We start from the raw sequence: 50,434 nt of genomic DNA, 5'->3' as shown, positions 1-50,434 counted from the left end.
GAAACCAACAAAGGTTCCAAAAATTTGGCATTGACTATCAAACACACTGTTGAGTTCTCAAACAACCGACGCACACCCACAAGACCAGAACCATTCCCGTTCCAGCCCCGCCGGGGCAACCCCTCAACCTTACTCGGTTCGTCCTGCCCCGTCAACTTCCGGCCGAAGCTCTGAAGCGCTGGTTCGAACGACCCGTTCCCGAACGAGGGCGCACGCGGCGTCCTCGTGAAGAAGGATTCGGGTTGTCCGCCCCGGGCCGGCCACCGGTACCCAGCCTCTCGGCTGTCTCCTCGGTGTCCGTTCTCCCTGTCGGGCGAACGACCTGAACATTACACACAGTTCCGCCGGGGTACCAAATCGCCCTCTGACCTGCGCCGATACGCGTCCGACCTGCTCGTGGGCACGGACCGCGGGGCACGCGCTACGACCAGGGGCCCGGGCGAGAGCTCTTCGCTCCCACCCGGGCCCCGGTCACGGCGCTGCGCGCCACGGTCACTCCGCCTCGGTCACTCCGCCACGGCCACCGCAAGGGTCCGCTTGCCGCGGCGCAGCACGGCGTACCGGCCGTGCAGCAGATCCTCCGCCGCGAGCGCGGCGTCCTCGGAGGCGACCTTCGTGTTGTTCACATAGGCGCCGCCCTCGCCGATGGCCCGGCGCGCGGCCGCCTTCGACGCGACGAGGCCCGACCCGACGAGCGCGTCGACCACGAGGTCGCCCGCCTTCGCCGTCGTCCGCGGCAGCTCGGCGACCGCGGCGCCGAGCGTGCCGGCGTCCAGGCCCCGGAGCTCGCCGCGGCCGAAGAGGGCCTGGCTCGCCGCGATCACGGCGTCCGTGGCGCCCTGCCCGTGCACGAGCGTCGTGAGGTCGCCGGCCAGGGTGCGCTGCGCCTCGCGGGCGAAGGGCCGCTCGGCTACCTCCCCCTCGAGGGCCTCGATCTCCTCCCGCGAGCGGTAGGTGAACACCTTGAGGTACTTCACGACGTCCGCGTCCGCGGTGTTGAGCCAGAACTGGTAGAAGGCGTACGGGCTCGTCAGCTCCGGATCGAGCCACACGGCCCCGCCTTCCGACTTGCCCATCTTGGTGCCGTCCGCCTTGGTGATGAGCGGCGAGGTGAGGGCGTGCACCGCAGCTCCGTGCGTCTTGCGGATCAGCTCGACGCCAGACAGCAGGTTGCCCCACTGGTCGTTGCCGCCGAGCTGCATCGTGCAGCCGTGCCGCTCGTACAGCTCCCGGAAGTCCATGCCCTGCAGCACCTGGTAGCTGAACTCGGTGAAGCTGATGCCCTCGTCCGAGCGCAGACGGCGGGCCACGATGTCCTTCGACAGCATGGTGCCCACGCGGAAGTGCTTGCCGACGTCGCGCAGGAAGTCGATCGCCGACATCGAGCCGGTCCAGTCGAGGTTGTTGACCATGCGCGCCGCGGCAGGGCCCTCGAAGTCGAGGAACGGCTCGATCTGCCCGCGGATGCGGTCCACCCATCCGGCCACGACGTCGCGCGACTGCATCGAGCGCTCCGTGGTGGGCCGCGGGTCGCCGATCAGCCCCGTCGCCCCGCCGACCAGCGCGAGCGGCCGATGCCCCGCGAGCTGCAGACGGCGCATGTTCAGCAGCTGGACCATGTGCCCGATGTGCAGGCTCTGCGCCGTCGGGTCGAAGCCCGCGTAATAGGTGACGGGTCCCTCGGCCAGCGCAGAACGCAGCGCGGCCTCGTCGGTGGACTGCGCCACCAGGCCCCGCCAGTGCAGCTCGTCGAGAACGTCGGTCACCGTGTGCTCCTCGGGAAAGGGGGTCGCGACCCGGACGGGTCGCCCTCCTAGTGTGCCCGACCGCTACCGCGACCGGCGCCGCGGTCCCGCGGCGCGGTACGGCGAGACGGTGGGGTCGCCGGCGAGCCAGACCCGCCACGGGAACAGGTCCGCGCGGCCGCCGTCGCCGCTCACGCCCACCCGCGGGCCGGCGACGACCTCCGTTCCGGCGCGGTCGACGGTCGCCGGCACGCGCAGGACGAGCTCTCCCCCGGGGTCGGTGACGTCCCGCCCGTCGTCGTCCCGCGTGACCGCGAGTGCGACCGTGAGGCGCGCCGGGCCGCGCGCCAGGTCAACGTCCGACCGGGTGACGCCCGCGGCGGCGCGCCGCTCGCGCGCCAGGTCGGCGCCCTCGACCACCTCGCCGGCGCGCAGCAGGACCGCCGACGCCTCGCCCGGCGGGCTGCACACGACGTTCATGCAGTGGTGCAGCCCCAGGTGCCGGTACACGTAGACCCGCCCGGCCTCGCCGAACATCGTGCGGTTGCGCGCCGTCTCCCCGCGGAACGCGTGCGAGCCCGGGTCGGCCGGGCCCGCGTAGGCCTCGACCTCGGTGATCCGCACGGTGACGGCGCCGCCGGGGGTGCGGCGGGTCAGGAGCGCACCGAGCAGCTCGCGCGCCACGACGTGCACGTCGCGCTCGAACCAGTCACGGCCAGGGATCATGTCGCGACCCACCGCGCGGTCGCTCCCCGTGCGCGGCCCGCTCATCGCGGCCCGACCGGCGAGGTCGCCGAGGCGGCGACGAGACGACCCACGCCGTCGAGCCGGACGTCCGCCCGCTCCCGCGTCCTCTCGGTGGCGTAATGGGTGCGCTCGTCGGCCATCCATCGCAGCCACTGCGCGTGGGCCTGCTCTCCGTCACGGCGCAACCCTCGCGCGAGCCGCACCCCGTCGTCCGCCTCGACCCACACCCGCACCGCCGCCCACGGGTCGACCTGGCGTGCGGCGGCCCCGCAGCCCTCGACCACGAGCACGGGCGCGGGCTCGACGTCGTGCGCCTCCGCGTACACCTGCGCTTCCCAGTCGTACCGGCGGTACCGTCCCGGCCGCCCGGCCACGAGCGGCTCGAGGACCCATTCGCCCAGCCGACGAGCGCCGCCGTCGGGGCCCGCCTCCCACCCCTCGTAGAGGTCGTCCAGGTGCACCACCTGGCACGCGAACCGCACTGCCAGCTGCGTGGCGAGCGTCGTCTTGCCCGACCCCGCCGGGCCGTCCACGCACACGAGGCGGGTACGGCGCCACGGTGCGGGCGCCGCCGGGCCAGGCAGGCGCGCGGCGGCGCTGCACACCCGGTCCACGAGCACGTCCAGCACGTCCAACGGCACGGTCATCCGGACAGCTCCTTCCCGCGCGGGCGCCGCGCGGTCGCGTAGGTGCATCGCGCCCGCCGTCGCCACGACGGGCCCGCCCCCCATCCTGCCTGCCAGCACGGCGACGGCCGTGCTCCCGCGTAGGGAGCACGGCCGTCTGCGTCCGGTGGGTGGCTCAGCCCTCCGCCCAGGAGCGGAACTCCGCGGACCGTCCCGCGGCCTCCTCGAGCTGCTCCGCGACGCGTGCCGGGGCGGTGCCGCCGACGCCGTCGCGCGAGGCCACGGACCCCTCGACGCTCAGGACCTCGCGGACGCCCGGCGTCAGGTGCTCCGAGATGGCGGCGAGGTCCGCGTCCGAGAGGTCCCACAGCTCGATGCCGCGCTCCTCGCAGACCCGGACGCACGCGCCCGCGACCTCGTGCGCGACCCGGAACGGGACGCCCTGCCGCACCAGCCACTCGGCGATGTCGGTCGCCAGCGAGAAGCCCTGCGGGGCGAGCTCTGCCGTCCGCCCCGTGTCGAACGTGAGCGTCCGGACCATCCCCGCGAACGCGGGCAGCAGCACCGTGAGGGTGGCGACCTGGTCGAAGACCGGCTCCTTGTCCTCCTGCAGGTCCCGGTTGTACGCCAGCGGCAGGCCCTTGAGCGTGGTGAGCAGGCCGGTGAGGTCGCCCACGAGGCGCCCCGCCTTGCCGCGCGCCAGCTCGGCGATGTCCGGGTTCTTCTTCTGCGGCATGATGCTCGACCCGGTCGACCACGAGTCGTCCAGCCGCACGAAGCCGAACTCCTTCGTGTTCCAGAGGATGATCTCCTCGCTCAGCCGCGACAGGTCGATGCCGACCATCGCCGCGACGAACGCGAACTCCGCCACGACGTCGCGCGCGGCCGTGCCGTCGATCGAGTTCTCCACCGGGCCGTCGAAGCCGAGCTCGGCCGCCACCGCGGCCGGGTCCAGCCCGAGCGACGAGCCCGCGAGCGCCCCCGAGCCGTACGGCGAGCGCGCCGCGCGCACGTCCCAGTCGACGAGGCGGTCGACGTCGCGCAGCAGCGGCCACGCGTGCGCGAGGAGCTGGTGCGCCACGAGGACCGGCTGGGCGTGCTGCAGGTGGGTGCGCCCGGGCATGACGGCGTCGCCCGCCGCCTGCGCCTGCCCGACGAGCGCGTCCACGACGTCGAGCACCTGGGCCACGACCGTCTTCGCCTGGTCCCGCAGGTAGAGCCGCACGAGCGTGGCGATCTGGTCGTTGCGGGACCGGCCGGCGCGCAGCTTGCCGCCGAGCTCGGCGCCGGCGCGCTCGATGAGCCCGCGCTCGAGGGCGGTGTGCACGTCCTCGTCACCGAGCACAGGCAGGAACGCGCCCGACTCGACGTCGGCGAGCAACACGTCCAGGGCCTCGAGCATGCCCGCGAGCTCGTCGTCGCTCAGCAGGCCGGCGGCGTGCAGCACGCGGGCGTGCGCCCGCGACCCCCGGATGTCGTACGGGGCGAGGACCCAGTCGAAGTGCGTCGACTGGGACAGCGCCTGCAGCTCCGGCGACGGGCCGCCGGCGAACCGGCCGCCCCACAGGGAGACGTTGTCGGAGGTCCGGCCCACGGTCCCGTCCGGGCCGCCGGGCGTCACCTCGGACCCCGTATCAGAAGACGCCACGTCAGAACTCCCCGGTGCCGAAGTCCACGCCGTTGCCGAACCGCTCGTCGCGGGCCGCGGCCTGCTTGGCGGCAAGGCCGTAGATCTCGATGAAGCCCTTGGCGTGCGACTGGTCGAAGGCGTCGCCCTCGTCGTAGGTGGCGAGGTTGAAGTCGTACAGGCTCTGCTCCGAGCGGCGACCCGTCACGGTGGCCCGGCCACCGTGCAGCACCATGCGGATCTCGCCGGAGACGTACTTCTGGGTCTCGTCGACGAAGGTGTCGAGGTTCTTCTTCAGCGGGGAGAACCACATGCCGTCGTAGACCAGCTCGGACCAGCGCTGCTCGACCTGGCGCTTGAAGCGGGCCTGCTCGCGCTCGAGCGTGACGTTCTCCAGCTCCTGGTGCGCCGCGATGAGCGCGATGGCGCCCGGCGCCTCGTAGATCTCGCGGGACTTGATGCCCACCAGGCGGTCCTCGACGATGTCGATGCGGCCCACGCCCTGGGCGCCCGCACGACGGTTCATCTCCTGGATGGCCTGCAGCGGCGTCACGGCCACGCCGTCGAGGGCCACGGGCACGCCCTGGTCGAAGGTGACGACGACCTCGTCGGCGACCGGCGGGAACGTCGGGTCGTCGGTGTAGGAGTAGACGTCCTTGGTGGGCTCGTTCCAGATGTCCTCGAGGAACCCGGTCTCCACGGCGCGGCCCCACACGTTCTGGTCGATCGAGAACGGGTTCTTCTTGGTGGTCGCGATCGGCAGGTCGTGGCGCTCGGCGTAGTCGATGGCCTTCTCGCGGGTCAGGGCGAGGTCGCGCACCGGGGCGATGGACTTCAGGTCGGGGGCGAGCGACGTCGTCGCGACCTCGAAGCGGACCTGGTCGTTGCCCTTGCCGGTGCAGCCGTGCGCGACCGTCGTCGCGCCGAACTGGCGGGCGGCGCGCACGAGGTGCTTGACGATCACCGGGCGGGAGATCGCCGAGACCAGCGGGTAGCGGTCGAGGTACATGCCGTTGGCCTTGAGGGCGGGCATGCAGTACTCCGCAGCGAACTCGTCGCGCGCGTCGGCGACGTACGCCTCGACGGCGCCGCAGTCGAGCGCGCGCTTGCGGATGACGTTCATGTCCTCGCCGCCCTGGCCGACGTCGACGGCCACGGCGACGACCTCGGCCCCGGTGGCCTCGGCGATCCAGCCGATGGCCACGGAGGTGTCCAGGCCGCCCGAGTAGGCGAGCACGACGCGATCAGTCATCACAGTTCTCTTTCTGGCGAGGGGGTTCGGGTCAAGTCTGGCAGCGCCTGCCTGCGGGGGCCACGGCCCGCCGTCGGTCAGGTCAGGTCAGGTCAGGTCAGGTCAGGTCAGGTCAGGTCAGGTCAGGGTTGGGTCAGCTCGAGGAAGCGGCGGGCGAGGTCGTCGCCGCCGAGCGGGTCTCGCGCGATCACGAGGATCGTGTCGTCGCCGGCGATGGAGCCGAGGACGCCCGGGAAGACGGAGTGGTCGATCGCCGACGCCAGGTAGTTCGCGGCGCCCGGCGGCGTGCGCAGCACCACGAGGTTCCCGGACGCCTCCGCCGACACGAGGAGGTCGCTGCACAGCCGGGCGAGCCGCGCTGCGACGTAGCCGACCTCGCTCTCCCCCTCGCCGGCCGCCTGGACGCTGCGGTCGCCGCCCTCGCCGGGCACGGCGTAGACGAGGGAGCCGGCCGCGTTGCGCACCTTCTCGGCGCGCAGCTCGATGAGGTCGCGCGACAGCGTGCCCTGGGTGACGCTCACGCCCGCGTCGGAGAGCTCGCGGGCCAGCTCGGCCTGCGAGTGGATCGGCGTGCGGCGCACGATCTCGACGATCCGCGCGTGGCGCGCGGCCTTCGTCGCCGGCCCGGTGGCGACGGGACCCGTGGCCGGGCCCGACGACGAGGCGCCGTCCGGGGCGCTCACCGGTGCTCCAGGAGCCAGGTCAGCAGCGCCTTCTGCGCGTGCAGCCGGTTCTCCGCCTCGTCCCACACGACCGACGCGGGCCCGTCGATCACCGACGCGGCGACCTCCTTGCCGCGGTAGGCGGGCAGGCAGTGCAGGAAGATCGCGTCGTCGGCCGCGGCGGCCATGAGCGCGTCGTCCACGCCGTAGCCGGCGAGGTCGGCGAGGCGGTCGGCAGCCTCCTCCTCGTCGCCCATCGACACCCAGGTGTCCGCGGCGACGACGTCGGCCCCGGCCACGGCCGCGCGCACGTCGGTGGTCACGGTGACGGACCCGCCGGTCGTCGTCGCGATCTCGCGGGCGCGGGCCACGACGTCGTCGGGCGGGAGGTAGCCCTCGGGCCCGGCGACGGCCACGTGCAGGCCCGCGGTGACGCCGCCGAGCAGGTAGGACGCCGCCATGTTGTTCGCGGCGTCGCCCACGTAGGCGAGGCGCTGGCCCGCGAGCGCGCCGAGCCCGCCCCGGTGCTGCGCGACGGTCAGCAGGTCGGCCAGGATCTGGCAGGGGTGGAAGCCGTCGGTGAGGGCGTTCACCACGGGCACCCGGGAGACGGCCGCCATCTCCTCGATGCGGTCCTGCCCGAAGGTGCGCCACACGATGGCGGACACCTGGCGGTCCAGCACCCGGGTGACGTCCGCGACGGACTCGCGCACGCCCACCTGGGCGAGGCGGCCGTCGACGATCACGGGGAACCCGCCGAGCTCCGCGATGCCCGTGGAGAACGAGACCTGGGTGCGCAGCGTCGGCTTGTCGAAGAGGACGGCGACGCCCTGCGGGCCGGCGAGCGGCGAGCGCACGAACCGGTCCTCCCGGAACGCCATGCCGAGCTCGAGCACCTCGCGCTGCTCGTCGGGGGTGAGGTCGTCGTCGCGCAGGAAGTGGCGGGGCATCAGTGCTCGCTCTCGGAGGTATTGGGGACGGTGACGGCGGCGAAGAAGCCGGCGGCCTCGCGCGCCTGGTCGGCGGTCAGGACGAGCGGCGGGGCGAGGCGGATCGCGTCGGGCGCCACGGCGTTGACGACGAAGCCGGCGTCGAGCGCCGCGGCGGCGACCTCGGCCGCGACGGGCCGGGTGAGCTGCACCGCGAGCAGGAGGCCGCGGCCGCGCACGCCCGCGACGAGCGGGTTGCCGGCGGCCTCGATCCCGGTGCGCAGCAAGTCGCCCACGCGGCGGACGTTGTCCAGCAGCCCGTCGCGCTCGATGACGCCCAGCGTCGCGAGGCCCGCGGCCGCGGCGACGGGGTTGCCGCCGAAGGTGGTGCCGTGCTGGCCGCGGCCCAGCAGGGTCGCCGCGCGCTCGCCGAACGCGATCGCCGCGCCGATCGGGAACCCGCCGCCGAGCCCCTTGGCCACGGTGACGACGTCGGGCACGACGCCGCCGCCGACCTCGGGCTGCTGGAACGCGAACCACGACCCGGTCCGGCCGATGCCGGTCTGCACCTCGTCGAGCACGAGGAGCGCACCCGCCTCGGTCGTGAGGCGACGGGCGTGCGCCAGGTAGCCCGGGGGCAGGGCCCGGACCCCGGCCTCGCCCTGGAGCGGCTCGACGACGAGGGCCGCGACGCCGCCCCGCTGGGCGACGGCGGCCGGGGAGAACGCCTCCTCGAGCGCGGCCGTGTCGCCGAAGGGGACGTGCTCGACACCGCCGGGCAGCGGCTCGAACGGCTCGCGGTACGCGGCCTTGGCGGTGAGCGCGAGCGCGCCCATCGACCGGCCGTGGAAGCCCCCCTCGAGGGCCAGGACCCGGGTGCGGGACGCGCCCTCGCCGGGTCCGTCGGAACGGTTGCGGCGCGCCATCTTGAACGCCGCCTCGACGGCCTCGGTGCCCGAGTTGGTGAAGAACACCCGCGAGCCGTCGGGTGCGCCCGCGAGGTGCAGCAGCCGCTCCGCCAGCCCGATCTGCGTGGGCGTGGCGAAGAAGTTCGACACGTGCCCGAGCGTGCCGAGCTGCGCGCTGATCGCCGCCGTGAGGGTGGGGTGCGCGTGGCCGAGGGCGTTGACCGCGATCCCGGCGAGCAGGTCGAGGTAGCGGCGGCCGTCCGCGTCCCACACGTACGCGCCCTCGCCGCGGACCAGGACGCGCTGCGGCCGGCCGAACGTGTCCATCACGGCGTGGGAGTAGCGGTCGGTCCAGGCGGCGTTCGAGGCGTCGGCGAGCGCGCCGCCGCTCACGGCCTGCAGGGTGTCGCTCATGCGGACGCCTCCTTGTCCGGGGTGGTTCCGGCCGGGGCGACCGAGGTGCGCGCCGGCACGACCATCGTGCCGTTGCCGCGGGTGGTGAAGACCTCGAGCAGCACGGAGTGCGGCTGGCGGCCGTCGATCACGGTGGCGCGCGGCACGCCGCCCTGCACGGCCCGCAGGCAGGCCTCCATCTTGGGCACCATGCCGGCGGTCAGGCTCGGCAGCAGCGCCGCGAGGTCGGGCGCAGAGATCTCCTCGACGAGGGAGTCCTTGTCCGGCCACGAGGTGTACAGGCCCTCGACGTCGGTGAGCACGATGAGCTTCGAGGCGCCGAGCGCGACCGCGAGCGCCGCGGCGGCCGTGTCGGCGTTCACGTTGAGCACCTGGGTCGGGTCGTCGACGTCGGGGGCCACCGTCGAGACGACGGGGATGCGGCCGGCGTCCAGCAGGTCCTGCACCGCGGACGGGTGCACCTGCACGACGTCGCCCACCAGGCCGACGTCGACGGGCTCGCCGTCGACGACCGCGTGCCGGCGCACCGCGCCGAACAGGCCGCCGTCCTCGCCGGAGAGCCCGACGGCGTGCGGGCCGTGGGCGTTGATGAGGCCCACGAGCTCGCGCGACACCTGGCCGGTGAGGACCATGCGCACCACGTCCATCGCCTCGGGCGTGGTGACGCGCAGCCCTCCGCGGAACTCGCTGTGGATGTCGAGGCGCTCCAGCATGGCGTTGATCTGCGGTCCCCCGCCGTGCACGACGACGGGCCGCAGGCCCACCTGGCGCAGGAAGACCATGTCCTGCGCGAACGCGGCCTTGAGCTCGTCGTCGATCATCGCGTTGCCGCCGTACTTGACGACGACGAGCGCCCCGGCGAACTCCTGCAGCCACGGCAGGGCTTCGACGAGCACCTCCGCCTTCTGCTCGGGCGCGAGCCCGTTCACGACGTCGCTGCTCATGAGCTGTACGCGCTGTTCTCGTGCACGTAGTCGTGCGTGAGGTCGTTGGTCCACACGGTGGCGGACGCGTCGCCCGCGTGCAGGTCGACCACGACGGTGACCTCGCGGGACGCGGCGAGGTCGACCAGCTCGCGCGGCTCGCCCACGCCCTGCGCCCGGCACACCTGCACGCCGTTGACCGTGACGTCGAGCGCCAGCGGGTCGTAGGGTGCGACCTCCTCGGGCACGGTGCCGACGGCGGCCACGATGCGGCCCCAGTTGGGGTCGTTCCCGAAGATGGCCGCCTTGAACAGGTTGGAGCGTGTGACGGCCCGGGCGACGGTGACCGCCGCGTCCTCGGTGGTGGCGCCGGTGACCGTCACGGCGATGTCGTGGCTCGCGCCCTCGGCGTCCGCGACGAGCTGGCGCGCGAGGGAGGCCGTCACCTCGGTGACCGCCGCCGTCAGCTCCTCGAGGCCGACCTCGACGCCCGACGCGCCGCTGACCAGCAGGATCACGGTGTCGTTGGTCGACATGCACCCGTCGGAGTCGACGCGGTCGAAGGTCGTCCGGGTGGCGGTCCGCAGCGCGGCGTCGGCCGTCGCGGCGTCGACGACGGCATCCGTCGTGATGACGGAGAGCATCGTGGCGAGGCCCGGGGCAAGCATGCCGGCGCCCTTCGCCATCCCGCCGACGCTCCAGCCGTCGCGCTGCGCGAGCGCCTGCTTGGAGACGGTGTCGGTGGTGCGGATGGCGTCCGCGGCGGCGTCGCCGCCGTCGCCGGCGAGCGCGGCCGCCGCGGCGTCGACGCCCCCGAGCAGGGCGCCCATGGCCAGACGCACACCGATGAGGCCGGTGCTGCACACCAGCACGTCGCCGGCGCCGACCTCGTCCTCGGGCGTCGCGGCGCTCGCGGACAGGACGGCGGCCACGTGCTCCGCCGTGCGGTGGGTGTCGCCGAAGCCCTCGGGGCCGGTGCACGCGTTGGCGCCGCCGGAGTTGAGGACGACCGCGCGCGCGGCGCCGTCGCTCACCGCCTGGCGGGTCCACACCACGGGCGCTGCCTGCACGCGGTTGGTCGTGAGCACCGCCGCGGCCGTGCGTCGCGGGCCGTCGTTGACGACGAGCGCGACGTCGCGCCCGCCCGACGCCTTGAGGCCGGCGGCGACGCCGGCGGCCCGGAACCCGGCCGGTGCGGTGATGCTCATGGAGCGACTCCTTCGGTGACGAGGCCGGCCGTCTCCGGCAGGCCGAGGGCAAGATTCATGGCCTGGACCGCCTGGCCGGCGGTGCCCTTGACCAGGTTGTCGATGGCGGTGACGGTCACGACCCGCCCGGCGGCCGCGTCGAGCGCGACCTGCACGAGGGCGGTGTTCGCGCCGAGCGTGGCGGCCGTGGTGGGCCACTGCCCCTCGGGCAGCAGCTCGACGAACGGCTCGCCCGCGTAGGCGTCGGCCCAGGCGGCACGCACGTCGGCGGCGGTGGCGTCCTCGTGGCCGGGCGCGAGCCGCGCCGTGACGGTCGCGAGGATGCCGCGCGACATGGGCACGAGGGTGGGCGTGAAGCTGATCGTCACGTCAGGGGCGCCGGCGGTGCGCAGGTTCTGCGTGATCTCGGGGATGTGCCGGTGCGTTCCGCCCACGGCGTACGGCGCGGCGGAGCCGAGGCCCTCGGCCGCGAGCAGGTGAGGCTTGAGGGACTTGCCTGCGCCGGAGTATCCGTTGGCGAGGACCGCGACGACGTCGGCCGGGCTCACGAGGCCTGCGGCGACGCCCGGCTGCAGGCCGAGCGTGACGGCCGTGACGTTGCAGCCCGGCACGGCGATCCGGCGGGCGCCCGCGAGCTGGTCGCGCTGGGCGCCGGTGACGTGGCCCGCGCCGTCCGCGTGCAGCAGCTCCGGCAGGCCGTAGGGCCAGGTGCCCGCGTGCGGCGAGCCGTAGAACTGCTCCCAGTCGGCGCCCGAGGCGAGCCGGTGGTCGGCCCCGAGGTCGAGCACGAGGACGTCGTCGGGCAGCTGCGCGGCGATCTCGCCGGAGGCCCCGTGCGGCAGGCCGAGGACGACGACGTCGTGGCCCGCGAGCGCCTCGGGCGTGGTCGGCTCGAGCACCTCGTCCGCGAGGGAGCGCAGGTGCGGCTGCAGCGCGCCCAGGCGCACGCCGGCGTTCGAGTGCGCCGTGAGCGTCCCGATCTCGAGGGCGGGGTGACGCGCCGCGAGGCGCAGGAACTCGCCCCCGGCGTACCCGGAGGCACCGGCGACGGCGACGCGGAACGTGCGCGGCTCGGTGCTCGACTCGGTGCTGACCATATGCAGCACTATACATACGTATGCAGCCTGTGGGGATCCCTTTCTCGAGGGCCGGGCAGAGCGTCAGCCCACGAGCGGCAGGTACATCACGTGCAGCCCGACGAAGCCGTGCGCGGGACTGCGGAAGGCGCCCGGCACCGTGCCCACGACCTCGAACCCGAGCGAGCGCCAGAGCCGCACCGCGGCCTCGTTCGACTCCACCACCGCGTTGAACTGGATGCCGCGGAAACCCTGCTCGCGATGCCAGGCGACCACGTGCTCGCCGAGCGCCCGGCCCACCCCGAGCCCGCGCGCGGCGGGCGACACCATGAACGACGCCGTGCCCACGTGGTCGCCGTGGCCGGGTCGGTTCGGGCCCATCTTGGCCGTGCCCAGGAGCGTCCCGTCCGCGCCCTCCGCCACGACCGTCGCTCCCGGGGCCCGCTCCATCCAGATCTCCCGCGCCTGCTCGCTCGTGAGGTCGAGCGGGTAGACGTAGGTCTCGCCCTCGCGTACCACCGCCTCGACGATGGGCCACAGCGAAGGCCAGTCGTCGTCGGTGGCGGGTCGGATCGTCAGGGCGGCACGGGTGTCTGCGGTCACACGCGAAGCATAGGGTCGGGCCGTGACCTCGACCCCCACCGACGACGCCGTCTCGGCCGCGGTCGCGGCGGCGTATGACGCCCGCGCCGCGACCTACGACGAGAGCGCCATGCACCGCGACCTGGCCGTCGAGGTCGCGGCGTTCTGCGCGCTCGACGACGTGCGCGACGTGTTGGACGTCGCGACCGGGACCGGCCTGGTGCTGCGGGCGCTCGCGGCCGCCGCGCCACGCCCGCTCGCGATGACCGGCGTGGACCTGTCCCCCGACATGCTCGCCGTCGCCCGGCGCGAGGTGCCCGCGGCCCGGCTGGTGCGGGCCGACGCCGCCGCGCTGCCGCTCGACGACCGTTCCGTGGAGCTCGTCACGTGCGTCACCGCCCTGCACCTGCTGCCCGACCCGGCGGCGGCGCTCACCGAGTGGGCGCGCGTGCTGCGGCCCGGCGGACGGGTCGTCACGGCGACGTTCACCGGGTTCGGGCGACCCGCCGTCGTCCGCCACGCCTTCCCCGTCCACCACGACCGCTTCGCCACTCCGGAGCTGCTGGCCGCCCGGGCCGCGGAGGCGGGCCTCCGGCTGCGCCGGCACGCGGCCTGGCGGCACGCCGGCGGCGACGCGCTGCTGCTCGCCGAGCTCGAGGTCGCCTCCGCCCCCGGGGCGGCGTCGTGACGCCGGCCTCCGCCCTCGAGCTCGCCGACTGGCGCCGCCGGGTCGCCGAGCTGTACGCGGCGGTGCGCGCCGTCCCGGACCCCGCCGAGGGGCACGCGGTCTGGCGGGAGGGTCGGGACGACCTGTTCGTCACCCACCCCCAGAGCCCGCTGCCGGCCGGCGACCCGCTGCGCGCGTCGGGGCTGCCGTCCTGGCCCTACGACCCCGCGCTGCGCTTCGAGCTGCCCCTGCGGCCGGCCGCCCCGGCCACCCTCGACGTCGACACCGGCACGGACGGCACGACCACCATGGAGCGCGTCGGCGTGCTGGCGCTGCCCGGCCTCGGCACGCTCGACGTCTGGTGGCTGGCCCAGTACGGCGGCGGGCTGTTCGTGCCGCTGCGGGACGGCACGGCCGGGGACGGCTCCTACGGCGGGGGCCGCTACCTGCTCGACACGGCCAAGGGCGCCGACCTCGGCGCGACGGACGGCCGGATGGTGGTGGACCTCAACTTCGCCTACCACCCGTCGTGCCGCTACGACCCGGCATGGACGTGCCCGCTCGCGCCCGCCGGCAACCGGCTCGACGCGCCCGTGCGCGCCGGGGAGCGGATGGACTGACCGGACGGCGTGCGTAGGCTCGGAGCCATGCACGCAGTCGTGGCCCGCGCGGCGGGTGGTCCCGAGGTCCTGGAGTACGTCGAGCAGCCCGATCCATCACCGGGGCCGGGCGAGCTCCTCGTCCGCGTCGCGGCGGCCGGGGTCAACTTCATCGACACCTATCGCCGCGCGGGCGTGTATGCGATGGACTACCCGCACGTCGTCGGCGTCGAGGGCGCGGGCACCGTCGAGGCGCTCGGTGACGGCGTCACCGGCTTCGCGGTGGGCGACCGGGTGGCCTGGAACGAGGCGCCCGGCTCGTACGCCGAGCTGGCCGTCGTGCCCGCCGCGAACGCCGTCCGCGTCCCCGCCGGCCTCGACCTCGTCACGGCGGCCGCGCTGCCGCTGCAGGGCATGACGGCGCACTACCTGGTGGCGTCCACGTTCGAGGTCGGCCCCGGTCACGACGTCCTGCTCACCGCCGGCGCGGGCGGCGTGGGCCTGCTCGCCACGCAGCTCGCGGTGGCGCGCGGCGGTCGCGTCATCACGACGGTCTCCTCGCCCGAGAAGGCGGCCCTGTCGTCGGCGGCCGGCGCCGCCCACACGATCGACTACGCGGCCATGGACGACATCGCCACCGAGCTGCCCGCCGTCGTGCGCGACCTGACCGACGGGCGGGGCGTGCACGTGGTGTACGACGGCGTGGGGCGCGCGACGTTCGACGCCTCCCTCGCCTCCCTGCGCCCGCGCGGCACGCTGGTGCTGTTCGGCGGCGCGTCCGGGCAGGTGCCGCCGTTCGACCCGCAGCGCCTCAACTCCGGCGGCTCGCTGTACCTCACCCGGCCCACCCTGGCGCATTACACGCTCACCCGCGGGGAGCTGGAGTGGCGCGCGGCCGAGGTGCTGGGCGCCGCGGCGTCGGGCGACCTCGACGTCCGCGTCGGCGCGACCTTCCCGCTCGCCGAGGCGGGCCAGGCGCACAGCGCGCTCGAAAGCCGCGCCACCACGGGGAAGGTGCTGCTGGTTCCCTAGGTCCTGGCAGAGTATCTTGATGTCGAGATACTCGACGTCGAGAGGAACTGCCGTGGCCGACTGGTCCCCCACCGCCTACCTGCGCTACACCGACGAACGCTCCCGCCCGTTCGGCGAGCTCGTCGCCCGCGTCCTGCGCGAGCCGTCGAGCGTCGTCGACCTCGGGTGCGGCCCCGGCCACCTCACGCCCGTGCTGCGCGATCGGTGGCCGGACGCCTCGTTCGTCGGGCTCGACGCCTCGCCCGCCATGATCGAGCGAGCCCGGGCCGCCGACCCGGACGGCAGGTACGAGCTCGCCGACGTGCGCGACCACGCGGCCGGCCACGGCCCCGCGCCTGAGGCGGACCTCGTCATCAGCAACGCCACGCTCCAGTGGGTGCCCGGCCACCGCGAGCTCCTCCCCGCGCTCGCCGCGACCGCCCGGCAGACGTTCGCGTTCTCGGTCCCCGGCAACCACGACGCTCCGAGCCACCGCACCCTGCGCGAGGTCGCCGGCCGCGCGCCCTACGCCGCCGTCGTCGGGCCGGTCGAGCGCCGCACCGTCGGCGACCCCGCCGAGTACCTCGAGCTCCTGTCCGGGCCCGGCTGGTCGGTCGACGCCTGGGAGACCACCTACACGCACGTGCTCGACGGCGACGACCCGGTGCTGCGGTGGATCTCGGCGACCGGCGCCCAGCCGGTGCTGCACGCGCTCGACGCGCACGACGCCGCGCACGGCACGGACCTGCGCGCACGGTTCGACGCGGAGCTCGGCGCGGCGCTGCGCGAGGCGTACCCGCGGCGCCCGTTCGGCACGCCGCTGGCGTTCCGGCGCGTCTTCGCGGTCGCCACCCGGACGGCGTGACGGGACCGCCTGCAGGCGGTCGTAGGCTCGCGCCGTGACCGACACCACCTTCCCCGTCCGCATCGGGGTCCAGCTCCAGCCGCAGCACGCCGACTACGCCCAGATGCGCGACGCCGTCCGGCGCGCCGAGGACGCCGGCGTCGACGTGATCTTCAACTGGGACCACTTCTTCCCGCTCTCGGGCGACCCCGACGGCAAGCACTTCGAGTGCTGGACCATGCTCGGCGCCTGGGCCGAGCAGACCGAGCGCGTGCAGATCGGCGCGCTCGTCTCGTGCAACTCCTACCGCAACCCCGAGCTCCTCGCGGACATGGCCCGCACGGTCGACCACATCAGCGGCGGCCGCCTGATCCTCGGCATCGGCGCGGGCTGGTTCGCCAAGGACTACGACCAGTTCGGCTACGAGTTCGGCACCGCCGGATCGCGCATCGCCGACCTGGGCGAGGCGCTCCCCCGCATCAAGGCCAGGCTCGCGGCCGGCAACCCCGCCCCGACGCGGCAGATCCCGGTCCTCATCGGCGGCGGGGGCGAGAAGAAGACGCTGCGCCTCGTGGCCGAGCACGCCGACGTCTGGCACTCCTTCGGCGACGTCGACACCCTCACGCGCAAGTCCGCGATCCTCGACGAGCACGGCGACGCCGTCGGGCGCGACACCGCGGCGCTCGTGGAGCGCTCGGTCGGCGTGGGCGCCCCGCCCCAGGAGGTCGGGCAGAAGCTGCTCGACGCCGGCGCCACGCTGTTCACCATCGGCACGAGCGGGCCCGACTACGATCTGTCCCTCGTGGAGCAGTGGGTGCGCTGGCGCGACGAGCGCCGGTGAGCCCTGCGCCCTGGGCTCACCGTCCGGTGAGCGCCGGGCCGAGCGGGTCTTCGTCCGCCGCCGGCTGCACCCGCAGCCGGCGCGCGGCCGGCGCCGTCGCGTCGTCCGCGAGCCGCCGCAGCGAGTCCGGGGTGTCGTGCGAGGCGCGGACGAACCAGCCGGAGCAGGCGTCCAGGTCGCCTCGCGCGAACGCCGTCACGAGGTCCACGGTGCGCTCGACGGGCGTCCACTCCGTCCGCCCCACGTGGGCGCGCATCGCGCCCGTCATGTCCGTGCGCACCACGCCGGGCGCGACCTCCAGGACCCGCAGCCCGCGGGCGTGGCCGGCGTCGTGCAGGCCCGCGCCGAGGCGCATCAGCGCCGTCTTGCTGGCGTTGTAGGCGGTCGCGACGGCGTTGTCGTGCGAGCCCGCGCCGCTGTTGAGGTCGACGACGCGGCCGCCACCGCGCGCCAGCATCCCCGGCACCGCGTGCCGGGCCAGCAGGAACGGCCCGCGCACGTTGGTCTCGAGCACCGCCCACCACTCGTCCGGGTCGGCCTCCCACAGCGGCACCTCGGCGTCGATGCGGCCCGCGTTGTTCACGAGCAGGTCCACCGATCCGAGCCCGCCGTCGGCCGAGGCCGCCTCGGCGGACCGCACGGCGGCCGCCACCGCGGCGGCGTCGGTCACGTCGGCGGGGAGCTCGAGGGCGACCCGGCCGAGGCCGCGGACCTCGCGCGCCACCTCGGCGAGGCGGCCGGGGTCGCGCGCGACGAGCGCCACGTCGAGGCCCGCCGCCGCGAGCCCGAGCGCGACGGCGCGGCCGATCCCCCGGCTCGCGCCGGTGACGAGCGCCGTCCGGGCCGCGGGGACCGTCGTGGCGACGGCCTCCCGCGGCCCGGACCCTGCAGCGAGGTCAGCCACGCAGCACGGCCCCCACGCGCTCGGCGGCCGCCGCGACGACGCCCTCGCGGACGGCGCGCACGTCGTCCGCGGTGAGGGTGCGGTCGGCGGCACGCAGCCGCACCGAGTAGGCCAGGGACTTCTTGCCCTCGCCCACCTGCTCGCCGGTGAAGACGTCGAACAGGCGCGCGTCCTCCAGCAGCGTGCCGGCCCCCGCCACGACGGCGGCGTGCACGTCCGCCGCGGGCACCGCGGCGTCGACGACGAATGCGAAGTCCTCCTTGGCGGCCGGGAACGCCGACACGGGCGACGCCGCGACGGGCTCCTCGCCGCCCGCGGCGATCAGCGCGCCGAGGTCGAGCTCGAACGCCGCCGCCCGGGCGGGCAGGGCGAGCGCCTCGACGACCTTCGGGTGCAGTTCGCCCGCGTGCCCGACGACGGTGCCGTCGGCGAGGGTGAGCGCCGCGCAGCGCCCGGGGTGCCACGGCATCGTGCCCGTGTCGGCCACGACCGTGACCTCGGCCCCGGTCCGCTCGGCCACCAGGCGGGCGGCGGCGAGCGCGTCCGTCCAGTCGGCCGCGCGGCCGTCGCCCCACCAGCCGGCCGGGCGTGCCCTGCCCGTGAGGACGCCGGCGACGTGCCGCGGCTGCGGGGGCACCGCGGAGACCAGCGCCGCGAGGTCCTCGTCGGACGGGCGGACGCCGACGGGCAGCTGCGGCGGCGCGGGCGTGCCCGGCACCGGCCGCGTGACCAGACCGATCTCGAACACCGCGACGTCGGGCAGCCCGCGCGAGACGTTCCGGCGCGCCGTCTCGAGCAGCGTCGAGAGCAGGTCGGCGCGCAGCGACGGACGGTCGTCGGCCAGCGGGTTGGCCAGCCGCAGGGTCTCGCGGCGGACGTCGTCGGCGGGCAGGCCGAGCGCGTCCAGGTCCGCCTGCCCGACGAACGGGTAGGACAGCACCTCCACGAGCCCCGCCTCCGCGAGGGCGCGCGCCACCGAGCGGCGCGCGCGCTGCTCGGTGGTGAGGCCGCGGCCGCCGGGCGCGGCGGGGAGCACGGACGGGATCTGGTCGTAGCCCGCGATGCGCACGACCTCCTCGACCAGCGCCGCCGGCTCGGTGAGGTCGGGGCGCCACGACGGGGGCGTCACGCGCACCGCGTCCACGGCGGCGCCCGCCACCGCGTCGGTGACCGTGCAGCCGATCTGCTCGAGGATGCCCACCACCTGTGCCCGGTCGTACGCGACGCCCGACAGCCGTGTGGGCAGGGTGACGTCGAGACGCACGGGCTTGGGCGCCGTCGTCGTGTCCAGGTCGCTCACGGCCGGGTCGGCGGTGCCGCCGCCCAGCTCCACGAGCAGGTCGACCACGCGCTGCGCCGCGACGGCGGGCAGCAGCGGGTCCACGCCGCGCTCGAACCGCTTGGCGGCCTCGGACGGCAGCCGGTGCCGGCGCGCGGTGCGGGCCACGGTGATCGGGTCGAAGTGCGCGGCCTCGACGAGCACGTCGGTCGTGGCCTCGCCCACCTCGGACGACGCCCCGCCCATGACGCCGGCCAGGCCGAGCACGCGCGCGCCCCGCTCGCCCGCGGGCGAGTCGGTGATCAGCAGGTCCTCGGCGTCCAGCGCGCGGTCGACGTCGTCGAGCGTCGTGAGACGCTCGCCGGGCGCCGCCCGGCGCACGACGATCGGCGCGGCCACCGAGCCCAGGTCGTAGGCGTGCAACGGCTGACCCAGGTCGAGCATCACGTAGTTGGTGACGTCGACGGCCAGGGAGATCGAGCGCATGCCCGAGCCCTCCAGGCGCCGCTTCATCCAGTCCGGCGTCGGCGCGGCGGGGTCGATGCCCCGCACGACGCGGGTGACGAACCGGTCGCAGCCGACCTGGCCGTGGATCGGCGCCGCGTCCTCGACCTCGACCGCGAAGCCGTCGGCCGTGGCGGCGGGCGGGGGCGTGGTGAGGTTCGCCGCGAGCCCGTGGTCCGTGAACCGCGCGCCCGTGGAGTGGGAGTACTCGCGCGCCACGCCCCGGTAGCTGAATGCGTACCCGCGGTCCGGGGTCACGTTGATCTCGAGCACCTCGTCGCCGAGGCCCAGCAGCGCGATCGCGTCCTGGCCCGGGGTGAGGTCCGCGGCGTCGAAGCCGGCGCGGGTCAGCACGAGGATGCCGTCGTGGTCCTCGCCGATGCCGAGCTCGCGCACCGAGCAGATCATGCCGTCGGAGACGTGGCCGTAGGTCTTGCGCGCCGCGATCGCGAACCCGCCGGGCAGCACCGTGCCGGGCAGCGACACGACGACGAGGTCGCCCACGCCGAAGTTGTGCGCGCCGCAGATGATTCCGCGCGCGCCGCCCACGGGGACGTCGGCGTCGTCGACGCCCTTGATGTGCGTGGCGTTGTGCTCCGGGCCGACGTCGACCAGGCACCAGTTGATCGTCTTGCCGTTCTTCTGCGGCTCGGGCGTCTGCGCGAGCACGCGGCCCACGACGAGCGGGCCGGTGACGGCGGCGGGGTGGATCTCCTCCTCCTCCAGGCCGACCTTCACCAGCGCCGCCGCGAGCTGCTCCGCGGTGAGGTCCGCCGGCAGCTCGACGTGGTCGCCGAGCCAGTCAGTGACGATGCGAGGCATCAGATCTCCGTCCCGAACTGGGTGGAGAAGCGCACGTCGCCCTCCACGATGTCGTGCATGTCCGCGATCGTGTGGCGCAGCATGAGCGTGCGCTCGATGCCCATCCCGAAGGCGAAGCCCTGGTACTCCTCGGGGTCGATCCCGGCCGCGCGCAGCACGTTCGGGTTGACCATGCCGCAGCCGCCCCACTCGATCCAGCCGGCCCCGCCCTTCTTCTGCGGGAACCACAGGTCCATCTCGGCGCTGGGCTCGGTGAAGGGGAAGAAGCTCGGACGCAGCCGCGTGCGCGCCTCCGGGCCGAACATCGCCCGCGCGAACGCGTCGAGCGTGCCGACCAGGTTCGCCATCGTCAGGCCCTTGTCGACCGCCAGGCCCTCGACCTGGTGGAAGACGGGGGTGTGCGTGGCGTCCAGCGCGTCGGTGCGGAACACCTTGCCCGGGCACGCGACGTACAGCGGCACGCCGCGCGACAGCAGCGAGCGCGACTGCACGGGCGACGTGTGGGTGCGCAGCACGAGGTTGGACGGCTTGTCCCCCTCGCCGGACACGTAGAACGTGTCCTGCATCTGCCGGGCCGGGTGGTCCGGGTCGAAGTTCAGGGCGTCGAAGTTGAACCACTCCGCCTCGACCTCGGGGCCGTCGGCGATCTCCCAGCCCATGCCGACGAAGAAGTCGGCGACGCGCTCCTGGACCAGCTCGATCGGGTGCCGCGCCCCGAGCGGTCGGCGGTCGGTCGGCAGCGTGACGTCGACGGCCTCGTCGACGAGGACGCGCTCGTCCCGCTCGGCCTCGAGCTCGGCCTGGCGCGCGGCGATCGCCTGGTTCACGCGGCCGCGGCGCGGGCCGACGTTCTTGCCGGCGGCGGACTTGTCGGAGCCGGGCAGGGCGCCGATGGCGCGGTTCGCCAGGGCGAGCGGGCTCTTGTCCCCGGTGTGGGCGCTGCGGACGGCCTTGAGCTCGTCGAGGTCGCCGGCCGCGGCGATCGCGGCGAGGGCGTCGTCGACCGCGGCGTCGAGGGCCGGGACGTCGAGCGGGTCGGGGCCGGACGAGTCTGCGCCGAGGTCTGGGGTGGGTGCGGGCGTGGACATGCGTGCCTTCCTGAGAGGGTCCCTGCGAAGGGGTGTGGCGGCGGGGTCAGTTTATGTGCCCGCCAGGGCCGGTCAGGTCGGCGTCCGCGGTGCCGCGCGCGCTCAGCGCGCGGGCGCAGCCGAGGTCGGGCCCGTGGCGGGCCCGGTAAATCGGCGGTCGCGGCGTGTCACGCCTCCCATCATGGCACGGGCGGCCCGGCGCCGTCGCGGTCCGCGAGATCGTCCTGGCCCGCCAGGCCGTCGCGGCCCGCCAGAGGGACGACGGCGACGTCCTCGTGCAGCGGACCGCCGGAGCGACCCTCCCCGAGCCGGGACGCGACCACGCGCACGGTGCCCACGTCCCAGGCGGGACCGCGGTAGACGGCGAGGGCCTGCGCCCACGGCACCAGCGGCGACCCCTCCGCCTCTCGGCCGCGCGGACGGCGGGAGCCCCCGCGCACGCCGGCGACGCCCCGGCCGCCCTCCGCCCGGAGGGTGGCGCGCGCGACGGTGAGGTGTGGGCGCCCCGAGGCGCGGTCCGAGGCGGGCAGGCCCGCCGCGCCCACGGCGGCATCCTGCGCGAGCCCGGCCGCGCGGCGCAGGTCGTCGACCGCCCCGGCGACCCCCACCCAGAGCGTCCGGCCGCCGAACGACCCGCTCCCCGCCAGAGCCAGCTCGAACGACGGAACGTCGGCGAGCGCGAGCCGCAGCGCCTCCACGTAGTCGGGCACGGCGCCGTCGGGCACCTCGCCGTGGAAGACGAGCGTCACGTGTCGTTGCTCGGGCGGCACCCATCGCAGCCCGCGGCCCGGGTCGGACCGTGCGCCGCCGCCCACCCCCGCGAGGGCGAGCTCGAGGTGGTTCCCGGCGGACGCCGACGGGTACACGGCCGTGAACAGGCGCATCCCCGCATCGTGCCACGTCCGCACAGGCACCGAACGTGCCGTCAGCGTTGCGCGCGCCCGCTGGCGTACAGGCACACCGTGGCGGCGGTCGCGAGGTTGAGCGACTCGGCGCGGCCGCGGATGGGCACGCGCACGACGGCGTCCGCGAGGGCGCGGTCGGCCTCGGGCAGGCCCCACGCCTCGTTGCCGAAGACCCAGGCGGTCGAGCCGGCGAGATCGGGCCGCCCGGCCGGGGCGGCGCCGGCCACGTCGAGCAGGTCGTCGAGATCGTGCTCGCCGGTGCCGTCGGCGGCGAGGACGACGCAGCCCGCGTCGTGCACCGCGGCGACGACGTCGGCCAGGGGCACGCCGGTCACGACCGGCACGTGGAAGAGGGATCCCGCCGTGGAGCGGACCACCTTGGGGTTGTGCACGTCGACGCTCTCGCCGGCGAGGACCACGAGGTCCGCGCCCGCGGCGTCCGCCGCGCGGATCACGGTGCCGGCGTTCCCGGGGTCGCGGACGTTCGCGAGCACCGCGACCAGCAGGGGTCGCGCGTCGATCCCACGCAGGGTGTCGTCGAGCGCGAGGGCGCGCTGCCGCACGACGGCGAGCACGCCCTGGGCGTCGGGGCTCATCGCCTCGAGCACCTCGGGCGTGCCCACGTGCAGGCGCAGGCCGGCGCCGTCGGCCGCCGCCACGATCTCGTCGTAGCGATCGGCCGCGGCGGGGGTGAGGTAGACGTCCCGGACGTCGTCGGGCGCGTGGCGCACGGCCTCGCGCACGCCCTGCGGGCCCTCGACGAGGAACTGCCCGTGCCGGGAACGCGCAGGACGCCCGGACAGCGCCCTGACCTGCTTGACCCGGTCCGCCCGCGGGTTGGCGAGCGTCACGTCGGGGATGCCTGAGAACATGCGCGGCATCGACAGATCAGGGGTGTCCGGGCGTCCTGGGGTGCTGAGCGGGTGGCTCAGGCGGCCTTGGGCGCGTTGACGTCGGCCGGCAGCGCGTCCTTGGCGACCTGGACGAGCGCGTTGAACGCCGCCACGTCGTTGACCGCGAGCTCGGCGAGCATGCGGCGGTCGACCTCGACGCCAGCGGCCTTGAGGCCCTGGATGAGGCGGTTGTAGGTCAGCCCCTGCGCGCGGGACGCAGCGTTGATGCGCTGGATCCACAGCTTGCGGAAGTCGCCCTTCTTCGCCTTGCGGTCGCGGTACGAGTAGACGAGGGAGTGGGTGACCTGCTCCTTCGCCTTCCGGTACAGGCGCGAACGCTGGCCGCGGTAGCCGCTGGCGCGCTCGAGGGTCGTACGGCGCTTCTTGTGGGCGTTGACCGCCCGCTTCACGCGTGCCACGTGATGCTCCTTGCAGTGTCGGGTCCGGAAGCGATCCCGGCGGCCTCGACGGCCGCCGTGAGGGTCACTTGCCGAGCAGCTTCTTGATCTTCTTGACGTCGGCCTGCGAGACCTGCTGGTCCATCGCGAGGCGGCGAGTGCGGGTGGTCGGCTTGTGCTCGAACAGGTGGCGGCGGTTGGCCTGCTCGCGCATGACCTTGCCGCTGCCGGTGACCCGGAAGCGCTTCTTGGCGCCGGAGTGCGTCTTGTTCTTCGGCATGACTGCCGTCTCTCCTCGTGTCGGTCACCCGCCGGTTGGCGGGGACGTGGTGCGGACCGGGGCCGGCGAGCGGCCCGGTGCCAGATGGTCGGTATGAGGCCTCAGCGCCCCGTGCGGGGGGTCGGCTTCGGCCGCGGGGCCGGCGGCCGCGGGGTGCCGGGCTTCGGCGTCGCGGGCTTGGGCGTCGCGGCTGCGGCCGGCTTGGCCGGCGTCGCGGGCTTCGGCGCCGCCGCGGGCTTGGCCGGAGCCGCCGCCTTCGCGGGAGCCTCCGCAGCCTTCGCCGGAGCAGCCTTCGCGGGGGCGGCCTTCGCCGGAGCGGTGGCGGACTTGGCCGGCGCGGGCGCCTTCTTCTCGGCTGCCGGGCGCGGCTCGGGCGCCTGCTCGGCGACCGGGGCCTGCTCGACGGCGGGGGCCTGCTCGACGGCGGGGGCCTCGGGGGCCTCGTCGACGGCGGGCTCGGCGGCGGCCGGCGTGGTGTCGCCCTCGGCGCGCGCACGCGCCTCGGCCTTGACCTCCGACTTGGTCTTGCGCTGCGCGTTGATCTCGCTGGACCGCTTGCGCTGCTCGACCTTGGCGTCGGCCTTCTTCTTCACCGGGCCGAGCACCATGGTCATGTTGCGGCCGTCCTGCTTCGGCATCGACTCGACGAAGCCGAGGTCCGAGACCTCGTCCGCGAGCCGCTGCAGCAGGCGCACGCCCATCTCCGGGCGCGACTGCTCGCGACCGCGGAACATGATCATGACCTTGACCTTGTCCCCCGCCTCGAGGAAGCGGACGACGTGGCCCTTCTTGGTGCCGTAGTCGTGCGGGTCGATCTTCAGGCGGAACCGGATCTCCTTGAGGACCGTGTTCGCCTGGTTGCGCCGCGCCTCGCGCGCCTTCATGTCCGACTCGTACTTGAACTTGCCGAAGTCCATGAGCTTGGCGACGGGCGGACGGGCGTCCGGGGCCACCTCGACGAGGTCGAGGTCGGCGTCCTGGGCAAGCTTCAGGGCGACTCCCGTGGCGACCACGCCGACCTGCTCCCCGCCCGGGCCGATGAGTCGGACCTCGGGGACGCGGATCCGATCGTTGATGCGAGGCTCGCTGATGGTGATGCTCCTAGGAACTCGTCGGTAGACCGTCAGGGACGGGAAAGGCCCCCGACCTGAGCACAGGTGGAGGCCATCTACCGACGCCGGCGCGCGAGCGCTCCGACGACCGAGGCGGACGCCCACAGGAGCGTCCGACCGAGACCCGGCTCCTGTCGGCGCCGTGGCGCTCGGTCGGTGCTCGGGTGGGATGGGATCCACTTGATGCACCCGGACCCGGCGACGGCGGCTCGCTCGGAGCTCCGTGCGCACGGATACAGGTCGGTCAGCCATCGAGACTAGCACGAGATCGGCTCCAGCAGGCGTGCCCTCCGGCCGGTCCCGCTGTGATGTGTGGCTCCCCCGCGCACCCCCGACGCCACCCCGCGGACTTTACTGGAATCGTTCCAGAAAGTGTGGCAGGGTCGCCGCCATGACCACGGCAAGGACGGACGACGCGCTGCTCCGGGAACGCGGCCTGCGCGTCACCGGCTCGCGGCTCGCCGTCCTGCGCGCGCTCTCCGGGCACCAGCACGCCACCGCGGACGACGTCGTGCGCGCGGTGCGCGCCGACCTCGGCTCGGTATCGGTGCAGGCCGTCTACGACTGCCTGCACGCGCTTACGTCGGCCGGCCTCCTGCGTCGCATGGAGCCGGCCGGCCATCCCGCGCGGTACGAGCGGCGCACCGGCGACAACCACCACCACGTGGTGTGCCGCTCCTGCGGCGCCGTCGCCGACGTCGACTGCACGGTGGGGCATGCGCCCTGCCTGACGCCGAGCGCGTCCCACGGCTTCGCCGTCGACCTCGCCGAGGTCACCTTCTGGGGCCTGTGCCCCGCCTGTGCCGACGACCCCGCTGCCGACCCCGTCCCGGCAGCCGGCGTCACCGGCACGACCATCTGAACCGGAACCCCCTCCAGAGAGGACGTCATCACATGACGACGCCGTTCACGACGACGCAGACCGGAACCCCGGTCGCGAGCGACGCGCACTCGCTGACCGTGGGTGCGGACGGGCCCACCGTCCTGCACGACCGCTACCTGGTCGAGAAGCTCGCCTCCTTCAACCGCGAGCGCGTGCCGGAGCGCAACCCGCACGCCAAGGGCGGCGGCGCCTTCGGGGAGCTCGTCGTCACCGAGGACGTGTCGCACTACACCCGCGCGGCCGTCTTCCAGAAGGGGGCGACGAGCGAGACCCTCCTGCGCTTCTCCTCCGTCGCGGGCGAGCAGGGCTCCCCCGACACCTGGCGCGACGTGCGCGGCTTCTCGCTGCGCTTCTACACCACCGAGGGCAACCTCGACATCGTGGGCAACAACACGCCGACCTTCTTCCTGCGCGACGCGATGAAGTTCCCGGACTTCATCCACTCGCAGAAGCGCCTCGGCGCCTCCGGCCTGCGCGACGCGGACATGCAGTGGGACTTCTGGACCCTGTCCCCGGAGTCGGCCCACCAGGTCACGTACGTCATGGGTGACCGCGGCCTGTCGAAGTCGTGGCGCCACCTCAACGGCTACGGCTCGCACACCTACCAGTGGATCAACGCCGATGGCGAGCGCTTCTGGGTGCAGTACCACTTCCTGTCCCAGCAGGGCGTGGAGCACATGTCGGCCGAGGAGGCCGAGCGCATCGCCGGTGAGGACGCGGACTACTACCGCCGCGACCTCTACGAGGCCATCGACCGCGGCGACTTCCCCTCGTGGGACGTCTACGTGCAGGTCATGCCGTACGAGGACGCCAAGACGTACCGCTTCAACCCGTTCGACATGACGAAGACGTGGTCGAAGAAGGACTACCCGCGCATCAAGGTCGGCACCTTCACGCTGAACCGGAACCCGAAGAACTTCTTCGCGGAGATCGAGCAGGCCGCGTTCTCGCCGGGCAACCAGGTGCCGGGCACCGGCATCTCGCCCGACAAGATGCTCATGGCACGCGTCTTCGCCTACCCGGACGCCCAGCGGCACCGCATCGGCACGAACTACAACCAGCTGCCGGTCAACCAGCCGCACGCCGCCCCCGTCGCGAACTACATGCACCAGGGCAACATGCAATACCACTTCAACGGCCCGGAGCACCGCGTGTACACGCCGAACTCGTTCGGCGCCGAGGGCGGCCCCGTGGCCGACCCTGCTCGCGGCGTCGAGGCGGCCTGGGAGACGGACGGCGCGCTGCTGCGCTCCGCGCAGACCCTGCACTCCGAGGACGACGACTTCGGCCAGGCGGGCACCCTGTACCGCGAGGTCTTCGACGACGCCGCCAAGGCCCGCTTCCTCGAGACCCTCGCCGGCCAGGGGAAGTCGATCACGATCGACGACATCCGCGAGCGCTTCTTCCAGTACTGGACGAACGTCGACGCCGAGCTCGGCGCCAAGCTGCGCTCCGAGGTCGCGGCGGGCTGACCGCCCGCGCCCCGCGGCACGCCGAGGCCGGGTCCCCGCCGGGGGCCCGGCCTCGGCCCTCGCGCCGGGCGACGTCTCCGGCCCGACCGGGCCCGACCCGATCCGACCCGATCCGACCCGATGCGAAGATGGTCCTCATGAGCACCACGCCCGACGCGAACCCCTCCCCCGACGCCACGACGAGCCCCGAGGACTCCGCGACCCGCGACATCGCCGACGTCGCGGCCGTCGAGGTCATCACCGCAGCAGCGGTGCACCTCATGAGCGCCGCCGCCGTCAAGTGCGGCCTGGCGGAGGACGCCGACGCCCAGGGCCACCTCGACCTCGACGAGGCCCGCAAGCTGATCACCGCGCTCGCCGCGCTCGTCACCGCCAGCGCCCCCGACATCGGCAACCAGCACGCCCGTTCCCTGCGGGACGGGCTCAAGTCGCTGCAGCTCGCGTTCCGCGAGGCGTCGGTCGTGCCGGACGCCCCGGGCGAGGGCCCCGGCGAGAAGTACACGGGCTCCGTCGTCTGACATGTCCGCACCGTCCGCCTGGCCGCCGCCGCCCTCGCCGGAGCCGACCCCGGACCCGGCGACGCCGGCCGGCGCCGCGCCGGCGCGGCGCCATGACCACCGCAGGACGGTGGTGGTGCTGGCCGTGCTCCTGGCGGCCGCGCTCGGCGTCGGTGCGTACCTGTGGGTCACGACGACGCGCTGGCAGGAGCACAGCGACACCTGGGAGCGCGAGGCCCGCGGGTACGCCGACCGGGTCGCGGCGCTCGACGCCGAGCTCAGCGCCACCGACGCGGAGCTCGTGGCCGCGCGCGAACAGCTCGCCACCGCGACGGAGCGCATCACGGACCTCGCCAACGAGAAGGCGCAGCTCGGCGACGAGAACGTGGCGTCGCAGCAGTACGTGGACTACCAGCAGCGGGTGAGCGAGGCCGCAGGCGTCGTGACGACGGCACTCGGCGAGTGCGTCGACGCGCAGTCCCAGCTCATCTCCTCGCTGGAGGACCCCGACGCGTACGACGCGAAAGACCTCGACCGGTTCGCGTCCGACGTCGGCACCCTGTGCACGCAGGCCTCGAAGGCGGGCGACCAGCTGCAGCGGGAGCTGGACCGGTGACCCCTGCGCCCCGCCGCGGGACGGCTCGGGCCCTGCGCGCCGGGCCCGCCCTCCTCGTCACCGCGACCCTCGCCGGTTGCGGGGTGCTCCCGTCGCTGCCGGGGCCGGTGCCGGGCGACGTGGTGCCGACCGCTGTGGCGCACAGCGCGGCCCCGTCCCTCGACCCGAGCGGCGCCGAGGGCCTCTCCCCCGACGGCTTCGACGCCGTGCAGCGCATGGCCGTGCGGATCCGCAACGTCGGTTGCAGCGGGCTGTCGACGGGGTCCGGCTTCGCGGTCGACGAGCACACGCTGATCACCAACCGCCACGTGGTGGCCGACTCCGAGACCCTGGAGGTCAGCACCTACGACGGCCGCGACCTCGAGGTGGCGGCCGCCGGGAGCGCGTCGCTGGCCGACCTCGCCCTCGTGCGCACCGCCGACCCCTTGCCGAGCCACCCGACCCTCGCCGCCGCCGACCCCGAGCCGGGCGACGCGGTGACCGTGGTCGGCTACCCCGAGGGCGGGCGCCTGACCATCACGGCCGGCGAGGTCATCGGGCGTACCACGGACCCGCTGCACGAGAACCTGGGCGAGGTGCTGCTCACGGACGCGACCGTCGAGCCCGGCTCGTCCGGGTCCGCCGCCCTCGACTCCGACGGCCGCGTGATCGGCGTCGTGTACGCGAAGACCTCCGACGACCGCTCGCTGCTGGTCCCCGTCTCGACCCTCGAACGCGTGCTGGACGACGCCGACGGCTTCCGAGCCCTGCCGCCCTGCGCCGAGCCGACCGACGAAACCACCGACGAGCCCACCGACGCCGCCTCGGGCACGCCGTCCGCCACGCCGACGAACGACCCGGCGGACCGCGCCTCCGGCGCCGCGACCGACGAGCCGTAGGCCGCCGGGCCGACGATCACGACCACCACGGTCAGCGGGCGGCGCCCACCCGCAGCTCGAGGGAGTCGACGCGCGAGGAGATCACGGACGAGGCGCCGAGCCGCGCGTTCACCTGCGCGAGCACGCGGTCCAGGCCCGCCCGGTCCAGGCCGGGGTCGAGCGCCAGGACGACGGCGACCTCCGCGCTCCGGCCCCGCTCGGCGTGCGCGCGCACGACGTGCTGCACGGGTGCCGCGGCGTCCGCGACGGCGGTCGCCACGTCGGCGTCGACCACGAGCGCGCCGTCCGCGCCCTCGACGAGCGCGGGCCGCCACTCGTGGCCCTGCGCGAGCGCCCACACCGCGGGGCGCGGCACGAGGGCGGTCGCCGGGCCGGCGGGGTCCACCACCAGCAGCGACCAGTCCTCGCTGACCGCCGACAGCGCGGCGCGGGGCGCCTCCACGGGCACGGGTCGCGCGTCGGCGCGCCAGGCGCGCATCGCGTCGACCGACGTGAAAACGGGCAGGGCGCGGCGGCCGTCGGGCGCCTCGATCGCCACGACGCCGGCGGCCGCCTCCTTGTCGACGTGCAGCTCCTGCGTCCCGGCGGGGCCCTCGTGCTCCACGACGTCCGCCACGGCGAGCTCCGCCAGCACGGGCACCAGCACGCGGGTCGCGGCGAGGCGGCGGACGACGTCCTGCAGCGACCCGGCGCCGTCGGCGTGCGCGTGCAGCAGGGCGGCGAGCTCCGGGTCGGCCGACCCGTCGTCGCCCGCGAACTGCGACGTCGGCTGGATCGACCTCAGGTGGCCCGGCAGGGCCCGGCCGTCCTCGGCTGTCACGGCCGGCCCGCCACGTCGAGCGCCTCGGGCAGCGTGAACGCCCCGGCGTACAGGGCCTTGCCCACCACGGCGCCCTCGACGCCGTCCGGCACCAGGGCGCGCAGCGCCTCCAAGTCGGCCAGGGACGAGATCCCACCCGACGCAACCACCTTGGCGGGCGTGCGCGACGCGACCTCGCGCAGCAGGTCGACGTTCGGGCCGCGCAGCGTGCCGTCCTTGGTGACGTCCGTGACGACGTACCGGGAGCAGCCGGCGTCGTCCAGGCGGGCGAGCACCTCCCACAGGTCGCCGCCCTCCTGCGTCCAGCCGCGCGCGGCGAGCGTGGTGCCGCGCACGTCGAGGCCCACCGCGACGGCGTCGCCGTGCTCGGCGATGACGCGCGCGGTCCACTGCGGGTCCTCCAGCGCGGCCGTCCCGATGTTGACGCGGCGCGCGCCGGTCGCGAGGGCGCGCTCGAGCGATGCGTCGTCGCGGATGCCGCCCGACAGCTCGACCTGGACGTCGAGCTCGGCCACGACGCTGGCGAGCAGCTCGGCGTTCGACCCACGCCCGAAGGCCGCGTCGAGGTCGACGAGGTGGATCCACTCGGCGCCGCCCGCCTGCCAGTCGCGGGCGGCGGCCAGCGGGTCGCCGTAGGACGTCTCGGAGCCGGCCTCCCCCTGCACGAGGCGGACGGCCTGGCCGTCGGCGACGTCGACGGCGGGCAGCAGCACGAGGCGGTCGGTCATGAGGATGTCTCTCCAGGTTCTACGACTGCCGGTTCGGGGACGGCAGGGCGGGTGCGGCGATGATCGGGACGACGGCGCTCAGAGCGAGCGGACCCAGTTCTCGAGCAGGGTCGCGCCGGCGTCGCCGGACTTCTCGGGGTGGAACTGCGTGGCGGCGAGCGGTCCGCTCTCGACCGCGGCGACGAACCGGGCCTCGGAGCCCGGCGCGCCGTGCCGCGCCCAGGTGACCAGGGGCGGCGTGTAGCGGGGATCGGCGTCACCGTCGTGCCCCTGGCTGAACTCCTGCGCGGCGTAGGAGTGCACGAAGTAGAACCGCTCCTGCTCCACCCCGGCGAACAGGCGCGAGCCCTCGGGCGCCTCGACCGGCGACCAGCCCATGTGCGGCACGACCGGCGCGTCGAGGCGCTCGACGACGCCGGGCCACTCGCCCAGGCCCTCGGCGCGCTCGCCGTGCTCGACCCCGGCGTCGAACATGACCTGCATGCCGACGCAGATGCCCAGCACGGGGCGTCCGCCCGCGAGGCGGCGGTCGATCACCTGGTCGCCGCGGACGGCGCGCAGGCCGGCCATGCACGCGGCGAACGCGCCGACGCCCGGCACCACGAGCCCGTCTGCCTCCGCGGCCCGCGTCAGGTCGGCGGTGAGCTCGACGTCGGCCCCCACCCGCTCGAGGGCGCGCACGGCCGAGCGGACGTTGCCGAAGCCGTAGTCGAGCACCACGACGCGGGACCGCCCGTCGGCGCGGGCGGGCGCCGGCGCGGGGTTGAGCGCGGCCGCGGCGCCGCCGTGCGGCAGCAGCGGCGCGATCCCCGCCGCCTCCTGCGCTGCGGCGACCTTCTCGCGGTCGTGGTCCCGGCCGTTGTCCGGGTCGGCCGTGCTGGGCGTCCCGGTGGGCGTGTCCGGCATGCGTCTCCCCTACTGCTTCTTGCGGGCCTTGCGCGCGGCGCCCGTGAGCATCCGCATCGCCTTGAACCGGCCGATGCTCGACGACGGCACGACGCCCGGCAGGTCGGCGACCGTGAGCTGACCGGTGACGAGGTCCTCGAGGGCCTCCGGCGCCCCGCCCAGCACCAGGCCGGGGGGCAGCTCGCCCTCGGCCTCGCCGTCGACGTAGCGCACGCAGGTGAGCTGCTCTCCCCAGCGGGTCACGAGCACCAGCGGGACGCCCGCCACGAGCTTCGAGATGGCCGCGGCCGCGTGGTCCGGGGCGTCGTTGCTCGTGTCGCGCAGCACGGCGACCGCGCCCACGGGCGTGGGCACGGCGTCGACGTCGAGCGCGGCGAGCGAACAGGCCGCCGCCAGGGGATCGGCGCCGGCGATCTGCGTGACGAGGACCGCCAGCTCGGGGTCCTTGCGGGTGCCGTCGAGGCCCGACAGGTCGTCGGGGACCTCGAAGCCCTCCGGCAGGTCGTCGGGCAGGTCCGGCTGCGGGTCAGGCTGCCGGTCGGGATCGGTGGTCATGCGGTTACAGCGCACCCTTCGTGGACGGGACGCCCTCGACGCGGGGGTCGGGGGCGACGGCGGCGCGCAGCGCGCGGGCGAGCGCCTTGAACTGGGCCTCGACGATGTGGTGCGGGTCGCGGCCGTCGAGGACGCGCACGTGCACGCAGATGCCCGCGTGGTGCGCGATCGACTCGAGCACGTGCCGCGTGAGCGAACCGGTGAAGTGCCCACCGATGAGGTGGTACTCCTGCCCCTCCGGCTCGCCGGAGTGGACCAGGTACGGGCGGCCGGAGACGTCGACGACGGCGAGCGCGAGCGCCTCGTCGAGCGGCACGGTGGCGTCGCCGAACCGGGAGATGCCGCGCTTGTCGCCCAGCGCCTCGCGCAGCGCCTCCCCCAGCACGATGGCGACGTCCTCGACGGTGTGGTGCGCGTCGATGTGAGTGTCGCCCGTGGCGCGCACGGTGAGGTCGATCAACGAGTGCTTGCCGAGCGCCGTGAGCATGTGGTCGTAGAAGGGCACGGTGGTCGAGATCTCCGTGCGCCCGGTGCCGTCGAGGTCCAGCTCGACGACGACGCTCGACTCGCTCGTCGTGCGCTCCACGCGGGCCGTGCGGTGCTGCATCAGTCCTCCTTCTCGGGCGCCTCGGCGCCGATGACCTGGCCGACGACCTCCGTGAAGGCGGCCCGGAACGCGGCGTTCTCCGCGGGCGTGCCCACGGAGACCCGGAGCCAGCCCTCGGGGCCGGTCTCGCGGATGAGGACGCCGCGGTCCAGCAGGCGCTGCCAGACGGCGTGCCGGTCGCCGAACGTGCCGAACAGCACGAAGTTCGCGTCGGAGTCGGCCACCTGCAGCGGGCGGCCGTCCACCCGCTGCTCGCGCAGCCAGGCCACGAGGGCGTCGCGCTCGCCGCGCAGGTCGCGCACCTGGGCGCGCAGCTCCTCGTGGTGGGCGAGCGCGCCCCGAGCGGCCGCCTGCGTCACGGCGGACAGGTGGTACGGCAGGCGCACGACCCGCAGCGCGTCGACGAGCGCGGGAGCCGCCGCGAGGTAGCCGAGCCGCAGCCCGGCCGCGGCGAACGCCTTCGACATCGTGCGCGACACCGCGAGGTGCGGGTTCGCGGCCAGCAGCTCGAGCGCTGACGGCGTGCCCGGGCGGCGGAACTCGGCGTAGGCCTCGTCCACGACGACGACGGCGCCCGCGCGGCGGCCGTCGCGCAGCGGGGCGTCCGGCACCTCGATCCGGGCCGCGGCGGCGAGGATCGCCTCCACCGTCGCGAGCGGGAGCGCCGTCCCGGTCGGGTTGTTGGGGCTCGCCAGCAGGATCACCGACGGGCGCACCTCCTCGATCGTCGCGACCGCGTGGTCGACGTCGAGGGTGAAGTCGCTCTCCCGCCGGCCGGTGACCCAGCGCGTGTGGGTGTCGCGCGCGTACTCGGGGTACATCGAGTAGGTGGGCGCGAACGACACCGCCGTGCGGCCGGGGCCGCCGAACGCCTGCAGGAGGTGGAGCATGACCTCGTTGGACCCGTTGGCGGCCCAGACCTGCTCGGGCGCGAGGCGCACCCCGGACTCGAGCGCCAGGTAGTCGGCCAGGTCGCCGCGGAGCGCCGCGAAGTCGCGGTCGGGGTAGCGGTTGAGCCCCCGCGCCGCGTCCGCGACGTAGCGGGCGATCGTCTCGACGACGGCCTCCGACGGGGCGTACGGGTTCTCGTTCACGTTCAGCAGCACGGGGACGTCGAGCTGCGGGGCGCCGTAGGGCGCCTCGTCGGCGAGCTCCGGTCGCAGCGGCAGCCGCGCGCCGTCGACCCCGCCCGCGGGCGCGGGGACGGACAGAGGGGTGGTCACGACGCCAGTCTACGGAACCGCCCCGCCGCCGGGAGCGCCGTCCGCCCCTCGGCCGAGTGCCTTGCCGCACACCCCCGCGCGACGCCGGCCGGTCGCACCGGACGCTCTCTCTGCCCTCACGCAGGGGCGCCTCGTGAACGCTCTCACATGCCCTCGTCGTTGGAACTCCGCACCTTGTGATGACATTCACAAGACTCTCCCGGTGCGTCGGCGGCCCGCTGCGCCTACCGTCGAGATATCAGCAGCACGCCGTGTGGGCCGCCCGTCGCGCGGCCCGTGGAGGGAGAAGCAGATGAGCACCATGCAGGCCGCGGTCGTCCACTCGTTCACCGAGCCGCTCGTCGTCGAGGACGTGGAGATCCCCGCCCCCGGACCGCACGAGGCCCTCGTCAAGGTGGACTACACCGGCGTCTGCCACACCGACCTCCACGCGGCCCACGGCGACTGGCCGGTCAAGCCGGCGCCGCCGTTCGTCCCCGGGCACGAGGGCGTCGGCCACGTCGTCGCCGTCGGCGACCAGGTGACGCGCGTCAAGGTCGGCGACACCGTGGGCAACGCCTGGCTGTGGAGCGCCTGCGGCGAGTGCGAGTACTGCGAGACCGGGTGGGAGACGCTCTGCCCGAACCAGAAGAACGGCGGCTACTCGGTCGACGGCTCCTTCGGCCAGTACATGCTCGTCGACTCCCGCTACGCACCGATCGTCCCCGAGGGCGTGGACCTGTCCGCCGTCGGCCCGATCCTCTGCGCCGGCGTCACCGTCTACAAGGGCCTCAAGGTCACCGACACCAAGCCCGGCGAGTGGGTGCTGATCTCCGGCATCGGCGGGCTCGGGCACATCGCCGTCCAGTACGCGGTCGCGATGGGCCGCCGCGTGGCGGCCGTCGACGTCGACGACGCGAAGCTCGACCTCGCCCGCAAGCACGGCGCCGAGGTCACCGTGAACGCGGCCACGTCCGCCGACGCGGCCGCCGAGCTGCAGGAGAAGACCGGCGGCGGCGTCCACGGCGCCCTCGTCACCGCCGTCAACGCCCACGCGTTCCCGCAGGCCGTCGGCGCGCTGCGCCGCGGCGGCACCGTGTCCCTCGTGGGGCTGCCCCCGGAGAAGTTCCCGCTCGACATCTTCACCACGGTCCTGTTCGGCCTCACCGTCCGCGGCTCGATCGTCGGCACCCGCAAGGACATGGCCGAGGCCCTGGACTTCTTCGCCCGCGGCAAGGTCGACCCGACCTACACGGTCCGCCCGCTCGGCGACATCAACGCGATCTTCGACGAGATGATCGCGGGGACGATCGACGGCCGCGTCGTCATGGACATGCGGAGCTGACGGCCCCCGGCCGAGACGCGACGAGGCCCGGCGGTACGTGCCGCCGGGCCTCGCCGCGCCTGCGGACCCTGCCCACGGACCCCGTGCGGTCCGGGCGCGGTCCGGGCGCGGTCCGGGCGCTCACGCCAGGACGACGTCGGACCCCGAGACCTCGACCTGGATCGCCGGCAACGGCTCGGGCGCCGGCCCGCCCAGCACGGCGGCGTCGGCGAGCGCGTACCGCGACTGGTGGCACGGGCACACGAGCTCGCCGTCGCCCGGCGCGACCGTGCAGCCGGCATGCGTGCAGATCGCGCTGAACGCGTGCACCTCGCCCTCGGTGGGCTGGGTGACGAGCACGTCCTGGCCGGCCACCTTCGCCGACACCGCGCCTCCCACGGGGACGTCCGCGAGCGCCACCACGACGGTCCCTGGGCCGGCGGCGCTCGCCGATGCGGCGGCCTGCTCCGGCGTCGGCTTCTGCTCGGCGCAGGCCGCGAGCACGCCCGCGCCGGCGACCGCGCCCGCTGCCACGCCGGTGCCGCGGAGGACCTGACGGCGCGTAAAGCCGCAGGCGCAGCCGGACGAGGGCGTGACGGACGTCGGCGTGGTGGGCGTCGGCGTGGTGGGGACCTGCGTCGTGGGCGCCTGCTTCGGGGGCACGTGCGTCGCGGGCGTCGGGGTCGTGGACATCGGGCCTCCGTGTCGGTGGGCCCCGGGCGACGTCGCGCGCGTCCCGCTCCGGAGACGGCGGGCCCGGGGAGTGGGAACATCATCATCATGGACTCGTCGAGCGGCGCGGTGCCACCCCGCCCCCCTGCCCCCGGCGGGGCGCGGCCGCCCTTCGCCCGCGGCTGGCGGGTGGCGGCGGCCGTCGCGGCACTCGTGTCCGCGGTCGTGCACGTGCTGCTCTACGTGGACGGCTACGACACCATCGCCGTCGTCGGGCCGCTGTTCCTGCTCAACGCCGTCGCGGGCGTCGTGCTCGCGGTGCTCCTGGTGGTCTGGCGGCACTGGCTGCCCCTCGTCGGCGGCATCGGCTTCGGCGGCCTCACCCTGCTGGCGTTCGTCCTGTCGACGACGGTCGGGTTCTACGGCGTGAACGAGACGTTCGCGGGCACGAACGAGCTCCTCGCGGCGGCGTCGGAGGTCGTGGCGGTGGTCGCGTCGGCCGTCGCGCTGCTGCGCGAGTACGTGCGCTGACCCCACCGCGGCGCCCGGGCGGCGCGCTGTGGAGGACGGCCGCGTGGCGTGGGCGGCGCCCCCTACGATCGGGAGCGTGAGCCACCCCGACGACCCGTACGCCGACCTCGTCTTCGACCCCTCCGATGACGACGCCCCGCCGCCGGACGACCAGGCTCCCGAGCCCGAGGCCGGCCGCGCGGCGCGTCCGGCGCCGACGGCCCCGAGCTCGGCTCCCCCGGCCGCCGACGAACCGGCGACGCCGGCGGGACCGGCCTCGCCGGGGACGCCGACCGGGGACGCCGACCCCACGAAGCGCGCCAAGCTCGCCATGCTGCGCGGCCTGCTCGACAGCGCGGGCGAGGGCGGCGGGACGCTCCGCGAGCAGGCGGAGGAGTCGCTCCGCGCCCTCGTCGGCCGCGATGACGCCGCCCTGCGCGACGACCAGTGGCGCGCCATCGAGGCGCTGGTCGCCTTCCGGCGGCGCGCCCTCGTGGTGCAGCGCACCGGGTGGGGCAAGTCCGCGGTCTACTTCGTCGCCACGTCCCTGCTGCGCTCCCGCGGCGCGGGGCCCACCGTCATCGTCTCGCCGCTGCTCGCGCTGATGCGCGACCAGATCGCGGCGGCCGCACGGGCCGGGATCCGGGCCGTGACGATCAACTCGTCCAACGTCACCGAGTGGGACCAGGTGCACGCCTCGATCGCCGCCGGCGAGGTGGACGTGCTCCTGTGCTCCCCCGAGCGGCTCAACAACCCGGCGTTCCGCGACGAGGTCCTCCCCCGCCTCGCGGCCGACGCCGGCCTCGTCGTGATCGACGAGGCCCACTGCATCTCCGACTGGGGCCACGACTTCCGCCCGGACTACCGGCGCATCCGCACCCTGCTCGCCGACCTGCCCCCTGGCATCCCGGTGCTCGCGACCACCGCGACCGCGAACGCCCGCGTCACGGCCGACGTCGCCGAGCAGCTGGCCGTGCACGGGACCCTGCCGGCCGCCGGCGCCACGGAGGACGCCGGTCGCCCCGGGGGGTCCGAGGACGTGCTCGTGCTGCGCGGCGGGCTCGACCGCGAGTCGCTGCACCTGGCCGTGCTCGAGCTGCCGGACCAGCCCACGCGCGTCGCGTGGCTCGTCGAGGCGCTGCAGGACGTGGACGGCTCCGGCATCGTCTACTGCCTCACGGTCTCCGCGGCCGAGCAGGTCGCCGAGCAGCTGCGGGGCGCGGGCCTGGCCGTCGCCGCGTACACGGGGCGCACCGACCCGACGCAGCGGGAGCAGCTCGAGGAGGATCTCAAGGAGAACCGAGTCAAGGCCCTCGTCGCCACGTCGGCGCTCGGCATGGGCTTCGACAAGCCCGACCTGGCGTTCGTCGTGCACCTGGGCGCCCCGTCGTCGCCCATCGCCTACTACCAGCAGGTGGGCCGCGCCGGCCGCGGCGTCGACGACGCCGTCGTCGTCCTGCTGCCCGGGCACGAGGACCGCGCCATCTGGGACTGGTTCGGGTCGCAGGCGTTCCCGGCGGAGCCCCAGGTCCGCGCGACGCTCGCGGCGCTCGCGTCGTCCGAGGGCGCGCAGAGCACCGCGGCGCTCGAGACCCGGGTGGACCTCAAGCGCTCGCGCCTGGAGACGATGCTCAAGGTGCTCGACGTCGACGGCGCGGTGCGCCGCGTGCAGGGCGGCTGGGTCGCCACCGGCACGCCGTGGGCCTACGACGCGGAGCGGTACGCCCGCGTGGAGGCCACCCGGCACGCCGAGCAGCAGGCGATGGTCGACTACGTCGCCACCACCGGGTGCCGGATGGCGTACCTGCGCGCTCAGCTGGACGACCCCGAGCTGCCGCAGGGCTGGACCTGCGGGCGCTGCGACCGGTGCGGCGGCGTCACGCTGCCGGCCGTCCCCGACGCCGAGACGGTCGCCGCCGCCCGGGCCGAGATGGACCGGCCCGGGGTCGAGGTCGGCCCGCGCGCGATGTGGCCGTCGGGCCTCGCGGCGCTCGGCCTGGACCTCAAGGGCAAGATCGCGCCCGAGGAGCGCGCCGAGGCCGGACGCGCCGTCGCGCGGCTCGACGGGCTGGGCTGGTCCGGGCCGCTGCGCGAGCTCTTCGCGGCCGGCGCCCCCGACGGCGAGGTGCCGGTGCCCCTGCGCCGCGCGGCCGCGCGGGTGCTGGACGACTGGGCCGCCGTCCGCGGGGCCGCCGAGGGCTCGTCCCCCGACGGCGACGCGGCCGGCGACAGTGGAGACGGTGGCGCTCGCCGGACGCTGGTGGAGGGCGTCGTCGCGGTCCGGTCGGCCACCCGGCCGCAGCTGACCTACCACCTGGCCTCCGGGCTGGCCGCCTACCTCGGCGTGCCGCTCATCGGCGCGGTGGGCCCCGCCCCGGGCGCGGAGGAACCGGCCCGCCACGACGTGAACTCGGCGATGCGCCTGGCCGGGGTGGCGCGGCGTCTCCGGCTCGAGCTGAACGACGCCGCCCTGCAGGGCCTGCCCGGCCGCTCGGTGCTCCTCGTCGACGACTGGACCGAGTCCGGCTGGACGCTCACGGTCGCCGCACGCCTGCTGCGCCAGGCGGGGGCGTCGGCCGTGCACCCGTTCGTGCTGGGGGTGCGCTGACCCGCGGACACCCCGACCCGCAGGTCCGACGACGCCGTCACCGGAGCCCCGCGCTGCGGTGACGGTCGTCATGTTTCCGGAATGTGAGCCTCGGGCACAAAACCGTAACGATCCGACCGCGGGGCGCCCAGATGTGTCGGAGGCCACTGAACACCCCTGTAATCTCACGGCACCGCCATCGTCCCTGAAGAAAGTCCCTCCGACATTGACCCGATATCTGCTGCGCCGCACCGCGGGCTGGTTGCTCATGGTCGTGGCCGTCACGAACCTCACGTACTTCCTCGCCTGGGCGTACCTCGACCCGCGGAGCAACTACGTAGGGAGGCGGCCCCCTCTCAGCGAGGAGCAGATCCACAACCTGCTCGAGCCGCGCAACCTGGACGACCAGACGCCGCTGCTCGTGCGGTGGTGGAACTGGTTCAGCGGGATCCTCTTCCACTGGGACTGGGGCGTCAGCCCGACGGGTCAGTCGGTCAACGAGCAGGTCTCCTACCGCATGTGGGTGTCCGCTGAGCTGATGCTCGGCGCCACGATCCTGCTCACCCTCATCGGCATCGCGCTCGGCGTGTACAGCGCGTCGCGGCAGTACCGCGTCGGCGACCGCCTCGCCCAGGGCACGTCCATCATCACGATGAACATCCCGATCGTCGTGGCCGCGCTCGGCCTGGTCCTGCTCGCGATCGCCTTCAACGGCGCCGTCGGCACCACGGTCTTCTACGTCACCGGGTCATCGAGCCCCGGGGTGAGCGGGTTCTTACCCACCCTGGTCGACACGATCCAGCACCTGACGTTGCCCACGCTGGCGCTCATCATCGTCGGGTACGCGCAGTACCACTTCCTGCAGCGCTCCCTGCTGCTCGACAACATCAAGTCCGACTACGTGCGCATGGCGCGGGCCAAGGGCCTGACCAAGCAGCAGGCGATCCGCAAGCACGCGCTGCGCACGTCGCTGATCCCCGTCACGACCCAGGTCGCGTTCTCGATCCCCGGCATCTTCACCGGCGCGGTGCTGACCGAGTCGATCTTCGCCTGGAAGGGCATGGGGCAGTACTTCATCGAGACGATCTCCAAGAACGACGTCAACGGTGTGGTCGCGGTGGCGGCGTTCGGCGCGGTCATGACCGCGGTCGGCGCGATCCTCGCGGACATCGCGGTCGTCGTCCTCGACCCCCGAGTGCGGGTGAGCTGACCATGGCCTTCGATTCCTCGAACACGATCGACCCGCTGGAGCACGGCGACAACCCGCCGCCCGTCGACGTGACGACCGGCGAGCGCAAGCGCCTGTCGAAGTGGCGCCTGTACAGCCGGCGGTTCGCACGCAACCGCCCCGCCCTCGTCGGCGTCGTCATCTTCGTGCTCCTCGTGCTGTTCGCCCTGTTCGGCTCGTTCTTCCAGAAGTACGACCACGTCGAGCTCGACTTCCTCGCGCTGTCCGACCCGCCGAGCCCCGAGCACTGGTTCGGCACCAACAACGCGGGCAACGACCTGTACGCGATGGTCGTCGTGGGCCTGCAGCGCTCGCTGCTCATCGCGGTCGTGGTGGCCACGGGCACCACGATCCTGTCCGCCGTCATCGGCACCGCGGCCGCCTACTTCGGGGGCCGCATCGAGCGGGTCGCGCTGTTCATCATCCACTTCCTGATGGTGGCGCCGACGTTCCTGCTGCTCGCGATGATGTCGAACGACTCGGGCGGTGACTGGAAGGTCATCGCGCTGGTCCTGATCCTCGTCAGCTGGTTCTTCCAGGCACGGACGATCTGGACCCTGTCCCTGTCGCTGCGCGAGCGCGAGTACGTCCACGCCGCGCGCTACATGGGCGTCCCCGGGCTGCGGATCGTCGTGCGCCACCTGATCCCGAACATCGGGTCGCTGCTCGTCATCAACTTCACGCTCGGCGTCGTCGGCGCGGTCATGGCCGAGACCGGCCTGTCCTTCCTCGGCTTCGGCGTCAAGCTTCCCGACGTGTCGCTCGGGTCCCTGATCGGCATCGGCGCCTCGAGCATCTCGAGCGCCCCGTGGATGTTCTACTTCCCGGCCGCCGCGCTGACCCTGCTGACCGTCTCCATGGCGCTCGTCGCCGACGGCCTGCGCGACGCCCTCGATCCCACCTCCGCTGCGGGAGGCCGCGCATGACCACCCCTGTTCTCTCCGTCCGCGACCTCACGGTCTCCTTCCCGTCCGAGGCGGGGCGCGTCGACGCCGTCCGCGGCGTCTCCTTCGACGTCGCCGAGGGGCGCACCCTCGGGATCGTCGGCGAGTCCGGCTCGGGCAAGTCCGTCACCTCGCTCGCCGTCATGGGGCTCCTCGACGAGAACGCCCGCATCGGCGGCTCGGTGATGTTCGAGGGCCAGGAGCTGCTCGGCAAGAGCGACGCGCAAATGTCCAAGATCCGCGGCAACGGCATCGCGATGATCTTCCAGGACCCCCTGACGTCGCTGACGCCGGTGTTCACCGTCGGCGACCAGCTCGTCGAGGCCCTCACGATCCACAACCCCCGCATGTCGCGCCGCGCGGCCTGGGACCGGGCGGTGGAGCTGCTCCGTCTCGTCGGGATCCCCCGACCGCAGGAGCGCGTGAAGTCGTTCCCGCACGAGTTCTCGGGCGGCATGCGCCAGCGCGTGGTCATCGCCATCGCGATGGCGAACAACCCGAAGCTGATCATCGCGGACGAGCCGACCACGGCCCTCGACGTGACGATCCAGGCGCAGATCCTGGACCTCATCAAGACGGCCCAGCGCGAGACCGGCGCCGCGGTCATGATGATCACGCACGACATGGGCGTGGTCGCCAACATCGCGGACGACGTGGTCGTCATGTACGCCGGCCGCGCCATCGAGCAGGCCCCCGTCGAGACGCTGTTCGCGGACACGCGGATGCCGTACTCGATCGGCCTCCTGGGCGCGATCCCCCGCGTCGACAAGTCCGTGAAGCAGCCGCTCGTGCCCATCAAGGGCGCCCCGCCGCTGCTGGTCGACCTCCCCGACGCCTGCCCGTTCGCCGCGCGCTGCCCGATCGTGACCGACGCCTGCCGCACCGCGGAGCCGGAGCTCGTCGCCGTGGCGGGGCAGCCCGACCACCGCGCCGCCTGCATCCGCGCGGAGGAGATCCGCGCGGGCCGCATCGACGACGGCCCGGTGTACCCGGTCCCGGAGATCCCCGCGTCGACGCTCGAGGAGGTGCCGCGCGACCTGCGCAAGCCCACGCTCGAGGTCGAGAACCTCACGAAGTCGTTCCCGCTCCTCAAGGGCTCCTTCCGCAAGAAGAAGGTCGGCGAGGTGCACGCCGTCAAGGGTGTCAGCTTCGACATCCGCGAGGGCGAGACGATGGCGATCGTCGGCGAGTCCGGGTCGGGCAAGACCACCACGCTGCTGCAGATCATGGACTTCGCCGCGCAGGACGACGGCGACATCCGGATCGTCGGCACCAGCGTGTCCGACATCAAGGGCGGCCGGGCCGAGCGGCAGCTGCGCCGCGACGTGCAGATCGTGTTCCAGGACCCGGTCGGCTCGCTCGACCCGCGCATGACCGTCTTCGACGTCATCGCCGAGCCGCTGCGCACCGTCGGGACCCCGCACGCCGAGGTCGGCCCCCGCGTCGACGAGCTCATGGGCCTGGTCGGGCTCGACCCCGCGCACAGCGACCGCTTCCCCGCGGCGTTCTCCGGCGGCCAACGGCAGCGCATCGGCATCGCGCGCGCCCTGGCGACCAACCCGAAGCTGGTCGTGCTCGACGAGCCGGTCTCCGCGCTCGACGTGTCCGTCCAGGCGGGCGTGATCAACCTGCTCGACGAGCTCAAGGTCCGCCTCGGCCTCTCGTACCTCTTCGTCGCGCACGACCTGTCGGTCGTGCGGCACATCGCGGACCGCGTCGCCGTGATGTACCTCGGCAGCTTCGTCGAGCACGGTGAGGTCGACGCGGTGTTCGACGACCCCCAGCACCCCTACACGCAGGCGCTCCTGTCGGCGATCCCGGTGCCGGACCCGGTGGTGGAGCGAGGCCGCGAGCACATCGTGCTCAAGGGCGACCTCCCGAGCCCGACGGACACCATCGCGGGCTGCGCCTTCGTCTCCCGGTGCCCGCTCTACCAGACGCTCGACGACTCCGAGCGGGTCGCCTGCGACACGAAGGTCCCCGCGCTCAGCGGCCGGACGGGCGTCCATGTGAACGCCTGCCACCACCGCTGACGAAGCTTCATCACCCATCACCACTCCCCACCAACAAGTACAGCGCCCACGAGGCGCGAAAGGAGCACCCATGAGGCTGCAGAAGAGACTGGTCGGCAGCGTCGCCGTCGCCGGTGTGCTTGCCCTGGCCCTCACCGCCTGCGGCGGTGGCGGCAACGACGGCGGCGGCGGCGACAAGCCGACCGCCGAGGCCCAGACGGTCGAGGGCGCGGACTACAACCCGCAGCCCCGCGAGAACCTCGAGCAGGGTGGCGAGGTGACCTTCCCGCTGACGGAGATCACCCCGCAGATGAACCCGAACCACTCGGACGGGTCGGTCGACACGGCCACCATCTGGGAGTGGTACAACCCCCAGATGATCCTCATGACCCCGGAGGGCGAGGCGTCGGCGAACCCGAACTACCTCACCGACTGGACCACCGAGGTCAAGGACGGCAAGACGGTCGTCACCTACACGATCAACCCCAAGGCCGTGTGGAACGACGGCAGCCCCATCACCTGGAAGTCGTACGAGCTGGCCTGGAAGGCCAACCGTTCGACCGAGGAGGGCTACGTCCCGAGCACCACGGACGGCTACTCGCAGATCGAGTCGGTCAAGCAGGGCGTCGACGACCGCCAGGCCGTCGTCACGTACAAGTCCGAGTTCCCGTGGACCAAGGGCCTGTTCTGGCACCTCATGAACCCGGCCGTGAACTCCCCGAAGGTCTTCAACGAGGGCTACATCGAGGACGCGCACGCCGACTGGGGCGCCGGCCCGTACAAGATCGACACGTTCGACCTCAACGGCGGCGTCATCTCGTTCGTGCCGAACGACAAGTGGTGGGGCGAGAAGCCCATGCTCGACAAGGTCACGTTCCGCGTGCTCGAGCCCACTGCCGCCGTCAACGGCTTCCAGAACGGTGAGGTCAACTACGTCGACAACCTGACGGCCGACAACCTCGAGCAGCTCAAGGACGTCGACAACGCCGCGACCTACAAGGCGCAGCGCACCGCGACGAACCTCCTCGAGCTCAACGCCGAGCGTCCGCAGTTCAAGGACCTCGAGGTCCGCAAGGCCATCTTCCAGGCCGTGAACCGCGACCAGATCAAGGAGGTCATGTGGAACGGCCTCGACTACACCGAGCCCGACGCCGGTTCGCTGAACCTCTTCCCGTTCCAGAAGGGCTACGTCGACGCGCTGGCCAACGCGGGCTACAAGTTCGACGCTGACGCCGCGAACGCCGCCCTCGACGAGGCCGGCTGGGTCAAGAACGGCGACGTCCGCGAGAAGGACGGCGAGAAGTTCGAGGGCCGCATGCCGATCTTCGGCGACGAGCCCATCACCGAGGCCCGCGCCAAGGTCATCCAGCAGCAGCTCGCCGCGATCGGCTTCAAGCTCGACATCGACAAGCGCCCCGCGAGCGACTTCTCGACCGTCCTGTCCACCAAGGACTGGGACCTGGTCATCCTCGGCTTCTCGTCCAGCGACCCGTACGGCGTCGCCTGGATGTGCCAGCTGTACTGCTCGGACTCCGGCCTGAACCTGTCGGCGACCGGCACCAAGGCGATCGACAAGAAGATCGCCGAGCAGGTGTCCTCGCTGCCCACGGAGGACGAGCAGACCGAGGCGGGCATGAAGCTCGAGTCGGAGATCATCTCCGAGACCTGGGGCATCCTGCCGCTGTACAACGGCCCGTGGATCTCGATGGCCACGAAGGGCCTCGCCAACCTCACGCCTGAGACCTACACCGGTCTCGACCTCTTCGGCCTGCAGCCGGTGGAGAACGTGGGTTGGGAGAAGGGCACCAACCCCGCGAAGTGAGGCTCGCCGGCTGAGCCGGCACCTCTCGCGCACAGAGCCCCCGGGCCTGGTGGTCACGACCACCGGGACCGGGGGCTCTCCCGTGCCCGGGCACCCGCGCCGGACCCGCTCCGTGCCCTACGGCTCGAGCAGCCCGCGGACGTCGGCTGCGGCAAGCGCTCCCGCGAAGGCGCCGGAGGCGTCGTCGAGGACGGCGTCGAACAGCGCCGCCTTGCGCCGGGCCAGCGCCATCACCTTCTCCTCGATGGTGTCCTGCGCGACGAGGCGCGTCACCACGACGCGGCGCGTCTGCCCGATGCGGTGCGTGCGGTCGACCGCCTGCGCCTCCGCGGCAGGGTTCCACCACGGGTCCAGCAGGTAGACGTAGTCCGCCTCGGTGAGGTTGAGGCCCACGCCGCCCGCCTTGAGGCTCACGAGGAACACCGGGGCGTCCCCCTCCTTCCAGCCGCGGATCACGTCCGCGCGCCGGCGGGTGGCGCCGTCGAGGTAGGCGACGGGCAGCCCCGCCGCCGCGCAGCGCGCCTCCACGCGGCGCAGGAACGACGTGAACTGGGAGAACACGAGCGCCCGATGGCCCTCGGCGGCGATCTCGACCAGCTCGTCGGTCACCACGTGCAGCTTGGCGGAACCCACGCCGGCGTACGCGTCGTCCACGAGCGACGCGTCGAGCGCGAGGCGACGCAACGTGGTCAGCGAGCGGAAGATCGCGACCCGGTTCGCCTCGAAGTCCTCCAGCAGCCCGAGCAGGCGCTGCCGCTCGCGCTGGAGGTGGGTGTCGTACACCTTGCGGTGGTCCGCGGTGAGCGGCACCCGCAGCACCCGCTCCGTGCGCTCGGGCAGCTCGGGGGCCACCTGCTCCTTGGTGCGGCGCAGCACGAGCGGGCGGATGCGGCGCTTGAGCCGCGCGAGCGCACGGTTGCCCGCCGCCACCACCTGTGGGTCGTCGTCGGTCGCCGCGGCGTCGACGAGGCGGGCCGTCTCGGCGCGGAAGCGGTGCATCGACGGGTAGAGTCCGGGCGCGACGACGGCGAGCAGCGCCCACAGCTCCAGCAGGTTGTTCTCGAGCGGGGTGCCCGTGATCGCGAGCTTGAACGGGGCGTCGAGCAGGCGGGCCGTCTCGTGCGCCCTCGTGCGCGGGTTCTTCGCCACCTGTGCCTCGTCGAGGATCAGCCCGCTCCAGGCGAGGGCGTCGAAAGCGTCGTACTCGAGCCGGAAGACGGCGTAGGAGGTGACGAGGACGTCCGCGCCCGCCGCGAGGTCCGCCACGTGCGAGCCCAGGGTGCGCGACGTCGCCGGCATCGCCGCCACGCGCAGGTCCGGGGTGAAGCGCGCGGCCTCGTCCACCCAGTTCCCCACGACGGACGCGGGCGCCACGACGACGAACGGCGGCGCTTCCGGCGCCGCGGCGCGGGCGTGCGCGAGGAACGTCAGGGTCTCGACCGTCTTGCCGAGCCCCATGTCGTCGGCCAGGATCCCGCCGAGGCCGTGCCCCCACAGGAAGGCCAGCCACTCGAACGCCTCCCGCTGGTAGGGGCGCAGCTCCGCGCGCACCCCCGACGGCACCGCGGGCGGCTCGGGCGCGCTCTCCCCGGCGGCGAACGACCGCAGCCCGGCGAGCGAGCGGCGCCACGCCTCGCCGGCCTCCACGACGTCGGCGACGTCCTCGAGCTCGCCCCACAGGTGCGCGTCGTACCGGCTCACCCGGGCGCGGCCGGGCCGGTCGCTCAGCTCGGTCGCCTCGACGATGAGTTCCCGCAGCCGGCCCAGCACCGGCTGGTCGAGACGCAGCCACGACCCGTCGACGAGCAGGAGCCGCTTGTCCCCGCGCGCGAGGGCGGTGAAGAGGCGGGCGAAGGGCAGCTCCTTGCCCGCCACGGTCACCGCGATGCCGAGGTCGAGCCAGTCGGAGTCGCCCGAGGGGGCGCCTGACACGACCACCCGCGGGGCCGCGTCGAGGTGCAGGTAGTGCGGCACATCGGAGGCTTCGACGCGCACGTCGGTCTCCGCCGCGAGCACGGGGAGCACGCCGTGCGCGAGGTCGAGGGCGTCCAGGCCCCGCAGCTCCGTGCGGGCGGCGAGGTCGAACCGCTCGAAGCCCGGCACGCCGCGCACGGCGGCCTGTGCCTTGGCGCGGATCTCCGCCTCGACGTCCGGCTCGCGCAGCGGGTCCGACGCCGCTCCCTCGAGCGGCACGCGGCGCGGCGGGGCGGCGGGGGCGAGGTGCGGGGGCGCGGGATACTCGTAGGCCCAGGTGAGCAGCGCGCGCTCGGGGGTCGCGAAGCCCACCTCGGCGACGAGCACCGGGCGCGGCGGGTCGGGCAGCGTCACCGAGCCGTCGGACAGCACGCGCAGCGCGCGGCGCAGGACGGGGAGGTGCTCCGCGTACAGCTCGCCGACGTCGCCCGCCGGGACCTCCACGCGGCCCACGACCACGAGCTCCCGCGCCGCGTCGGACAGCCGGCGTGCCGTGGGGCCGAGGCGCAGCACCGTACGCTTCCCCTTCGTCTCGACGGCGTACAGCCCCGTGTCGCCGACCGTGCCCAGCGCGGCGCCCTCCGGCGCATCCGTGCCGTCGAACGCCGCCACGGGGTCGAGCCGCACGCCGTCGTCGGCCGAGCCGACCACGAGCCGGGCCTCGGCTCCTGCCGCCAGGTGCACCTCGTCCCGCGCACCGTGCGCGACGAGGGGGATCTCCAGGTCCGCGGCCTCCGCCAGCAGGGCCCAGAGGCCGCGCCCTCCTGCAGCGAGCGGCCGCCAGGCCTGTCGCCCGCGGCCGAAACCGCCGTCGGCGAGGGCGGAGCCCAGGTCGGCGAACCAGCGGCGGACCGCCGGGGCGGGCGTGGCGCGCACGTCGGCGAACGCGTAGAGCCCGGTGGCCAGGGCCTCCCAGCTCGCCTCGGGCGCCACCTTCCACCCCGTGCGGCCGCGCACCACGGGACGCACCGACAGCTGTGGTGGCAGGTCGCCGAAGGCCTCGTCGAGGCGGAAGCGCAGCGCGACGGGCAGCACCCCGCCGGATGCCGCGACCGCCCACTCCCGCGTCCCGGGGCCCCGGACCCCGCCGGTCACGGTCGCGAGTCGGCCCCGCCAGCCCGTCGCCGCCGCGGCCCCGTCGTCCCCGTGGCCGTCGCCCTCCGCCGCCTCAGCACGTCGGCCGACGTGCAGCAGCGTGGCCGCGACGTGCTTGCACTCCGCGCGGACGGGGCACGTGCACGACGAGGCGACGCAGGTGTACCGCCCGCCGGCGTCGACCTCGAACGTCACCCGGCACGTGTACGGCTGCGGGCCGCTCCCGGCGACGCGCGAGGTCAGGACCAGGCCGTCGGGGTCCCACCGCCACGTCGAGACCATTCCCGAGCGTTCGTACCCCTGGGCGCGCCGGAACGTGGCTGTCCCGACGATGCCACCCACGACGACGGGGTCGAGGCGAGGAGGCGGGGCGGGCATGTGCCCATGCTCGCACGCGCCTCCGACGCGACCTCGGGCGGGCGCGTGACGCTTGGCACACTATTCCGCTAGCCCGAGGAGAGGGCGCCCCGTGCGGTCGGGGCGCCCTGCCGTCAGAGGAAGCGGCCGCGCACGGCCTCGCCGTGCGCGGGCAGATCCTCGTCGTCCGCGACGGCGACGATCCGGTCCGCGAGCTCCTCGAGCGCGTCCCGGGTGTACTCGACCACCTGGACCGAGCGCAGGTACGCGTGCACCCCGAGACCGCTCGAGAAGTGCGCCGATCCCCCGGTCGGCAGCACGTGGTTGCTGCCCGCCATGTAGTCGCCGAGCGACACCGGGGACCAGGGGCCGACGAAGATCGCGCCGGCCGAGCGCACCCGATCCGCGAGCGCGGCGGCGTCCTCGGTCTGGATCTCCAGGTGCTCGGCGCCGTAGGCGTCGACGACGGCGAGGCCGTGGTCCAGGTCGTCGACCAGCACGATCGCCGACTGCGGGCCGCTCAGGGCCTGCAGCACCCGCGCGGAGTGCTTCGTGGCGCCGACCAGGTCGCTCAGCCGCGCCTCGACGGCGCCGGCCAGCTCCACCGACGGTGTCACGAGGACGGACGCCGCCATCGGGTCGTGCTCGGCCTGGCTGATGAGGTCGAGCGCCACGTGCCCCGGGTCGGCGGTCCCGTCGGCCAGCACGGCGATCTCGGTGGGCCCGGCCTCCGCGTCGATGCCCACCACGCCGCGCACCAACCGCTTGGCGGCCGCGACGTAGACGTTCCCCGGCCCGGTCACGACGTCCACCGGCTCGCACAGCACGGCGCCGTCCTGCGGCTCGCTGCCGGCGGCCCCGTAGGCGAACATCGCCACGGCCTGGGCGCCACCCACGCCGTAGACCTCGTCGACGCCGAGCAGGGCGCACGCGGCGAGGATCGTGGGGTGCGGCAGCCCGCCGGAGTCCTTCTGCGGCGGCGAGGCGACGGCGAGGCCGGGTACGCCGGCCTCCTGGGCGGCGACCACGTTCATGATCACCGACGACGGGTAGACGGCGAGGCCGCCGGGGGCGTAGAGGCCCACCCGCTGGACCGGGATCCAGCGCTGCCGGACGACGGCGCCCGGGCCCAGCCGCGTCGTGTGCTCCGTGGGCACCTGGGCCGCGTGCACAGCGCGGACGCGGCGGATCGCCTCCTCCAGCCCGGCCCGCACCTGCGGGTCGAGCTGCTCGAGGGCCTCCGCCAGCGCGGCCGACGGCACCCGCAGATGCTCCGGGCGCACCCCGTCGAACTGCTCGGCCAGGTCGCGCAGCGCGGCGGCGCCCCGGGTCCGGACGGCGGTGAGGATCGGGGCCACGGCCGCGGTCGCCTGGTCCACCCCGATCTCGGGGCGCGGCAGCACCCCGAGCAGCTCGGTGCGGGCCAGCTCCTGCCCGCGGAGGTCGATGCGTCGGATCACCCCGCCAGTCTAGGCAGCGCGGGTCGGCTTCCGGGCCCGGTTGCCGGAGAATGGACGCATGAGCGCCGCCACCGACGTCCCCATCCGCGACGACATGATCCGCCTCGGCCAGTTCCTCAAACTCGCCGGGCTCGCCGAGTCCGGCACGCACGCGCGCGACCTCGTGGCGGACGGCGAGGTGCAGGTCAACGGCGACGTGGAGACGCGGCGCGGCCGCCAGCTCGTGCGCGGCGACCGCGTCACCGTTTCCCTCCCCGAGGGCGACGAGTCCGTCGTCGTCGCCTGACCGCCCGGTGCCGTGAGCGAGCGACCGCCCTGGTGCTGTGAGCGGGCGTTTGGCCCTGGAGAGGGGGGGGGTGGGGGGCCAAAAACCGCCCCCAACCCACCCGCCCGAGTGGGGGGGGGCGAAGCCCCGGGGGGGGGGGGGGGGCGGGGGCGC

At 74.2% G+C, this 50,434-nt stretch carries 47 protein-coding genes; 18 read left to right on the top strand and 29 right to left on the bottom strand.

The annotated features are described in order from the left end of the window. Positions 1–506: 506 nt before the first annotated feature. The 12 genes from tyrS to ACFWDO_RS11365 form a co-directional block, all read right to left on the bottom strand. Complete coding sequence (gene tyrS, locus ACFWDO_RS11420; protein WP_380326958.1) at positions 507–1,766, bottom strand: tyrosine--tRNA ligase; 1,260 nt, start codon at positions 1,764–1,766, stop codon at positions 507–509. Positions 1,767–1,829: 63 nt separating this feature from the next. Continuing rightward, positions 1,830–2,471, bottom strand: a complete 642-nt coding sequence (locus tag ACFWDO_RS11415; RefSeq protein WP_380326955.1) for a DNA-3-methyladenine glycosylase — start codon at positions 2,469–2,471, stop codon at positions 1,830–1,832. A 41-nt stretch (positions 2,472–2,512) separates the two neighbouring features. Then, positions 2,513–3,139: a uridine kinase gene (locus tag ACFWDO_RS11410; protein ID WP_380326952.1), complete on the bottom strand. Its 627-nt coding sequence runs from the start codon at positions 3,137–3,139 to the stop codon at positions 2,513–2,515. A 154-nt stretch (positions 3,140–3,293) separates the two neighbouring features. Further along, the gene (argH, locus tag ACFWDO_RS11405; protein ID WP_380316516.1) at positions 3,294–4,739 is read right to left on the bottom strand and encodes an argininosuccinate lyase; all 1,446 of its coding nucleotides are present in this window, start codon (positions 4,737–4,739) and stop codon (positions 3,294–3,296) included. A gap of 28 nt (positions 4,740–4,767) precedes the next feature. Beyond that, the gene (locus tag ACFWDO_RS11400) at positions 4,768–5,997 is read right to left on the bottom strand and encodes an argininosuccinate synthase (protein WP_380316504.1); all 1,230 of its coding nucleotides are present in this window, start codon (positions 5,995–5,997) and stop codon (positions 4,768–4,770) included. A 122-nt stretch (positions 5,998–6,119) separates the two neighbouring features. Continuing rightward, complete coding sequence (locus tag ACFWDO_RS11395) at positions 6,120–6,680, bottom strand: arginine repressor (protein ID WP_380316501.1); 561 nt, start codon at positions 6,678–6,680, stop codon at positions 6,120–6,122. Further along, the gene (gene argF / locus ACFWDO_RS11390; RefSeq protein WP_380316498.1) at positions 6,677–7,609 is read right to left on the bottom strand and encodes an ornithine carbamoyltransferase; all 933 of its coding nucleotides are present in this window, start codon (positions 7,607–7,609) and stop codon (positions 6,677–6,679) included. Before argF ends, ACFWDO_RS11395 begins: the two co-directional genes overlap by 4 nt. Continuing rightward, complete coding sequence (locus tag ACFWDO_RS11385) at positions 7,609–8,910, bottom strand: acetylornithine transaminase (RefSeq protein ID WP_380316495.1); 1,302 nt, start codon at positions 8,908–8,910, stop codon at positions 7,609–7,611. The genes argF and ACFWDO_RS11385 overlap by 1 nt, the downstream gene beginning before the upstream one ends. Next, the gene (argB, locus tag ACFWDO_RS11380; RefSeq protein ID WP_380316492.1) at positions 8,907–9,854 is read right to left on the bottom strand and encodes an acetylglutamate kinase; all 948 of its coding nucleotides are present in this window, start codon (positions 9,852–9,854) and stop codon (positions 8,907–8,909) included. Before argB ends, ACFWDO_RS11385 begins: the two co-directional genes overlap by 4 nt. Further along, a complete protein-coding gene (argJ, locus tag ACFWDO_RS11375) occupies positions 9,851–11,041 on the bottom strand; it encodes a bifunctional glutamate N-acetyltransferase/amino-acid acetyltransferase ArgJ (RefSeq protein WP_380316490.1) in 1,191 nt (396 codons plus the stop codon). Before argJ ends, argB begins: the two co-directional genes overlap by 4 nt. Beyond that, entirely contained in the window at positions 11,038–12,138 is a 1,101-nt protein-coding gene (gene argC / locus ACFWDO_RS11370) for an N-acetyl-gamma-glutamyl-phosphate reductase (RefSeq protein ID WP_380316487.1), read from the bottom strand. Before argC ends, argJ begins: the two co-directional genes overlap by 4 nt. A gap of 63 nt (positions 12,139–12,201) precedes the next feature. Beyond that, positions 12,202–12,720, bottom strand: a complete 519-nt coding sequence (locus ACFWDO_RS11365) for a GNAT family N-acetyltransferase (protein ID WP_380316484.1) — start codon at positions 12,718–12,720, stop codon at positions 12,202–12,204. 22 nt (positions 12,721–12,742) lie between these two features. Between ACFWDO_RS11365 and ACFWDO_RS11360 the strand changes: the two genes are divergently transcribed. Genes ACFWDO_RS11360 through ACFWDO_RS11340 form a run of 5 tightly spaced genes read left to right on the top strand, consistent with a single transcriptional unit; the run spans position 12,743 to position 16,661 of the window. Further along, positions 12,743–13,387 (top strand): class I SAM-dependent methyltransferase, encoded by a 645-nt coding sequence (locus tag ACFWDO_RS11360; RefSeq protein ID WP_380316480.1) that lies wholly within the window; start codon positions 12,743–12,745, stop codon positions 13,385–13,387. Then, complete coding sequence (locus ACFWDO_RS11355; RefSeq protein WP_380316477.1) at positions 13,384–13,986, top strand: DUF1684 domain-containing protein; 603 nt, start codon at positions 13,384–13,386, stop codon at positions 13,984–13,986. The genes ACFWDO_RS11360 and ACFWDO_RS11355 overlap by 4 nt, the downstream gene beginning before the upstream one ends. Positions 13,987–14,013: 27 nt before the next feature. Then, positions 14,014–14,997 carry a quinone oxidoreductase family protein gene (locus tag ACFWDO_RS11350; protein ID WP_380316474.1) on the top strand — a complete coding sequence of 328 codons (984 nt, stop codon included), beginning with the start codon at positions 14,014–14,016 and terminating at the stop codon, positions 14,995–14,997. A 52-nt stretch (positions 14,998–15,049) separates the two neighbouring features. Continuing rightward, complete coding sequence (locus ACFWDO_RS11345; protein WP_380316471.1) at positions 15,050–15,841, top strand: methyltransferase domain-containing protein; 792 nt, start codon at positions 15,050–15,052, stop codon at positions 15,839–15,841. Between the two features lie 34 nt (positions 15,842–15,875). Beyond that, a complete protein-coding gene (locus tag ACFWDO_RS11340; protein ID WP_380316468.1) occupies positions 15,876–16,661 on the top strand; it encodes an LLM class F420-dependent oxidoreductase in 786 nt (261 codons plus the stop codon). 16 nt (positions 16,662–16,677) lie between these two features. Here ACFWDO_RS11340 and ACFWDO_RS11335 read toward each other — a convergent pair whose 3' ends face one another. The 8 genes from ACFWDO_RS11335 to infC all read right to left on the bottom strand — a co-directional run bounded on the left by ACFWDO_RS11335 (position 16,678) and on the right by infC (position 24,774). After that, positions 16,678–17,565 (bottom strand): SDR family NAD(P)-dependent oxidoreductase, encoded by an 888-nt coding sequence (locus ACFWDO_RS11335; RefSeq protein WP_380316465.1) that lies wholly within the window; start codon positions 17,563–17,565, stop codon positions 16,678–16,680. Then, complete coding sequence (gene pheT / locus ACFWDO_RS11330; RefSeq protein WP_380316462.1) at positions 17,558–20,170, bottom strand: phenylalanine--tRNA ligase subunit beta; 2,613 nt, start codon at positions 20,168–20,170, stop codon at positions 17,558–17,560. Before pheT ends, ACFWDO_RS11335 begins: the two co-directional genes overlap by 8 nt. Next, complete coding sequence (pheS, locus tag ACFWDO_RS11325) at positions 20,170–21,258, bottom strand: phenylalanine--tRNA ligase subunit alpha (RefSeq protein WP_380316459.1); 1,089 nt, start codon at positions 21,256–21,258, stop codon at positions 20,170–20,172. Before pheS ends, pheT begins: the two co-directional genes overlap by 1 nt. Before the next feature lie 179 nt (positions 21,259–21,437). After that, complete coding sequence (locus ACFWDO_RS11320; RefSeq protein WP_380316456.1) at positions 21,438–22,142, bottom strand: 2'-5' RNA ligase family protein; 705 nt, start codon at positions 22,140–22,142, stop codon at positions 21,438–21,440. 41 nt (positions 22,143–22,183) lie between these two features. Further along, positions 22,184–23,035, bottom strand: coding sequence for a TrmH family RNA methyltransferase (locus ACFWDO_RS11315; RefSeq protein WP_380316453.1), 852 nt, complete (start codon positions 23,033–23,035; stop codon positions 22,184–22,186). Between the two features lie 56 nt (positions 23,036–23,091). Beyond that, complete coding sequence (gene rplT, locus ACFWDO_RS11310) at positions 23,092–23,475, bottom strand: 50S ribosomal protein L20 (protein ID WP_079576292.1); 384 nt, start codon at positions 23,473–23,475, stop codon at positions 23,092–23,094. 64 nt (positions 23,476–23,539) lie between these two features. Then, positions 23,540–23,734 carry a 50S ribosomal protein L35 gene (gene rpmI / locus ACFWDO_RS11305; RefSeq protein WP_380316449.1) on the bottom strand — a complete coding sequence of 65 codons (195 nt, stop codon included), beginning with the start codon at positions 23,732–23,734 and terminating at the stop codon, positions 23,540–23,542. 101 nt (positions 23,735–23,835) lie between these two features. Continuing rightward, positions 23,836–24,774: a translation initiation factor IF-3 gene (gene infC, locus ACFWDO_RS11300; protein WP_380316513.1), complete on the bottom strand. Its 939-nt coding sequence runs from the start codon at positions 24,772–24,774 to the stop codon at positions 23,836–23,838. Between the two features lie 463 nt (positions 24,775–25,237). On the opposite strand from infC, the gene ACFWDO_RS11295 reads away from it, so the two are divergent. From ACFWDO_RS11295 to ACFWDO_RS11275, 5 genes are all read left to right on the top strand, one after another. Next, the gene (locus ACFWDO_RS11295; RefSeq protein WP_380316447.1) at positions 25,238–25,708 is read left to right on the top strand and encodes a Fur family transcriptional regulator; all 471 of its coding nucleotides are present in this window, start codon (positions 25,238–25,240) and stop codon (positions 25,706–25,708) included. Positions 25,709–25,740: 32 nt separating this feature from the next. Then, positions 25,741–27,201 carry a catalase gene (locus tag ACFWDO_RS11290; RefSeq protein ID WP_380316444.1) on the top strand — a complete coding sequence of 487 codons (1,461 nt, stop codon included), beginning with the start codon at positions 25,741–25,743 and terminating at the stop codon, positions 27,199–27,201. A gap of 137 nt (positions 27,202–27,338) precedes the next feature. Then, positions 27,339–27,719: a DUF1844 domain-containing protein gene (locus tag ACFWDO_RS11285; protein WP_380316441.1), complete on the top strand. Its 381-nt coding sequence runs from the start codon at positions 27,339–27,341 to the stop codon at positions 27,717–27,719. Between the two features lies 1 nt (position 27,720). Beyond that, on the top strand, positions 27,721–28,314 hold the full coding sequence (locus ACFWDO_RS11280) for a hypothetical protein (RefSeq protein WP_380316438.1): 594 nt from the start codon (positions 27,721–27,723) through the stop codon (positions 28,312–28,314). Further along, positions 28,311–29,192, top strand: coding sequence for a S1C family serine protease (locus tag ACFWDO_RS11275; RefSeq protein ID WP_380316435.1), 882 nt, complete (start codon positions 28,311–28,313; stop codon positions 29,190–29,192). Before ACFWDO_RS11280 ends, ACFWDO_RS11275 begins: the two co-directional genes overlap by 4 nt. A 31-nt stretch (positions 29,193–29,223) precedes the next feature. Here the strand turns inward: ACFWDO_RS11275 and ACFWDO_RS11270 are convergent, their stop codons facing one another. The 6 genes from ACFWDO_RS11270 to ACFWDO_RS11245 all read right to left on the bottom strand — a co-directional run bounded on the left by ACFWDO_RS11270 (position 29,224) and on the right by ACFWDO_RS11245 (position 34,031). Beyond that, positions 29,224–30,012 (bottom strand): SseB family protein, encoded by a 789-nt coding sequence (locus ACFWDO_RS11270; RefSeq protein ID WP_380316432.1) that lies wholly within the window; start codon positions 30,010–30,012, stop codon positions 29,224–29,226. Further along, the gene (gene priA, locus ACFWDO_RS11265; protein WP_380316429.1) at positions 30,009–30,740 is read right to left on the bottom strand and encodes a bifunctional 1-(5-phosphoribosyl)-5-((5-phosphoribosylamino)methylideneamino)imidazole-4-carboxamide isomerase/phosphoribosylanthranilate isomerase PriA; all 732 of its coding nucleotides are present in this window, start codon (positions 30,738–30,740) and stop codon (positions 30,009–30,011) included. Before priA ends, ACFWDO_RS11270 begins: the two co-directional genes overlap by 4 nt. A gap of 78 nt (positions 30,741–30,818) precedes the next feature. Then, entirely contained in the window at positions 30,819–31,460 is a 642-nt protein-coding gene (gene hisH / locus ACFWDO_RS11260; RefSeq protein ID WP_380316510.1) for an imidazole glycerol phosphate synthase subunit HisH, read from the bottom strand. A 195-nt stretch (positions 31,461–31,655) separates the two neighbouring features. Then, entirely contained in the window at positions 31,656–32,201 is a 546-nt protein-coding gene (locus ACFWDO_RS11255) for a hypothetical protein (RefSeq protein ID WP_380316426.1), read from the bottom strand. A 4-nt stretch (positions 32,202–32,205) separates the two neighbouring features. Then, positions 32,206–32,808: an imidazoleglycerol-phosphate dehydratase HisB gene (gene hisB / locus ACFWDO_RS11250; protein ID WP_380316423.1), complete on the bottom strand. Its 603-nt coding sequence runs from the start codon at positions 32,806–32,808 to the stop codon at positions 32,206–32,208. Beyond that, entirely contained in the window at positions 32,808–34,031 is a 1,224-nt protein-coding gene (locus ACFWDO_RS11245; RefSeq protein WP_380316420.1) for a histidinol-phosphate transaminase, read from the bottom strand. Before ACFWDO_RS11245 ends, hisB begins: the two co-directional genes overlap by 1 nt. Positions 34,032–34,323: 292 nt before the next feature. On the opposite strand from ACFWDO_RS11245, the gene adhP reads away from it, so the two are divergent. Next, positions 34,324–35,355 carry an alcohol dehydrogenase AdhP gene (gene adhP / locus ACFWDO_RS11240; RefSeq protein WP_380316417.1) on the top strand — a complete coding sequence of 344 codons (1,032 nt, stop codon included), beginning with the start codon at positions 34,324–34,326 and terminating at the stop codon, positions 35,353–35,355. A gap of 120 nt (positions 35,356–35,475) precedes the next feature. Here adhP and ACFWDO_RS11235 read toward each other — a convergent pair whose 3' ends face one another. Continuing rightward, positions 35,476–36,027: a Rieske (2Fe-2S) protein gene (locus ACFWDO_RS11235; RefSeq protein WP_380316414.1), complete on the bottom strand. Its 552-nt coding sequence runs from the start codon at positions 36,025–36,027 to the stop codon at positions 35,476–35,478. 87 nt (positions 36,028–36,114) lie between these two features. Here ACFWDO_RS11235 and ACFWDO_RS11230 point away from each other — a divergent pair, with 87 nt between their 5' ends. The 6 genes from ACFWDO_RS11230 (at position 36,115) to ACFWDO_RS11205 (ending at position 45,109) form a co-directional block, all read left to right on the top strand. Then, a complete protein-coding gene (locus tag ACFWDO_RS11230; protein WP_380316411.1) occupies positions 36,115–36,537 on the top strand; it encodes a hypothetical protein in 423 nt (140 codons plus the stop codon). A 310-nt stretch (positions 36,538–36,847) separates the two neighbouring features. Further along, positions 36,848–39,124 carry a RecQ family ATP-dependent DNA helicase gene (locus ACFWDO_RS11225; protein ID WP_380316507.1) on the top strand — a complete coding sequence of 759 codons (2,277 nt, stop codon included), beginning with the start codon at positions 36,848–36,850 and terminating at the stop codon, positions 39,122–39,124. A 205-nt stretch (positions 39,125–39,329) separates the two neighbouring features. After that, entirely contained in the window at positions 39,330–40,313 is a 984-nt protein-coding gene (locus ACFWDO_RS11220; RefSeq protein WP_380316408.1) for an ABC transporter permease, read from the top strand. A 2-nt stretch (positions 40,314–40,315) separates the two neighbouring features. After that, a complete protein-coding gene (locus ACFWDO_RS11215) occupies positions 40,316–41,257 on the top strand; it encodes an ABC transporter permease (RefSeq protein WP_380316405.1) in 942 nt (313 codons plus the stop codon). After that, positions 41,254–43,308 (top strand): dipeptide ABC transporter ATP-binding protein, encoded by a 2,055-nt coding sequence (locus ACFWDO_RS11210; protein WP_380316402.1) that lies wholly within the window; start codon positions 41,254–41,256, stop codon positions 43,306–43,308. The genes ACFWDO_RS11215 and ACFWDO_RS11210 overlap by 4 nt, the downstream gene beginning before the upstream one ends. A gap of 70 nt (positions 43,309–43,378) precedes the next feature. Further along, positions 43,379–45,109, top strand: a complete 1,731-nt coding sequence (locus ACFWDO_RS11205) for an ABC transporter family substrate-binding protein (RefSeq protein WP_380316399.1) — start codon at positions 43,379–43,381, stop codon at positions 45,107–45,109. Between the two features lie 117 nt (positions 45,110–45,226). On the opposite strand, the gene ACFWDO_RS11200 is transcribed toward ACFWDO_RS11205, so the two are convergent. After that, complete coding sequence (locus tag ACFWDO_RS11200; RefSeq protein ID WP_380316396.1) at positions 45,227–48,556, bottom strand: SNF2-related protein; 3,330 nt, start codon at positions 48,554–48,556, stop codon at positions 45,227–45,229. Positions 48,557–48,669: 113 nt separating this feature from the next. After that, complete coding sequence (gene hisD, locus ACFWDO_RS11195) at positions 48,670–49,995, bottom strand: histidinol dehydrogenase (protein WP_380316393.1); 1,326 nt, start codon at positions 49,993–49,995, stop codon at positions 48,670–48,672. A 58-nt stretch (positions 49,996–50,053) separates the two neighbouring features. Here hisD and ACFWDO_RS11190 point away from each other — a divergent pair, with 58 nt between their 5' ends. Continuing rightward, positions 50,054–50,281, top strand: coding sequence for an RNA-binding S4 domain-containing protein (locus ACFWDO_RS11190; protein WP_380316390.1), 228 nt, complete (start codon positions 50,054–50,056; stop codon positions 50,279–50,281). The last annotated feature ends 153 nt before the right edge of the window (positions 50,282–50,434 follow it).

Source organism: Isoptericola sp. NPDC060185 (genome assembly GCF_042728595.1).
Taxonomy (GTDB): domain Bacteria; phylum Actinomycetota; class Actinomycetes; order Actinomycetales; family Cellulomonadaceae; genus Isoptericola.
The sequence above is the reverse complement of the archived record's forward strand: the minus strand, read 5'-3'. Positions and strand labels throughout refer to the sequence as shown.

Bases quoted from the DNA above. Each gene is read 5' to 3' on its own strand.
- ACFWDO_RS11415 (WP_380326955.1), bottom strand. From the start codon at position 2,471: ATGATCCCTGGCCGTGACTGGTTCGAGCGCGACGTGCACGTCGTGGCG.
- ACFWDO_RS11410 (WP_380326952.1), bottom strand. From the start codon at position 3,139: ATGACCGTGCCGTTGGACGTGCTGGACGTGCTCGTGGACCGGGTGTGC.
- ACFWDO_RS11400 (WP_380316504.1), bottom strand. From the start codon at position 5,997: ATGACTGATCGCGTCGTGCTCGCCTACTCGGGCGGCCTGGACACCTCC.
- argF (WP_380316498.1), bottom strand. From the start codon at position 7,609: ATGCCCCGCCACTTCCTGCGCGACGACGACCTCACCCCCGACGAGCAG.
- ACFWDO_RS11385 (WP_380316495.1), bottom strand. From the start codon at position 8,910: ATGAGCGACACCCTGCAGGCCGTGAGCGGCGGCGCGCTCGCCGACGCC.
- argB (WP_380316492.1), bottom strand. From the start codon at position 9,854: ATGAGCAGCGACGTCGTGAACGGGCTCGCGCCCGAGCAGAAGGCGGAG.
- argJ (WP_380316490.1), bottom strand. From the start codon at position 11,041: ATGAGCATCACCGCACCGGCCGGGTTCCGGGCCGCCGGCGTCGCCGCC.
- argC (WP_380316487.1), bottom strand. From the start codon at position 12,138: ATGGTCAGCACCGAGTCGAGCACCGAGCCGCGCACGTTCCGCGTCGCC.
- ACFWDO_RS11350 (WP_380316474.1), top strand. From the start codon at position 14,014: ATGCACGCAGTCGTGGCCCGCGCGGCGGGTGGTCCCGAGGTCCTGGAG.
- pheT (WP_380316462.1), bottom strand. From the start codon at position 20,170: ATGCCTCGCATCGTCACTGACTGGCTCGGCGACCACGTCGAGCTGCCG.
- pheS (WP_380316459.1), bottom strand. From the start codon at position 21,258: ATGTCCACGCCCGCACCCACCCCAGACCTCGGCGCAGACTCGTCCGGC.
- ACFWDO_RS11320 (WP_380316456.1), bottom strand. From the start codon at position 22,142: ATGCGCCTGTTCACGGCCGTGTACCCGTCGGCGTCCGCCGGGAACCAC.
- ACFWDO_RS11315 (WP_380316453.1), bottom strand. From the start codon at position 23,035: ATGTTCTCAGGCATCCCCGACGTGACGCTCGCCAACCCGCGGGCGGAC.
- rpmI (WP_380316449.1), bottom strand. From the start codon at position 23,734: ATGCCGAAGAACAAGACGCACTCCGGCGCCAAGAAGCGCTTCCGGGTC.
- ACFWDO_RS11295 (WP_380316447.1), top strand. From the start codon at position 25,238: ATGACCACGGCAAGGACGGACGACGCGCTGCTCCGGGAACGCGGCCTG.
- ACFWDO_RS11290 (WP_380316444.1), top strand. From the start codon at position 25,741: ATGACGACGCCGTTCACGACGACGCAGACCGGAACCCCGGTCGCGAGC.
- ACFWDO_RS11285 (WP_380316441.1), top strand. From the start codon at position 27,339: ATGAGCACCACGCCCGACGCGAACCCCTCCCCCGACGCCACGACGAGC.
- ACFWDO_RS11280 (WP_380316438.1), top strand. From the start codon at position 27,721: ATGTCCGCACCGTCCGCCTGGCCGCCGCCGCCCTCGCCGGAGCCGACC.
- priA (WP_380316429.1), bottom strand. From the start codon at position 30,740: ATGACCGACCGCCTCGTGCTGCTGCCCGCCGTCGACGTCGCCGACGGC.
- ACFWDO_RS11255 (WP_380316426.1), bottom strand. From the start codon at position 32,201: ATGACCACCGATCCCGACCGGCAGCCTGACCCGCAGCCGGACCTGCCC.
- hisB (WP_380316423.1), bottom strand. From the start codon at position 32,808: ATGCAGCACCGCACGGCCCGCGTGGAGCGCACGACGAGCGAGTCGAGC.
- adhP (WP_380316417.1), top strand. From the start codon at position 34,324: ATGAGCACCATGCAGGCCGCGGTCGTCCACTCGTTCACCGAGCCGCTC.
- ACFWDO_RS11235 (WP_380316414.1), bottom strand. From the start codon at position 36,027: ATGTCCACGACCCCGACGCCCGCGACGCACGTGCCCCCGAAGCAGGCG.
- ACFWDO_RS11230 (WP_380316411.1), top strand. From the start codon at position 36,115: ATGGACTCGTCGAGCGGCGCGGTGCCACCCCGCCCCCCTGCCCCCGGC.
- ACFWDO_RS11225 (WP_380316507.1), top strand. From the start codon at position 36,848: ATGCTGCGCGGCCTGCTCGACAGCGCGGGCGAGGGCGGCGGGACGCTC.
- ACFWDO_RS11215 (WP_380316405.1), top strand. From the start codon at position 40,316: ATGGCCTTCGATTCCTCGAACACGATCGACCCGCTGGAGCACGGCGAC.
- ACFWDO_RS11210 (WP_380316402.1), top strand. From the start codon at position 41,254: ATGACCACCCCTGTTCTCTCCGTCCGCGACCTCACGGTCTCCTTCCCG.
- ACFWDO_RS11205 (WP_380316399.1), top strand. From the start codon at position 43,379: ATGAGGCTGCAGAAGAGACTGGTCGGCAGCGTCGCCGTCGCCGGTGTG.
- ACFWDO_RS11200 (WP_380316396.1), bottom strand. From the start codon at position 48,556: ATGCCCGCCCCGCCTCCTCGCCTCGACCCCGTCGTCGTGGGTGGCATC.
- ACFWDO_RS11190 (WP_380316390.1), top strand. From the start codon at position 50,054: ATGAGCGCCGCCACCGACGTCCCCATCCGCGACGACATGATCCGCCTC.